We start from the raw sequence: 57671 nt of genomic DNA on the forward strand, positions 1-57671 counted from the left end.
GCCAACAGTTTCAAGATATGAATTTGCTACCGCTGCTTTAAGCAAATCACGATTGTACTGAAATCCGGACAATCCTTTTGCAGGGTACTCAATATTTAGTGCACGATCAACAAAAATATCCAATGTTTTTAGAGTTCTAAATAACCTACTCTGATTCAGAGTCATTTTATAACCAAATAGACTGTTTTATCGAGATATTCTTTAGGACAATCTACTTTTGCCCCATTCCCAAATTTTGTGACTTTTCTGACCAAGTACCCCTGGATGCCCTCAATTGTCAATCTGGTAGATGGTTCAATGTCAATAGTTCGCATAGTATATACAAAGTATATACTTTAAAATATTTAAAGTTTCGTTGAATGTCGTTGACGAAAAAATCACTACAGAAGAAATAGTTCAGTTTCCAATGGATGTATCAGATTCTTTCGGAGATACTGACAAATAATAATATTTATTAGAGAAACTAACATTAACTGCTTCTCAGTTCACACCCGAAACCATGAAAATTTCATCGGTTGATCTTAAATTGTGGGTATTAAGACAGTTTGATTTCTGAAATGATGATCTCAATAGAGAAATTCTGTAAATTTTCCAAGTAATACTTCAATAAACAAGTTCGGTTGATACATAAATGTTATAGGTAACTCTAATCAAAATCAAATTGTGTTATTCTAATTGTTAAAACCGGATGAAAAAAATGTAAGAAATATTGATTGATAAGAAAATTGCGTGATCATTCAGGTTATAATAATGAGTGTCATTAACAGACCCCATTCATGTTTAACGAAAATGATGATATTATTTTCATCTTAAAAATTGAATATCATGAAAGTCCCATATTCTCCAAGGATTTTCGTCAACATTAAGTGGTGTACCATTCCAATCCCAAACTCCAAATATAACAGCCCCTTTTAAATGAATAATAACGCTGATACCAACTAAAACGAGTAGAACAAATGTCCAGATTTTTTTAGAAGAAGGTTTCATAGAAGATATTTTTGATAAAACTGGGATAATAAAATAGAGTAATAATGGATTTACATCCAGAAAAAATCGTGGGCCGTAAGAATGGCCTGCCCACCAATGAGGATACATGGAAATTGCAATCCAATGGAAAAAAATCGTCATAAGGACAACGATATCAAATATATCGATAGATTTTGTTTTAATCTTTAAGTACACACCATAAATACTGAAAATAAAAAACGGAGAAAATATTAATAAACCTCTTGCAGGAGAAAAAACATTTCCAATTAAGGCCTCAAAGATAACAGGAGAAAAATTAGTTATTCTTTCTGCTAAAAAATATGGCGGTAATATTGCATTGTATATGGAGAGATTCAGGATAATAAAAAGGAAAAGCGGAATAAACGTAAGAATACAATATTTTCCAATTCTTTTGTAACTATCCCTGTTACAATACAGCATATATAACGAAAAAAGAACAAGAGAGATAGCATTTGTGGGGCGGATTATGTATGCAATACTAAGAGGGATTCCAACATAAATTGAAAGGTGTGGTTTTTCTTTTGCATATAACATTCCTAGAAAAGCCAACTCCAGGAATAAAATCGACGGACCATGCATCCAAAATCCTCTACTTGCAACAGACCACAATGACGTAGCAAAAGCAAAAATCAGGGATATCAAAATTGCATAATTATTATTTAAATATTTTCGGGCAATAAAATAGAATAGAATTACGCAGAGTGCAGAAACAATTGATGCAATGGTCTTTTCATACAATAAATCATATAACCTATTATCTATTACCTTTAAAATGATATCCGGGTTGATTCCAACACTTTCCCCGACTTGAAGAATAATAGGTTCGATATCAACTGAGGAAATTCTCAGAATAAAATCTAAAAAAAATACTAATGGAATTGCAAGAATTGAATTCGCATAGGGAAAATAGGAGTAATAATGCCCGTTATTATTAGTTATTCTATAGTCCTTATCATTCTCGAATGATACATACTCATCTAAATCAAAATTTCCCTCATAAATGATACTTTTTGTGAGGGGAATATAATATTTGGAATCAAATGAAGTTACAATAGGGCATAGTAAATATATGCTAAAAATAAAAAAAAATAAAATAACAGCAGTATAATAATCCGAATTTATCAATTTTTTGTGTATTTGCATAATTCTGGTTAGATTTAGAATTTTTTACATTATTTACTTATCGAATAATCATTTTCTCCAATTCTATAAATGGGAGAAATTTCATTTCTTTTGTTTAATTAATTATTTATCTTATTTTTGGCATTGAATACAAATAATGCGACCATGCCCAATCCTACAGCAAACCAGAGGGTTGCTACACGGGTAAGAAGAGTTGCAGAAACCGCTGCATCTAACGGAATTTTCTCAGCGGTAATCAGAACCGTCATTAATCCTTCGGTAGCTCCAAGACCTCCGGGAATCATGACTAGCAATCCTGCTAAAGTTGAACTAGCGAAGATAAAGACTGAAACCATGATATTTACCGGATATCCAAGCCCCTCAAGTGCAAGAGAAAGACAAAGACATTCAAAAAACCATGATACACATGAAAGCAGGACACTTATTAGTAATGGTGCCGGACCGGAAAGAATCTTTGTTGAGTTAAGAATTGTGTCTAACAAAGGAAGAAACTTACTAATCCGGATAGATTTTGACATCCAAGTTCTGAACCAGGAAACAAATTTTGCATTTTGAATGAGTACTATCAATAAGATAAGAACTATACCCATTATCACTCCTGGAATAATGCCAATTCCCAATAATGCAGCACTTATTAAAAGTAGAATAACCATACCAAAAAGATCTGTCAACCTTTCAATGAGGACCACCGGAGTAGTATGTCCAGAATCATGACCAAACCTTGTCAGTAAATATGGCTTAATAAGTTCTCCACTTTTAGCCGGAGTCAGTGTCATCGAAAAACCAGAAAAAAAGCATAAAAAACTAGTCAAAAATGGAATACGGACATCAATCTTTCTCAGTAAATATTCCCATTTTACAAACCTGATAAGATAATTCACAAAAGCAAAAAGCAACATTAAAACAAACAAAACCAAAGGAAAAGAAGAAATAATATTTACCGTCTGATCAAAGTTCGAATAGATAATAAAAACTGCATAGATTACAGCAGCGAAGATAATTATTCTGATATATTGATGGATCTTGTTTTGTTTCATTTTCTTAATTTCCTGGTAATTATTGATATCAGATGGTAAAATGGTAGACTACGATTATATTGGATATTTGCACAATGAAGGTTTATCAAAAATTCTTTTGGACTGTCAAAAGGAGCAATGCGAACAGTTGTTCTAAAGAGTTCCCACCGACAATGAGCATCTGAACCACCAGTGATTAATAAATTATTTTTTGCAGAAAATTTTCTCGCAGTGGTAATATCCCCATCTGATAATGTCCGGGAATTATAAACCTCTATTGCATGAATTTTGGGTAAAAGTGAGGAGATTGTTTCATACTTCATTGCACTTTTCCTATATCTGTCCCCGGGATGCGGAATAATTGGAATCCCCCCCTGATCCAGAATGTTATCAAGAGTTTCTTCTGGTGAATGATAAGGAGGGATCTCCTCATTTAAAAAAAGACCAATTATCTCTCCATGAGTAGTCTTTATCTCTGCAGAAATAATTGACGGAATTCTATCATCATGATAGTATCCCATCTGGTGATAGTTTAATGACCCCAGAATAGAATTATGATCGCAAATAATTGGGGTCACCCTTGCCTTTTTTGCCAGTGTATGGATCTCTCTTATGGAGAGTAGACTATCCCGGGAATATCTGGAATGAATATGCATATCCAGGAGAATATCGTCAGAATCCATAAAGAACTAACACCACCACTGCAAACCAGAGAAGGAGGTTGGTAAGGAAAGCATATTCTTTCAGAAGATCATCCGGGTCTAGACCTGAAATAAGGGATTTTGATAAGAAAGAGAAGATTCCAAAGATCGCAAATGGAATTGTTAAGACAAAGTATGAAGTATGTGAACCAGTAATTGCATAAATCAGATAAACCATCAGGACTGCAGTTGCAGATAATATCAAATAAGCCTGGAGAACGATTCCATTATACTCACCAAGAACCGGACGATGAGCAATTGCACTTTCAATAATTCCTATTTCAGAATACCGTTTCGAAAAACCAAGTAGTAACGCTAAAAGAAACGCTGCAGTAAATAACCATGGGGAGAGAAAAACATCTGCTACGATGCACCCTGCAAGAACACGTAAAACAAATCCAACTCCGATGACAATAACATCAACAATAGCAACGTTCTTGAGCCAGTAAGTATACGCAATGTTCTGAACTATATATAATCCAATTACACAACCAAAGAGGGGATTCATATGAGTTAATCCGATTATTGTAAGAATAAAAAGAATAACTACAAGAAACAACGCCTCTTTCACCGATATTGCTCCGGATGGCAGTGGACGTTTCAGTTTTTTCGGGTGATGGGAATCACGCTCTTTATCACGAATATCATTGAGAATATAGATAATTCCTGATACTGCACAAAAAACCAGGGTTGCAATAATTACAGAAAACAGTACATCCAAAGAAAATAAGAGGTCACCAAAGAGTAGTGGTGTCAGAACAAGAAGGTTCTTGTACCACTGTTTTACTCTGATAAGTTGTAGGACTGACTTAATATTGATCAAAAAGTCTGCCCCAGGGTGTTTTGGAGAATGAATGTATCCTGCGTCTCCCTACCAGGTTATACCAGAGATAATCATGATAAAAGGCAGAACCAAAAACAGCAAGCATAAAAAGTGATGTTTTGAAAACCAGTGGCTCTAAAAATGATAGTTTGCCCTTTCTAAAGAGTTGATCTCCTGCAACAACGGGGCTTTTACCCGTAAAAAACCGGAAGTTAAGATTGGATATATCATCACCCAGTATTTCGATCTGGTCCGGATCACCACATCCAAGTCCCTCATCATGTGCCATTCTGATGAAGGGTATCTGCATTGGGTCAAATCCCATGATTTTTGCACTTATTGAATCAATTGCTACCTGATCATGGCTTGCAAGTAAGATGTTCCCTTCATAAGGGATCATGGTACGTGGACCCGGACCATTCCCACACACCGCACCATCCATAATTGCAAATATTCCCTGATGTATCTCCTTTTGAATTTTTAATAAATCTACGAGCACTTCGTGTATGAGACGGTGACAATGATGTCTTCGTTCAGTAATAAGGCCACCAAAAGCATTTTTCATCGCTCCGGTCATGGTGGTATGCCCATGAGTTTTCACCGTTGGAAGGTGAATCATATTTTTTCCAACAAAGAAAGAGGGAAGAGTATGTGTTCCTTCAAATATTTCATCTAATGCAGGGGTTTCTGCATGAATTTGATACGGTTTCCACTCCACATCAGTTAAGGGTATGAATGGTATGTTATATTTCTGTAAAACCGGACTCCATTTGTTACCCACAACCCCTTTCTCAATCTTTGTAACCACCGTCCGGTTTTCCGTAGCAGTGAGGTTATGGTATCCTCTGCTGCGTAATGCACTAGCAACGCCATCAAGCTGCCAGGGTTCAGTAGAACACGCCGGATAATATAGAGACCAAGAAAGATTTAATTTTATGAGGGTTTCTGAATCCGGAGAGATATGATCAGATATTTTACCGATTTCCAAAAGGTTGTCATAGTCTTTTATGATATTATGAGGATTAGTTATTAGCGCTGATACAGAAGATGACATAAATTATTCTCTTATTTAATTTGATATAATATTGTTTAACTGTATTCAACAGGGTATTCGTAATAATGGCAATATGAGAAATTTGATTGTAATTGAAGATGACTACAGCATGAAATATTGTACCTATTTTTGATAAAAAAAATATATCTTCACGAAAATCTGTGTTTAATTTTATAATCACAGTTTTTTAACAGATGGTAAGTTCCCTATATATTCTTTCTATCCTAATGAAAGCATAAATGCCTTATTACAAAAGTCCCCGCCGCAACCGGACATCAAACACCTTATCATATGTTCATCGTATCACAACCTTTTTGCTTATGCTCTTCCTTGTTACCTTTTGATATCATGCAGAGAAAAATAACTGTAATCCAATTGTTGCTTATTTTAATAATTACTGGATTTTTATGCGTTGGATGTCTTGCACAATCAAAAGAGCAGCCATCATTCAATCCGGATCCGGAATTTGAAACAGCCGTACTGGACCCCTGGATGATACCTGTTCAAGTTCTCCCGGAACAGGGTATTAACTCTGAAGAGATGGAATCTATCAGAGAAAGAGGGGTTGAAAGTCAGCCAGCCGAAGTTGAAAATTTCGGCAATGGTGGCTCTATCAAAGGCGGGCCATCAGCAATTATCCTTCTTGTGAGTGGAGTTAAGGGAATGAGTACCTTAGAAAACCACCGAAACTGGATAGATGTGATGAGTTATTCCTTCAATTCAGGTGAAAACCCGGAAAACGAAAAAGTATTCGGAGAAAATTATCTGACGATTACCAAACACGTGGATATTTCAAGTCCGGTCCTCTTTAATCTTATGAAATCCGGAGGAGGCCCGGTAAATGAGATAGAGATAGAGATACTGGGAAGTGGACAGGTAATGGCTGAATTACTCATGAAAAATGCAAGAGTTGTCGGGTATTCCTCTCATAGTGATCCAAATGATCAGTTTATTGAGATGGTAACTTTTGCCGCCAGTGATGCACAATGGAAGATGCCATTGTATGATGATAAAGGAATGGATAAATGAGTTTTTTTCCTTTTCAATGATCTGGTAACTTCCTGTTTTTTGGACCTACGGGTAGCAATTCATTCCTGAGCATCGGGTCTGCTTGTCCTGACCCGCCATCATCATAAGTTACCCGTTCATTCGGATACCGGGCATTGACAACATCATTGGAGAGAGTAATTTCAGGGAGGATATGTTCGTTCATTATTTCACTGAGAGTTCTACTCCGGTTTCCTAAAGGGTCGCGAGAATGGATGTATGTAAAGAACTTGTATGTTGGTTCTGCCTGTTTTTGTGAACTATGAGTAATTGCACCAAAGACACTATCCTGGCTCATTCTTTCTATCTCCTGTTCTGCCACCCTTTCTTGGTCAAATACTCCGATTATATGGTGGCTGAGCCATTTGTGCTCTGTTCCTTTAACATCTCCAACAATAACAAAATCATTCACCCCTTTTCCATTCTCCTGTCCTATCGAACGTTCCCCCGGGATTCCAGTATTCAAAAAACCAGAACAGGTATCATATGTAATAGAAGATGGCAGGGTTACTTTGTCCTGTTCATCATTGGCACAACCGGACTGTAAAACCGGATTTAATGGTGCAAGGGCTGCTATCATGTCATCCAGGGTGCCAAGGTATGGTTCAGGGATTTTTGTGTGCTTAAGACGTTCAATTCTGGCCTCATCAGGAGAATAATCTGTATAACCGTCCCATCCACTGTGATAAATGCTGTGATGGTGAAGTGCAATCTCATGCCCGTTCTTCTCCCATGACCGGACCTCTGCAAGTTTTTCCTGGTCAGATCCAATCATCGTTCCCCATTGCGGGGTAAACATAAGAGTCAGTGATAATCCATATTCATCTGCCCGACTGACCATCTCCCTAAGTACCGAGTATGCAGCCTGAAGTTTTTGTTCCTGGTGGGGATCCCCATGAAATGGCTCATTATGGACTGCAATAAAATATAAAGGAAGAGGATTGGGTATTGGACCTGTGTCCGGGCGAAAAACCTTTGACTCCGCAGATACCGACGGGATGGAACATATTATTAGAAAAAAGCACAGGAGAATCGATATTGATGAATAGAAATTTTTGGTTCTGCCGGGTTGGAGCATCATATATGATGGTGATATGGACTCAAAAGCCAAAAAGATATCCATTGCATAGGATCTGTTTTCAATAATTTTGGTAAACCTACCATATTCACCATTTTTTCTGAATATTTTCCGGTAGACAATCGAAATTCCCGGTCTTTCATTCCATTCGTTTTTTACGATTCAGTGAAAGAATATTCTATGGGTAGTATCGGTACAATACACGTGAATAAAAAAAAGAGGGATTATTCCATCTGATAGTTCTTTTTCAGTTCTTCCCATTCATGTGATTGCATCAGGAGATCTAGACCGGTGTTCATGGTTTCGAGAAGTTCTGAATTGCCTTTTTTCACTGCAACACGATAGTGATCATCTGTCTCAAACTCCCCGATAACATGGCAGTCACACCCGTCCATATGGGTCTTAATTAAAGAACTCGCACTGATTACTGCATCAATATTGCCTGCCTGTAGTTCATCAAATGCTTCGTTCATTCCTTTGTACCCGAAAAGTGATTCAGGTGCCTTATATTAATACAAGGGTTAGGGAGAACCTTCTCTTTATCATATTCTCTGGTTTTACTTGGTACCCATGAGAAATTATGTATAGAGATGTAATTCCCTCAATAACACTCCATCCAGTTTTCCATCATATCGAGTAAGTCTGTTCGTACAAAAGGGAACCGGAATAATTTTCCCTGGAATTAAAAAGCTTTCAAATATACTCCCGGATTTCTAATAATTATTTGCCATGCAGCAGCGTGATGCATATCATTATGATCTCACCTCTTGAAATGGTTCAACATCTGAAATATCAGAATTTTTACTTCTTTTTTTCAGATTGGACGAACCCACACATTATTATGGTGAGAAGCATGCTTGAAAAAATAGGTGAACTACAAAAAATTACGAGGTTATCCCTGGTTATAACCATTGTTTTTTTGTTCGTGACGTTTTGTGTATCAGGAGAAACCTTAGGGAAAGTTCCGTCTTCGATGATTGTAATGAGAAATCAGACTGGAACTGTGCAGGAAGTAAATACTCCCTTTGCACAGTTTTCATTTCCTCCCGGAGTAACATCAATTACACCGTCCATACCTGATGTTTCCGTCAGGAAATTGGAAGATCAAAAAAATATTGATTTTGATAAATCCCGGGCTGTTGCCCTTCCAAAAGACCGGATAATACTCACTCCACCAAAAAAAGTGGATTACACGCCGTATCTATCATTTATCCGGACACAGGATGGTAATGGGGGATGTTTAGGCTTTACCCTTATGCACTTGATGGATATCCTCAAAGAGATGGAACATCCCTATACTCCGGATAAATCATTTGCATACATGCATTTACGACAGGAACAGTTACGGGATAAAGAAGGTGTTCCGGATACAAAAATGTCTGAAGAACTTATTACGAAATATGGAGTGGCGTCAGAAGTGGTGTATCCATCTGATTACTCCGGATGCACAAAAAACAGTGAGGGTATATATGTCACTGATAACATGCCTCCCTTGAGTGATACTGCCAAAAACGAAGCAACATACTATAAAATTAAATCACAGGAATTTACCAGCCCGGTCGATGTGGATACATTAAAAACCCTTCTAAATGAATATGGCCCGGTTGGAGGTCAGGGAGGGAGTGATGTCTGGGTAAACCATAGTATGTTAATTGTCGGATATGATGATGCAACAGAGAATTTTAAAGTATTGAACAGCTGGGGAGATTATTGGAAGTATGGAGGGGGCATTGGAGACGGATTTTTCTTCTGGCCATACAGCAGGGTTTCAGAGATAAGTATGCTAAAATCATTAGTAAATGAACCCTCTGATAGGTCCGGGGGAGATTATGCATATACGGCCCGGATAGGAGTCAACGCCCCGTATTCAAGAAATTCCCTGGTAATTAGTATCGGGGTTGAAGGTGAAACGCCATTAACTATTTGGAATGCCCCAAATAAAATCGGACCATGGCCGGATTATAACAGTGACCTGACACTTGATGTATACCTTCCTTCCTATGCAAAATCTCACTGGCCTCCGGGAGATGAGTGGTACGTGAAGGTGAGTAATACCGGTGCAGTCAATGCAGTGGTTGACGAGATAGTATTTGCAAAACTGAACAAAGATTTACTATGTAAAACGGTTGGAAGATTTACCACTGATACCTACAAACCATCCCCCGGAACACTTCCGGTCACCATCCCGCCAAAATCTGAAAAGATGATATATCTTTCAGACCCGGGAGACTCTCAAAAACCAGAACTCGATTATGGAGAAATATCCGTGGAAAGATCGCTCAACCTTCTTTCAGGAACGGTGACTGGCCTGGATTCCTTATCTAATACCGCCAAAGCAGCAGAAGTTGTACAGATTAATGAGAACAATCTGAAAAATTATGTTGTGGATACAGATTTGAAGATTCCGGACACCGGTGAAGATGTAGATGACACGGGTAAGGTACTTGCAAAAAGGGATATCATTGAACCGGGAGATTATACTATCACTGATCAGTCCAACAAAAATCTTATCAGATCGGTTACCATATACCGTCTTGTCCCTGAAGTATGTGTGAATATGCCAGATAAGTGGGATGTTATCGGGACTGCAGTCATCGAAGGGGATAATACCTTTTCTTTCACTATTCCTCAGCAATACATCCTGGATACCCTGGCGGTTGCCTATTCTGATTCAGGAACCGTGGTAGTTTCTTCTGAACCTATCCCATCACCGTCAAAAACTGCCCTGACTAAAGAGCCATTAACTGAAAAAGCAATAGATTTTTCAGTGGATCCAATTGCTGAAAGAAACAAGGTTTTACCGCTCCGGGTAAATCCCATATGATCTTTTTTTGGGATTAGAAAGAGAAACACAGGCTATTTTCTGGTTAAATTTTCAGGAAGGTCTACCCCCAGAGAGACTTCATGGTTATCCGGAATCATAAATGGTTTGATGATAATATTTTTGAAAGATAGAACCGGACCTGGGGGAATCCCTGGCTTTCCTGAATAGGACCAGTAATTATAGATACTCGCTCTTCTCTCTATTTACATACAATATGACACCGGACGAATATTGTGACTTATCCCGGTATGAGATGGCTGATCTCTACCTGGACCTTGCAAAAACCCTGTATGAAGCAGGAGCCACGGTCCAGCGGGTTACGGATTCGGTTCGGTGGCTGGCCGGAGAACTGGGAGATACCAATGTTCATATCTTTGTCGGGTACGAAACCATCGAACTTAGTATACTCCATCATGATCATATTGAAAGCCGGCTGTATGTTATCCGGGAACCGTTTAAGGTAAATATTGCGGTTCTCCACCAGGTAAGCCTGCTTCTTCACCGGATTGCTTCTTATCAAGGGGATATCTGTGCCATCAGGGCAGAAATCCTCCGGATACAGAATGGAAAACCAATATACCCGCCACTTCTTATTTTCTTTCTCACTAGTATTGCCTGTGCCTCATTCGGGTGGCTCAACCATGCAGATATATCCTCACTTTTCATCATCGGAATATCTACATTTTGTGCATTATCAATCAAATTCAGGTACGGAAAACGACTCAATAACATCTATCTCTCTACCCTGGTAACTGCATTCACAGGAGGATTGTTTGCTGCGATACTTTCCAGGATAATCCCTACCACTACACCTGAAGTAGCCCTGATATCAAGTGTTCTCTTTCTTATTCCCGGATTTCTCCTGATAGACGGAGGACTTGATATCATCCGTGACCATACCAGTTGTGGTATTGTCCGGCTGGTCTCTGCTTCCACCCACATCTGTATTATTTCAGGTTCTCTTCTTATTCCTCTTGGACTCCTGGGAACTGTGGTTCATGCGAATGAAACCACTCCCGATCTTCTCTTTTCCATCCTGACCATGAGTATCGCTGCCGGAATTGCTGCATCCGGCTTTGCACTCCTCTTTAATACTCCTCTTTTTGTTTTACCGGGATGCATACTCTGTGGTATGGCCGGAAGAATGGCAAGAGAGATCGGGGCGTTATTTGGACTGGATACGTTCTTCTGCATTTTTTTTGGTATGGTGGTGGCAACCATCATCGCAGCGTATTATGGGAGGCTCACTCATGTACCCGGCGTCTTTATCGCTGTAATAGCTGGCATTACCATGATTCCGGGTCTTGCCATGATCAAGGGACTGCATGGACTATTTGCTATAGCCCACACCGGGACAATTCTTTCAGAAACGATGGTTATGTATTCCCTGCAACAATGTCTCTACGCCGGAGTTGTTGCATTTATCCTGATTGCAGGAATCATCATTCCGTCACTGGTCATCTATCGCACTACGCCAAGGGTATGATATCAGGTTTCGGCAGTATGAAAAAAAGACTATTTATTAGGTTATTATTATGTTATTTCAAAACTTTTACTGGCCGCTATAAAATAATAAAATACATATACCTGACTCAATAATGGTTATCTCATGAACTGTTTTAGTATTATGAAACTCTTTACAATAATTTTGCTGGTTTTTCTGGTTGGATTCTGTAACGCAGATGAAACTCCCATGTTTCTCGCAGAGGTACAAGGGGGCTCGGGCACCATTGTAAGTGAAGAGGATGGCAGATTTGCTGTAACTATTGAAAATTATGGCCGGTATTTCAACACTACCGATGGAAATTCCACCTTCTCGATGCCGGTAGAACACCTTTCTACAGTGTTATGGCCTTCTTATGCTGCGATAACATTTGCAGATGAGAACGGAGAGTCAGTATCCCTGGTAACCGTTGAAAACCTCTCTCTATTAGAGGAAGAAAACACACTGAAACTCCAGGTCACACCAGTTTCTTTCTATGAAGGTGAACTGCTCACCGCATTTGCAGAAGATATTGATGGACTGGATTCCATTCAGAATCAGTCCTTTGAGAGCACGAAGGTGTATTTTGAAATCACAAGGCAGATACCAGAAAATGAGCAGTTATGTTGTCCGGGAAATCATTGGTTAGAAACTGACCGGTGTTGTCAAAATGAAGGGCAGGGAAATATTCTGTGCTATTGGGATCGGTTTGTTCCGTGTTCGTAAAAACATTGATATATGAGATTTTAGGGTTGGTAAAACTCTGAAAACAATGGTTTGGTGACTGTGGCACTGGTAGTAACTTCGGGTAAATCCTGAATAATTGAAGAGGAGCATTCCCGGATGTGGAATAATCGAATACAACCGAAAAGAATTTTCGCTATCTTCCTGTTCTTTTTTTTCCTTCTTTTTGCATGTACTATTGCTGTTGCAGATGAACCGGTATATATCGGGGTTCTTCTTCCGTTAAGCGGCCCGGACGGGCAGTCATACTATGATGCATTAACCCTGGCCCGTGACCAGATTAACGCCGGGGGTGGCATATTCGGAAGACCGGTTGAATACGTCCTTCGTGATACCAGAACCGGCGATCTCATGACCTATGCCAACAGTCTGGCAAGGGATAAGCGGGTGAGTGTAGTAATCGGCCCGTACACCTCTGCAGATCTCTTTTCGATAGCGGACCTCTTTATCCGGTATCAGAAAGTCCTCATCACTCCGTCTGCATCATCAGACGAGATATATCGTGCATATGCCAAAAATTGGTATGTCTGGCGGACTATTGGAAATGATGGTGATGTCGTTCCGGTCGTCATGGATCACATCCGGAAAAATGAAGGGCATAACGTTGCTCTTTTAAGTGTAAACAGCTCGTATGGGAAGACGTTTTACGACTGGATGCCCTACTGGGCAATAGAGAAAGGGATTGATATAACCGGAGCACAAGAGTTCTCATCAGCGGATGAGATCCCTGACGCCGTCAGACAGTTAACAGAGACTGCACCTGATTACCTGGTTTTTGTCTATTCCGGATCAGTTAGTGAGATAGTAACCGTCATTGACACACTGGAAGAAGACAACTCATCAGTCCACCCATACTTTATCTATCCAAACATCGATGAAGAGGGCAGGATATCAGAACGGGCAGATCCTGACCTTCTCTTGTTTCTCCTCAGTTCAGGGCTTTGGAGGATAACGAACTCCAGCACCATGACAACCCCGCTCCCTGACAATACGCTTATCCTGATGAATCCAGAGTGGGATGTGGGTTTTTCAGAAGAATTTTCTGCTATTTCCGGGAATAACCAGGCAGGATATATCCCGGAAGTGTATGATGCAGCCCTTGTTTCTGCCATGGTAATGGCACAATTTATTGCAAATCCTGAAAAGTCTCCTGGAAATGCAGCGATGAGTCTGCTTACCGAAGCAGATGGGGACCCTGTACCCAGAACTCCGAATGGATTTCAGGAGGCTATACAACGGATACAAAAAGGAGATGCTCCCATCCTGACCGGTGCAACCGGTCCGCTCACCTTTAAATCAGATGGGCTGGATCGGCAGGTGACAAATCATGCAACGTATAAGATTGAGGACGGCAGGATTGTTTCAGATCCGGTCTTATTAACCAGAACCGGAAAGGAGTTAGCCAATCCCCGAACACCCGGGAGTGTTGGAAATTCCACCATAATTCCGGCGGATGACTACCCGGCAGGGGAATTCTGGGCAGTTATAGGAGCACTTTCAAAAGACTGGAATAATTACCGCCACCAGGCTGATGCCCTGACGATCTACAACCTGCTTAAGGACCGGGGAGTTTCAGATGACCGGATTGTCCTTCTTGTTTATGATGACATCCCGACTGACAAGAGAAATACCAAGCCCGGTGAGGTATACCACATTCCGGATGAGAAGGAGGTTCGGAAAGAGGCGTATCCTGATTTTGTCGGTGAAGAGGTTACAAAAGATCTACTCCCGGCGATTCTTTCCGGAACCGGTGCAGAATCAGAATCCGGTATGCTCCGGTCTGATGAGAACTCAACCGTCCTTCTCTACCTTACATCACATGGATCCCCTGGTGGAGACCTTCTCGTTGGTGAAGGAAATGAAACCATCACCCCGGCCGGAATTGCCGATCTTATCGGGGATATGTACAAACAGAAACGGTTTGGACGGATGCTGCTTGTTCTTGAGTCCTGTTTCAGCGGGGCGGTTGCAGATGCGATAACTACTCCAAAAACCATTGTCATGACCGCTTCTTGTGCAGATGAGACATCAAAAGCCGCTAGCTATGATCCTGAGTTATCTGTATGGCTCTCTGACGAATTCACGAAAGAACTGGTATCACAGTTACGAAATGCAGACAGATCCCTCACCCTGCGGGAACTCTACCAGCAGGTATACTATAACGTCAGGTCATCACACCCTGGAATCTCAACCGGGAATGAACTCCTTGACCTGCCGGCTGTGAGCTTCTTTGGAGGCGTAGAATGAAAATACAACGAGTAAATTCCCTTCCTGAAAGAGAGGCACCAGTACACCGGAACGGTCTTATGAATAAAAATTCTCATCCGGCCTGGATACGAACCGGGATTCTCATCGCCCTGCTTATGGTCATAGGAGTTCTCATAACCCCGTGTGCAGCAGAGAATACAACGATACAGGTTGGTGTTATCCTGCCACTGAGTGGGGCCTATGAAGTCATTGGGAATGAACTTCTTCAGGGAATTCTCCTTGCTGCAGATGAGATTGAGCAGGAAGGTGAAGCTCTCGGATACCACCTTTCTCTTCGCACAGCTGATGATAGTGGAGATCCAGAGACCGCCCTTTCGCTGTATAAGGAGATGCAGGCCGAAGGAGTCCCGGTGATCATCGGTTCATATACGACGATGCTGACCCTTCCGATGGCACAAGAGTCAAAGAACCCGTCATCCCCGGTCCTGGTCTCTCCCCGGGCGAATGGTGAAGATCTCTATGGAATCTCCCCACGGTTTTTCCAGGTAAATCCTCCCATCTTCTCCTTAAGCAGGTTCATTGCCGACTGGCTGAAGTACTCATCAGACCGGACATCTGTCATTTATATCGATGATGCATATGGCAGTTCTGTCCTTACGCACATCAAAAACGGGCTTAAGCAGAATGATGTCCAGCTTATCGGTGAATTCCCGCTTACCGATGATCCCGATTACCGCCTCCTGACAGAGCGTGTTCTTGATACCGCTCCTGATGCGGTTGTTATTGTCGTCTACGATAACCGGCAGATCCCCTTGATAAGTAACCTTTCACAGGCCGGTTTTAAGGGACAGGTGATAGTGACGGAATCCGCTCTCATGAGCAACCTGGAGGAAGAGATACCAGATGACCTTGAAACATTTGCCTTGTTTACCATCCTGGCATATACAAACCTGGTACCTGGTGAACATGCAGATCGGTTTTTGTCTTCTTACCAGGACCGGTTCGGAGAAGATCCCTCAAGAACTCCTGCAGGATACGGGTATGACTCCCTGATGGTGATTTCCGAGGCATTACGCACGATTCCATGCACAAACGGAACGGTTACACCGGATATGATACAGGAAGGATTAAACCGGTCAAACTATTACGGAGTGACTGGTCCAAAGGTGTTTGACTCTCATAATGCAGCAGGAACGGCAATGGACCGGTGGGGATTTGTTAATGGAAGACTGGAACTGATGGCTATCACTCTGTAACCGGGGGTTGCGAAGCTCGTAGTGGAATAGAATGGATTCCAACCATTTTTACCTGATTAATTCAGGATATATTGTAAGACCCGGAAAAAGACTGGTAATAGGCTGTTATTCATAAAAAAGCATAAGAATTATTACATTTATATATTCTTTCACAGAGAACATTTTTATGTCTGGAATATTACAGAAAAAAGTAATCATCTGGCTCATTTTTTGCTTTGCCTGTCTCTCCTTTTCATCCTGTCTGGCAGATGATGCCATATCTTTCAAAAATGCCACCGGAATACGAAATTTTCTGCCTGACCCTCCCTATACAGAAGGAAGTATCCTGGTGCAGGCAGCAAATGGTCCGGACGGTATGGTCAGTTCCCTGTCTGATATCCATGCAGCAATCGGTGCATCGGTTGAGCGGGATTATGGAACCGTTGGGATCCCCGGCTTATCTCTTGTCAAGCTTCCGGAAGGGATGCTGGTTCCTGATGCAATCCGTTATTATTCCGGTAATCCGGCTGTTTTGTATGCAGAACCGGATTATTATGTTATAGCATTGAAAAATCCTGATGATCCGGAGTTCTGGCGGCAATGGGGACTTTCCAACACCGGATCCCTGTTTAAGGAGAATACCACTCCCGGAATACCCGGAGCAGACATCGGTGCCCTGGCTGGATGGGAAAAAGCCACAACCACGAACGGGACTATCATCGCCGTTCTTGACACCGGAGCAGATATTTATCATCCTGACCTAGTGGATAATATCTGGAGTTATTCAGGGTCCGGGACTCTTCTGCATGGAATAAATATCCTGGAAGATATGCCTGTTGAACCCTGGGATGATGACGGTCACGGAACTCATTGTGCCGGGATTATTGGTATGATTGGCAACAACGGACTCGGTGGGGCAGGGGTAGCCTGGAATACCACCATCATGCCCATAAAAGTCCTGGATTACCGCGGGTCCGGAAAATTATCAGATCTTGCATTTGGTATGGCCTATGCAACACTGTACAATGCATCGGTCATCAGTTGTTCGTTTGGAACAGAATACAGCCGGACAATGGAGGATATCATCCGTCAGTCCCCGGCACTTTTTGTCTGTTCAGCCGGAAACTATGTCGCAGATTTGAACCGGATTTCCCAGTATCCGGCTTGTTATAACTTTAGCAACGTGATTGCCATTGCTGCAACAGATGCACAGGACAATCTGTCATGGTTCTCAAATTATGGTAACCGGACGGTGCATGTCGGTGCTCCGGGCTCGGATATCTACAGCACTATTCCATCTGCATACTCCTACACCACAATCTTTGAAGATCCTGCATTTTCAGAGCAGAACTTTACATTATCCGGTAACTGGATCCATGTTCCCGGTACTCTTCCTGGAGAACCCGTATCATTACGCGGAGTTCTTTCAGAACAACCTGATAATTCTACCTTTGTCATTGAACTGAACAAGTCTGTTTATATTCCTGATGATATGGGTGAAATACCTAATCTGGTCTGGGATATAAAGGGGAATTTTAACGGATACCAGATAATCGAGTACTCCTTTGATGGTGAGCAATGGATTCCCCTTTGGGATTTTGATACTGAATTTAGGGAAGATGACTGGAGACAACTGTTTATTCCGCTCAATTCTGTATATCCGGGAACATCTGTCCGTTTCAGATATACTTATTCCCTGTTTGAAGGTGATATCAAATCTGATTTTTCCATCCGGGATATCAGGATTGGATACCGTGGACTGGTAATAAAACCGGAATATACTTACATGGATGGGACATCAATGGCAGCCCCCATGGTCTCCGGTATCGCTGGTTTAATCAAGGGGAAAAAACCGGATCTTACCGCCGGAGAGATAAAACAGGTCATCATGGATACTGCTTTTCCCATTCCCTCATTACATGATAAGACTGTTACTGGTGGAAGGGTCAACCTGGAAGCTGCCCTGAAAGCATTGGATGAGCCTTCTACGATCCAGCTCTTTCCGGGCTGGAACCATGTATCAGTTCCACGGCAGCCTGCAGTGGGATATGAGACTGCACAGATATTTGCGGGTGTAAACTCATCCGGTCATTCAGTCCTCAAATATCTGAATGATACCGCAGGATACCAGACTCTCTCTATGAATGATTTGGTGGTTCCTCTTCAGGGGTACTGGATTTATTCTTCAGAGAAAACCGGGGTTCCGATTACGTTTAGTGAACCAATGACAATCCTTTCACGGGAGATTCCGGCAGGATGGTCATCGGTAGGGGGCTGGACAGAGGCTGACATATCAGCAAATGAGACCTTTCACACGTTGTCCGGTTGGTCATATGCGACCGGGTACAATGCCGGGCTTCAGCAGTATGAAGAACCGATTATCCGGGGAGGAACCAGCAACCAGAGTGATACAAGACCTGTCCTGCCATACGAAGGATACTGGCTGTACTGTTCACAGAATGGGACATATCAGGCCGGGTTTGGATGAAGGAGGATATTTTCTATTTTTGAGACTGGATTTATCTCCAAATTTATTTCTGCTCTTATTTATCTTTTAGAAGAGGAAAATATTGGTTGATATTGACAACCTTGAAAAAACTCATTGTTCTTTTATTGGTTGATTGATTATTTCCAGAAAATTAACTCTGGAAAAATCTGAATCGTTTGTCACAATCTTGTTAAGACCGTATTGTTTACATGAAGCTGCAATAAGTGCATCATGAGGCATTAGATGGTAAATATTCATAATTTGAAAGATGTCATTTCCTGAATGAGATGGAAGGTTGATAAATATGGAGAAGAGATCTCGTAAATCCTCATAATCCATGTTGATAGAAGGCAATTTTTCTCGTATTCTCTTTGAAGACAACTGAGTTTGAGCCCTGAGAAAGCCCAAAATGACTTCAGAGTACACAATGTCATTGATGTATCCCTGAATTATTCCCATCTCTACTTTTTTAATATATTCTGAGGCAAGGGGGTAATTACCAGAGAGATGATAGAAATATTCGAATCAAAAAATACTTTCATCTTCTATCTCCTCAATAATCTTCTCTATAGAATTTGAGGATAGTATTCCTTTAGTTTTTCTTGTTATTGTCCCCTGAATGATTATCGTTGCCTTTGTTTTATCTGCTATTTCGGGTTTCTTTAGTGGCTTAAAAACCCCATCCTCATAGATAGCCTCAATTATTTCTCCCATATTTTAACCGATGATTTTTACATATAGATATACGTATCAATGATATACAAGTTTCATGGTCTGTACTGTTCTAATTTCAGAATAAATACGTTCCAGATATCCGTCTCTCATCTTGTTGGGTAACAAAACCTGAAAAACCTATTCGATCTAATGCATCGGTTGGGAAAAATTTATAATAATCCCGCTACCTGCATTAATACCCGCAAAGTGGTCGCATCGGGACACATTTTTTATCCTCCACCTGCTTAAAAGTGCAGCAGTAATCAACCGGAGTATTCTCCGGTGCCGGAATGGTATATACGAAAGTAACATCTGTCTGTGTGTAAGAGCCGGGCACAATTTCCCGGATTTTGACTTGTTCTGAACCCTCCTGAAATTCTAACGGAATCAGATCAAATTCCAGGGTCTTGTCCTCTTCTAAATACCTGATATCTGTCACCCGGACTATATCTCTAATCATATCACCGTTATTATCCACAAGTCGGATGGGTCCAGTTGTGGTATTAGTGATGAGAGCATGTTGAAGGGGCACTGTGACTGACCGGGTATCATATAAGACCGTTGCATTCGGGATTACATTCTGAATTTGAATCTGGTAGGTTCCCGGATCAGGTTCTGAAATGGAAGATATATTCCCTGACACGAGAACCTGCATAACCGGTGTTTCATCACCTACAACCGAAAAGATAAGGGTGAACTGCGATAGGAGAAGAATGATCATCGCAAACCGAAGTAAACGCTTCATACCATGAATGGAGAGGGTAAGAAGATATAGATTATGAATTTTTTATGACGGAATCTCGTTATCTATATGGCTTTCACCTGAAACAACGGAGGTGATTAACACGCCTTCAAGCACCAAAGACCCCTCTTCATGGATATCATGCATTTTTTGTCGGCAGACACAATTTCCCGGACAAACTCTCAAAATCGGAGTTTCATTCATGAGACCGGATTATCCGGGGGATTCCTGAAAAATATCCCCAGGATAACAAAAGGAACAAAATATAGAATCTCAATGCCCGGGAGATCGGCAAATACCCAGAAGATTCCCAGTGCTGCCACAAAAGGGGGAACCAGACACTTTTTTAAAAGACAGGTGGTTTCAGATGGGATAAGGTCCGGGTCGAGAAGGGCCGGATGTGAACCGGCATAATACCATAAATAGGCAAGCAGTATCCCGAGGAAAAAATAATTTATTTGAAAAAAATAATCTACAAAAATGTAGTCATTTTCCCCCAAATTACTAAACGACGAAGAGAATGGGATAAGGACGATTGCCATCAGAGCAAGCATGTGAACATGAAGAAAATGATAATCATAGGTTTTCATCCGATGGAACATCTGGAAGAACAACATCCAGAACATGGCAAGAAGGATAAAAACACCTAAAAAATCAAAGATTGAAAATATGGTGTCCTCGACAAAATGTTCAATTGTAATCTGTGATGCCTGTTCATACTTGTCTGACGTTATGATGTTTCTGGCTAGAAGCGTCATCGTAAACGCGAAGATACCGTTAGTGATTCGTTCCAGGTTGACCTTATTAATGGGTTCATGAATTGCCATTATTTATCCGTACAAACCAATAAGGGGTCTTATATTGATAATCCTTTGTCTGTTTGTCTCTGCTGGATAATTTATTATCCGGGAATGGAGAGAAAGAAGCCTCATTTATTGACACCTGTTTAACTTTCCTCCTTTTCTCAAATATTAACTTCAGATATGTTCGAAGAAAATCTGAAATATTATTCAACTAGGGTATACATTAATGCCCATCCCGTTAAATATCTACCTGTATGCAGGATCTCCCGAAACTTGGTCTGCAATGCACTTATCCGGAAAGGATTGACTATCTTTTTCTTTCGTGATTCAAACAACGAATGCGATTTTATCATTAAAAAAGGTACCAAAATCAGCGGAGCAGTTCAGGTCTGTTATCATTTGACCGGAGAGAATACAAAACGGGAGATTGCAGGTCTTTTATCCGCATGTCATTCGTTTAACCTGAAAACCGGGTATATTATCACCGAACAGACATCCCGGATCATCGAAGAAGAAGGAGTGGAGATACGAATAGTACCAATTGTCGAGTATCTTCTGGGATTTGCAAATATTGACTGATTTGTGGTGGATAACGATGAAAAAAACTTAGGGGGTAATTTTTATCGCCCGGTCATACACTATCTCATTCCAGGCCGGACCCACTGATGTTTCCGGCTCTACATATACCCTGAACCCGACAAAACAGGGTTCATCAGGCTCGACCCCATGTGCCCCGACACCGGAAGGTATCACTGAAGTTGACGGACTTCCGTCATCTTCGCGACAGATCTTTGCAACGTACAGGTATTGTGCATTGGGATTTCCGGGTAAATACTCTTCTGCAGTCCCTGTATAGTCATGATTAGAGATCCCTTCTATTCCATTCAGGGCAGCAAGACCATACAGGCCGAAATTTGCATAGGTGGCCTTTTTGGTTGCTACATGGTTCACCCCGTACACCATGATACATTCGCCAGGTTTGTCTCCGAGAACGGTATTGGTCGTATTCAGGTAGACAGTATCCCTGATATCTCCAAGTGCATCAATTCCTCTCTGGATGGCATCATATCCTTCAAAGATCCAGATCTTCGTTGTCAGATCCTGGACCTCATATCCCTCGTTTCGGTCAATAATTGCCTGACGGAGTTCTTCCAGATCATCCATCAGGTCCATTTCACGGGTATCTCCGGTTCCCCGTGGGATAACGTCCGGGACATCAAAAAATGCCGGTTCTTCTTCTGTTTCAGGAGTGAGACGGTATACAGTCCCCGGAGTGCTATTCATGTATGCATCTCCCTCTTCTTCATTTCTGAATAACGCTACCCGGTGCAGGGTCGTCAAGGTATCGGTCTCTGAATCAAGCCCCAGGTTAACAAGCGTATGTGGTACTACCAGGGTGTGGATGATATCCTCCGGATATCCGACAGCGGTAAGAGCTGTTCGTGCCTTTGTATCTGTATTCATATCAGCGGTAAAGATGATGATAATCGGTTTTGAAAAAACACCGGAGTTGTATGCAGGCTCGTCTTTCAGACGGGAGAGACTTATGGCATCTCCAAGACTTGCATACACCCGGCGTTTCTCATTTGAAAGCGGGAAATATCTTGTGGCTAAATACCCGCAATAACTGAAATAATCACATTCCGGCGGGGTCGTTCCGATGTAGACAAAAGCCTCGTCCGGACGGGTATGATAATCAAGCCAGAGTCCCTTGTTCTCCGGATTAATCGGTGAATCAGAGATGGTATTGTTACTCGTCTGTCCGGGTGCTTTTGGAACCTTAAACGACATGTACGGAGCACTTGGATTAATGGCATAACACGACGGAGTAATTCCGGCATCATAGAGGCCGATTGCGTCAACGGTCTGCATCTTTCCAAGACCTACTGAAAAACCGGTATCCTGGAACGCCTGAACTGTTGTATTCACGTCAATTCCGGAATTGTCAGTTAATCCGGACACACTGAAAAGTGTTAAAAATAAAAGAATCATCACTAACCGAAACACACGTTGCATACCATGAATTATGGTGCTCAGGAGATATAGATTGTGAGTTGACTAAAAAAAATCCGCTGAATTTAAAATCCTGATCCCGGAGGCGGATGATATACTCGTCAAGGGTTGACCAGTCCGGTAAATAGGGCCAGTATGTTCCATTCCCTTTCGGGAGTATGTATTATCAACTTATCACCTGATATTTTTCATTTACAAAAAAAAGAGAAAAAAACGGATGGCTATATCGTATTGCTCATTAAATTTTAAACTTTGTCATCTCTCTTGAAATTGCATCTGCAATACCACTGACATTAGTCACAACCCGGCCTATCTGTTCAATTGAAGCTGAAGCCTCCTCGGTTGCTGCTGCTGCATCCCCGGCTTCCCGTGATGTTCCCTGGAGAAGAACCGACACTTCATTCACACTGGCCGTTATCTCCTCGACTGATGCAGCCTGTTCTTCAGAGGAAGAGGCCATATCCATCGCATTACGGGTAATATCTTCGATTGAATCTGCTATCTTTGTAAACGCAGCGACTGTCTTCTCAAGAGAGTGATTCCCGTCTTCAACTGCTGATCCGGCAGTGATGATTGCATCATTTGCTTTACTTGCCTTGGCCTGGAGATTTGCGATCATATCTGCGATATTCTCAGCAGAAGTCCGGGAATCCTGGGCCAGGGACTTGACTTCAGCAGCGACAACCGCAAATCCCCGCCCTGCTTCTCCAGCCCGTGCAGCTTCTATTGCAGCGTTCAGGGCAAGAAGGTTAGTCTGATTGGAGATATCGGTGATAAGCCGAACAATCTTTCCGATCTCCTCCATCTGCTTATTAATCTCCTTGACTATCTGGTCAACCTCTTGTGTCGAACTGGTAATCCCGCTCATCGCAGATTCAGACTTCTTCGCAAGTTCAATTCCTTCTTTTGAGAATTGGTTTGCCTGGGTAGCTGATCCTGATACCATTTCTGCCCGTTGTGAAACTTCACCGACGGTAATGGTAAGGTCTTCCATAGCCTTCAGGACCTGGGTAACCCCGTCATCTCCCTGCTCTGCATTTGCACTAACGCTCCCTGCATTCTTTGCAATCTGCTGAGCACCTGCTGAAACCTCCTGAACACTTGCGGTTGCTTCTTCAGCATTTGAGGCTAATTCAAGGATCTGCTTGTTTATTACCTCGATGGCCCCACAGATCTGAATGCCGATATCATCAAGTGCGGTTTTAAATCCTACCCAGTCACCATTAACCGTAATAGCGGGATCAAATCTAACGGTAAAGTTCGCTTTTGCGTATTCCTGAGCAATCCGAATGGCCTCCTGGACCGGGGTTACCACTGTATCAAGTGTTTCATTGATCCCGACAACAATCCCTTTCCAGGCTCCATTATACCGGGAGATATCTCCTCTTACTTTCAGATCTCCTGCAGTAGCTCCTTTTGACAGACGGTCAGTTTCAATAATCAGATCTCTGAGCACCCGGTTTGATTCATTGATATTATTTTTAATTACAGCATAATCCCCGGGATATTCTTCGGTGATATCAGCCACTTCCCGACCATTTGCAACATCCTCAATCCACTTCGCCGCTGCATTCAGGGGTATTCCAACGGTTTCAAGGGTCTGGTTCACTCCTTTGAGAACCTCTGCAAAATCTCCGGCAACCTTTGCCGCATCGGCACGATATTTTAGATCTCCCCGGATTGCTGCCTGAGCCAGATTATTTGCCTGAAGAACAAGGTTTTTCACCGAATCCCGTGCATGGTGAAGATTATCTGAGAGTACTGCTATCTTTTCCCGGACATCTCTGGTGTACTGATCGGCAGCTGGAATCCTGACATCAAAATTCGTCTTTCCTTCTGCAAACTGACCTAGGCAATAGGTGATATTATTGACTGATTCATCAAGATATTTTTCAACCTTCTTAATGGCCGTGACATCCTGAATCACCTCTACATGACCAATATCTTTTCCTGATGCATCTTTCACATACTCGACATCAACTTTGTAAAATCCTCCGTCCTGTTCGAAGAATGTCTCTCTCATTCCAGCCCGCAGACATTCAATACCGCAGTCCCTTGTTCTGCAGATATTGGCATTCCATCGGTTACATTGGGTGCCGATTGCCGCTTTTTTATCAACATTTGCCATCTTCGCAGTGGCAGGATTGAGGAAGGTCCAGTTCATATTCAGATCGGTGACCGAGACCGGAAACGGAATGGCATCAAGAATAGATTCATACCATGCCGCTTTATTTTCCATCTCTTTTTGCATTTTGACAAGGGGGGTGATTTCAGTTACTACTTCAACGTGGCCCACATTTTCTCCTTTTGCATTCTTCACATAGGCCACGTCAACCTTGAAATGTCCCCCGGACTGCTCAAAGTTGGTTGAAGTAAATCCCTTCCGAAGTCTTACAATTCCACAGTTTTCCGTATTACAGATCCCGGCACCCCATTCTTTGCAGGGATGACCCATGATCTCTTTCCGGCTGACTTTGAGCATATCTTCAACAGCCTTGTTTACAAAGGTCCATTTTGCATTGAGGTCGGTAACGGTAATCGGAAACTGCATCGAATCAAGGATAGATTCGTACCAGGCAACTTTATCGGCCATCGTACCGACCGTTGCATTAATTCCCTCAATGATCCTCCGGTATTCACCCTCATGCCTGCTGGCATCTGCCCTGATATCAAAATTTCCTTTTGCTGCTGCATCGACCAGGAGATTGGTGTCATTCGTCAAAGCCTGCAGATTTCCAAACGCTTTTATCAATCCGGGGACAACCCTGTCCTGCTCTGATCGTCTTCCTATCTTTTGATATGTACCAAGTTCTGAAAGATCACCTTCACTGATTTGAATAATAGAATCTACGATATGATTCACCCGCTCCCGGACTGCATTAATATTCGAGGCAAAGGTGACAAAATCGCCTTGATATGCAGCTTCATTCATTCCCTTTGTATGGTCATTTACTGCCATCCGCTCCAGCACGGCACCTGCATCACGAAGGGGTTTTATAATCGCATCAAGACTATTATTGATTCCTTCAACGATCTTCCGGTATTCACCCTGATGCCGGGTAATGTCAGCCCGGGTGTTAAGTTTTCCCTCAACTGACGCTTGAATAAGGGTATCACAGTCCTGAACAAGGGCCAGAATATTCTCCCTCAGTTTATCCATTCTCTCATTTGCAAGGGCCTGCTTACCGGGCATTTTCTCAAGCACCGGACTGAAATCACCTTCTGAATATGCCGTAAGAACAGACAGAATCTTCAGAACACTACTGATATGAATCCCGACAGCGTCATTATAACCTGCGATAATTTCTTTGTAAAAGCCATTGTACCGGTTGATATCAATTAAAGCCTCGATATTACCTGCTTTCTGCTCTTCGTACATCTTTGTTGTATCTGAAAGCAGGGATGTCAGACTGTCAATACAGGTATTCAGATTATTCTTTATCTCCTTGAAATCCCCGTTATACTCATCAGTAATCTTTGGCGGTATATCTCCCTTTGATATCCGGTCTACATACTCTGCTGCAACGTTGAGCGGCCCGATAATGGCATCCAGGGTTCCATTGATTCCTTCGGTCAGACTCCGAAGTTCACCGGAATAAGCCTCCGGATCAAGCCGGCTGTCAAGATAGCCGGCCTGGCATCGTTCGGTAAGGGTGATAATATCACGAACTGCTTTCTTCTCGGCGGTTTTATCAATATAATACGCGATAATTGAGACTAATGTACCTTGGTTATCGTAAAATGGATTATAGAAGTACTCAAGGTTTTTTGTTCCAGTGGATACAACTGCGTCCATCACACCGGTAACCTGGCTCTTTGTTTCAAGAGCCTCGGCAAGTGATCCGCCAACCCGGTTTCTCACATCAAAATCGGAAAGTTTCATCGTGGAGAGTTTATCCATCGGGGTATCAATCAGGTCTGCAAACGCAACATTCGCAGCTGCAATTGAAAGATCAGGCAAAATATCTATGAGCGGTGTTGGGGCATTCCTGATAATAAACTCTGATTTTTGTCGAAATGCAACCATATCTGTAATATCGACAAGGGTTGACATCAGACAGTTCTGTCCGTTATATTCAATCACCTGCAGGGTCACCAGACAGGGAAATATTGTTCCATCAAGACGCTTGTGTTCCCATTCAAAGGTAGTGGTTTCGCCGGAAAAAGCCAGATCAATGTATTTTTTTGAACCTTTGAGCGAATCAGTTCCGTCACTTTGTTTTTCCGAGGAGATGATTGCCGGAGATTTGCCAATAATATCTTCAACGGCTGATGCACCGAGCATTGTGTACGTTGCAGCATTACAATCAAGAAACAGCCCGTCAGGTCCGATTATCTGAACCGCTGAAGGAATTGCATCAATAATGCTCTTTAAAGAAGCAATATCATCAGTTCTTGTTTTTAAATCCATATTTATCGCATCCGGGTAATCCTGGCATCTGCCAAAAATCACAGAGATTGAAAATTTGATTGCAATGTAGTTAAATCATCATGCTTGTGCGCAGAAATACATATCTTTAAATATTAATGTGGTGGAATTAAATGTTCTGATCATAAATCATTTTTTATGACAAACCATTATTGTTGCTGGACAGGTTCAATGGATAAATATGGTTAATAATTCCCATGAGTGATATCCATAATAGAATCCTCTCAGTACTTTCTTCAGAGGATTCAGCCCTTAAAATAAAAGAGATAGCCGCACGTTGTGGTCTGGATCCCCATACCGCAGCAAGGAATCTTGATGTTCTTGAAGTCCTTGGCAGGGTTCGAAAAGTTGAGGTTGGAACTGCGAAGAAGTACCACCTCATCGAAGCAATTCCGGTGTCTGGTCTTATTGACATAAGTTCAGATCTTGTAATAATACTCAATACAAAACTAAAAATTCAGTATGTGAATCAAAAAGCACAGAAAATACTTGATCTTATGAATAAACCGGTAATTGGTGAAAGACTGGATCTTCTCCAGCTTGATCTCTTCTCTCATCCGAAGGTTATCAGCGGACTTAAAACCTTCACTCATGATAAAGTCTACCGGGAGGTGATTCCGTATATCAGGAACGGGCAGGAGTCATGGTATGCCATATCAATAATAGGCATATCTCTCTCGGTAAATTCACAATTAATTGCCATAATAGCCGAAGATGTCACTGAAACACGAAAAATTCAGGCTAAACTTAAAGAAAACGAGGAGAAACTGCGTTCATTCACCACAAATATTCCCGGAATAACCTATCGTTACACCCTCGCCGCTCGGAAAACCGAATTTTTCAACGACAACCTGCAAAAGATGACCGGTTATCATGAACAGGAGATTACCACAAAGGATCATGTTGCCCTTCATTCCCTGGTGATTCCTGAAGATGTTGATGGAATTACCGCTTCAATAGCCAGTGCACTTCGGTCAGGAGAAGGGTATTCTGCCCAGTACCGGATCAGAAGAAAGGATGGAGTGTGCATTCATCTTCAGGAACAGGGAAGTCCCTATAGGGGTGAAGATGGCGGGATTAGATGGATTGATGGGGTAATAATTGACATAACCCCGGCTAAAGAGATAGAAGAGAAGAATATCCGGTTGGAGAAGCGATACCATTCCCTGTTTGAGTCAGTCCCTGTTGCTATTTGTGAGGATGATTTCTCACAATTCAGGATGTACATTGAAGAGATGAGATGGGCCGGAATTGCTGATTTTAAGGAATATTTTGAGCAGAACCCGAAAGAGATCAGGAAATGTATGGGACTGATAACAAATATCGGGTTTAATCCTGAACTTGTGCGACTTTTTGGGTTCGAATCAAAATCGGCGTTTAAAAGAAATTTTCCCTTTCTATTTACTCAAGAATCCCAAAAAACCATTCAGGAATTATTTGTCTCCCTCGCTGATGGAAAAACCTCATTTAAAGGAGAATTATCTCTTAAATCAGCAAAAGGCAAAGTTCTTCATATTATTGCATATGTGTCGGTTATGCAGGAGGCAACACCTGCCCTGTCCCGGGTTCTTACCACCTGTTATGACGATACGAGCCGAAAAGAGGCCTATGATCTCCTGATAAAGAGTGAACAGGCAATGGCTGATATGCAAGTCCGTAAGATTTCCGATGCAACAGATGATGCCCTGTTTATGCACTCCGGCGGGCAGATCTGTGAGGTGAACGCAAGTGCTGTCCGGATGTTTGGATATTCTGAAGAAGAATTAAAAGGGATGTCAATCCTCACGCTTGTTACTCCCGAATATCGGGACTATGTCCTGGAACAACTCTTAAAGGAAGATGACGGAACCTATGAGTCAGAAGGATTGACAAAAGATGGGAAAATTCTCAGGCTGATGGTACGGGCAACCACTATCAGAAATAAGAATAAATTAATGAGATATTCAGCGGTAAAAGATATCACTATTATCAGGGAAAAGGAGCATGAACTTAAAGCCAGTGAAGAGAAGTTCAGATCACTTGTCCAGAACTCTCCGAATGCAATAATACTCATCGATGAGCAGGGATTAATCATTGAATGGAATACCGCAGCCGAATCCTTCTTTGGTATCCCCCGGAAAGAGGTGGTGGGTCAGGTGTACTGCGATTTCCTGGTATCCTCGATGATTCCAGAACGCCGGACACCGGAGAGGATTGAAAGAATTTTTACAATTATATCGGAAGCATTAGCGACCGGCAGGTCTGATTACCTGAAAACCCCGATCGAAGCTGAGATAATAACATCTGATGGTGTCCGGCGGTATATCCGGCAGACGGTATTTCCCATCCCGACAGAGACCCGTTTCAGGCTTGGATCCATTACTATGGACATTACTGAACAAAAGGAGAATGAAAAATGGCTTCAAGCCTCTCATCTGGACCTTCAGGCAGCATATGAAGAGATATCAGCAACAGAAGAGGAGTTGCGGGTTAATTACGAAGAACTGGCGAAGAAATCAGAAGAATTGAAAGAGAGCAAGGATCTTCTTACCTTGAAACTGGATCATATTCTCACTCCTGATTATGATGTCACCGAGGAAGAACTCGCCAATATTATCGATTGCGAAGAAATTCAACGTATAATGGATGATTTTTATGCTCTAAGCGGGATTGGAATTGCCATTGATGATCTGAATGGAAAAATTCTTGTCGCAACCGGATGGCAGGATATCTGCACAAAATTTCACCGGGTTAATCCTGAAACAGAAAAAAACTGTCTTGAAAGTGACATAATACTGACGTCCGGTGTTAAGCCAGGGGAGATAAAGGCATACAAATGCAAAAATAATCTCTGGGATCTGGTAACTCCGATAATGATAGGGTCACATCATGTTGGAAATCTCTTCCTCGGACAGTTTTTCTATACTGATGAACAGGTAGATCTGGACATTTTCAGGAAGCAGGCAGCAATGTATGGTTTTAATCCTGATGAATATCTCGCTGCTCTTGACCGGGTTCCCCGATGGAGCAGGGAGACGGTAACTCTGGTGATGGACTTTTACAAGCGGTTTGCAGGGCTTATCTCCCGGCTCAGTTACAGCAACCTGAAGCTTGCAAAAACATTGACCGATAATGAGATGATATTGCAGGATTTGGCAGGATCTCAAGAGAAATACCGACGATACTGTGAATTTTCTCCGCTGGGTGTCCTTGTGGCTGATATAACTGGACATTTTGTCGATGTAAACCCTATGGCCTGTTCAGTGCTCGGATATTCGCTGGATGAACTGATGGGAATGGATCTTTTATCCTTGTTTCCGGCTGAAAACAGGGCCTTGGCAGATGAGTACTTTTTTTCACTGGTCCGGATGGGGTTTATATCATATGAAATAAAGATGCAAAGAAAGGATGAAACTGCGATTTCTGTTCTTATTAATGCCGTCGGGCTTCCAGATGACACATATATGATATTTATCACTGAACTGACCGAGAGAGATAAGGCAAGACAGAGGGAAGCGTCAGCACTTGGGCAGATTGAGAGGAATATTTACCAGTTGGCAACGCTCAATGACCAGATACGAAATCCGCTTTCAGTTATCAGCACCTTATGTGAGATAGATAATCCTGTTCATTTTGAACAGATACAGCAGCAGATAATGATAATTGATCAGATAATCAGAAAGGTAGACCAAGGCTGGATTGAGTCGGTGAAGATAAGAGAATTTTTGCACAAGCACCATGGAATTATCCTGCATCAGGATGATTAAAGGGCAATTTTTGGAAATTTTTAAAAAAAATTTATTTAGGTTTTTTCTGAAAAGATGCTTCATTTCCAAACACTATAGATTCGATGGACTTCTCAAAAAATTATCCGGTGTACCGGTAATACATATGTTTTACCAGTTCACTGCATACAAAAAATGCCGCAACCAGACTGAAAATTATCCCGAGATGCATGGCAGACGGCGGGTAAAAATGAAATAATTTCTCTCCGATGACCGTATACGGGAGCAGGACGGTAGCTAAGGCTGCAACCGCTGTGAGAAGTATAACATACCCGGAAGGTCGTTCAGCCTGGTAACATGGCAGTTTTGTCCGTATCGAGAAGAGAAATACGAGCTCAGTGAGGATACTCCCCACAAACCAGTTTGTCTGCAGGATCTTGTCTCCCTCATGCATGAAAAATGCAAAAAACATGAGATCAAATACGGTCACAACTACCCCGAGCAATGTTGCGACCAGCATTATTTCCCGGACTTCATATTTTCTCGGTTTTTTGACTTCATTTTTATCAACCGTATCGGTAGCGATGGAGATCATTGGAAAATCTGACAGGAGGTTTACCAGAAGTATCTGAATCGGGAGCATCGGCAGAAAAGAAATGAACATGGATCCGATTGCAATCGCGTAAAAATGACCGAAGTTAGATGCAAGTGTTGCCTTCAGATACTTAACACTATTTGCAAACACCCCTCTTCCGCTCTCAATTCCATCCATTATCACCTCCAGGTTCTTCTGAAGCAGGATGATATCAGCAGCTTCCCTTGCAATATCTGCTGCACTCTCAACTACCATTGACACACCGGCCAGTTTGAGGGCCGGAGCATCATTGATTCCTTCCCCTAAAAATCCGACGGTAAATGAACGCTGAAGGGTCTTGATAATATCATATTTCTGTTCCGGGGTGACCCGTGCGATGACCGCATGCCTGGTTATTGCCTCTGCCCGGTCGTTTTCAGGTAACTCCTGCAAAACAGAACCGGTAAGGACCATCGATGGATCATCAAGTAACCCGATTTTTACCCCTACCGCTCCTGCAACCTCCGGACTGTCTCCGGTGATGATTTTAATCGCAACACCAAGTTCCCTGGCTTTCTCTACGGCATGATAAGTGGATGGTTTGATTGGATCGGCAAAGGCCATAACGCCAAGGAATTGTAGATCCTGTTCATCTTCAGGAATTATTGTTTCTTTTTCTCCCGGAAACGTCCGTTTTGCAATGGCAATCGTTCGCTCTCCTGCTTTTCCCTTATCAGAGATCCACTTCTCAATCCCCTCTTTTTCAGAATTTAAAAGAGAAGATAAGCCGATGATTACCTCTGGTGCACCCCGGACGATCATGAATGTTTCTTTCTCGTTCCTGATGAGAACCGCATTTCTCCGCCGAACCGGGTCAAACGGCAATTCCATCAGCCGCTTAGAACCATTGTCCGGTAAAACCTGCCAATCTGCAGCCTCCTTTTCTATTGCAATGTCAAACGGCTCTGTTTTTTCCAGCGTCTGTGCAACGGTCAGAGCAGCATATGAGAGGAGAGCTGGGTGTGCATCCGGAGAATAATCCGTCGCACTGAGGGAGTTTTCTGTCAGGGTTCCGGTCTTGTCAGAGCAGAGTACCTCAATACTTCCAATATCCTCAATTGCGGTGAGCCGTTTAACAATAACCTCATGTTTGGCAAGTTGCAGGGCACCTCTTGAAAGAGAGACTGTTGTTACAACGGGAAGAGCTTCAGGAACGACACTTACCACAAGAGCGATACAAAATACGACCAGTTCGAAAACATCTGCATTTTCACCTTTAATTACCAGGTTTGCCAGGAAAATGAAGACCAGGGTTATCAAAATCATCCGTAAGATAAAACTGCTGAAACTGCTGATTCCTTTTGAAAACTCACTCTCTTTTGTGGTTTCCACGGTCAGTTTTGCAATCCTGCCCATGGTCGTCCGCTCTCCTGTCTCAAGGACAAGAGCGGTTGCCTCACCTTCTACAACTGATGTCCCGCTAAAGAGAAGATTATGGCTTTCATAGATATTTTTTGGAACAGAGGGGAGTATATCTGCATCTTTTAAGACCGGTACCGATTCACCGGTCAGGGTCGTCTCATTGACAATAAGATGGTTGGTATGTATAACCCGGAGATCAGCAGGTATGGCATCTCCGGTCACAAGACTGATGATATCTCCTTTTACCAGGTTTCGTGAATCGATTACCTGCCAGTTATTATCCCTTTTTACCCGGCTCCGGGGACTGATAAACTGCTGCAATGCCCGGAGTGACTGTTCTGATTTGTATTCCTGGTAAAATCCAAGGGCAGCGTTGATGAAAACAAATCCGACAATGATTCCTGCATCGACATGCTCACCGATGGCATACACGATGACCGCAGCAACCAAAAGCAGGTAAATAAAAGGGGATTTAAACTGCCGGATTGCAATCTCCCACCAGTGTACCTGAGTAGCAGATATCTCGTTTAATCCATCTCTCTGGAGAGATGCACCGGCATTTTCCTGGGAAAGGCCTTCTGGTAATGAGGTGTGAAATAGTTCCTGAAGATTTTCTAATGAAAGTGATGCATATTGGAATATCCCGATTTTATGTTCTTCTTCACTGCCATGAGTCGTCATGTTCTCTCCGGGTCCATTGAAAGACAGGTATCCCGCCGGATGCCAGAATAGATCCCTGTTTTTTCCTCTCATCCGGACAGAGAACTATCCTGCTTTCTCAATATGCTGAGAATGATATTAATGATTGTGAGGAGAATCACCGCCACATACCGGATGATCAGAGGGACAGGATAGGGAAGGTGTCACGTTCTGCTCATGGTATATGAGCTCAAAAATCCCTGAAGCTGATAGCAAAGAGGAATGGTATGGAGTAGGAGAAAAGATCATGAACTAATTTCCTGGCGGTTTTCTGATGATTTTCCATACCTGACTGCAATAATCACTCCTGCGAATACAAGAATAACTCCGATATATCCGTGTAGTGGGAGTACTTCCTGTAAGAGGACATAACCGAACAAGGCGGCAAAGACTGATTCCAGGGTATAAATAAGACCGGTATGTTCCGGAGACGTAAATTCCTGTGCAACGGCCTGCAGAACGAATCCGACGAGTGTGCAGAGTATGGCAAGATACAGGATTATCAAACCGCTTGTAAGATTCATGGTCTGGAGAGGCATTTCCAGGAAAAAAGCGGGTCCAATAGCGAACAAAGCAGTGAATCCAAGTTGTAACACTCCGATAGTGACGGCATTTTCTCCGGCGGATAACACCCATTTTGTTGTCACAATCTGGGTAGCATAACAAAGAGCAGCAATCAGGCAGAGAACAGTGCCAAAATCTATGGTCATTCCTTCCTTAAGTGTGAGAAGTCCGACTCCGGACAGGCAGAGCAGTATTGCAAAGATAAGAAATGAATTGGGGATTTTATGGAAGATTAGAACCTGGATTATGGGGATGAATACTATCGTTGTTGCCATGAGAAATCCGGCTGAAGTCGTCGGTGAGGTCTCCATTCCGGTGAGGAGAAATATGAATCCAAGAAAGAAACAAAATCCCAGAATTGCACTGGAGGCCAGGGTGTGAAGATAAATCTTTGACATATGCCCCCAGAGAAGGATTATTCCGACAAAGAACGCGATACTGAACCGAAGGGCAATGAGTGTGTAAATGCCAAAACTATCCATTCCCCATTTCATTGCAACATAAGACGAACCCCATATCAGGACAATGAGGACCAGGATGAGATCTGCGGTTGTTTGTTTCATGTATGTCTGATTTGGGTTTTATGCATTTTCAGAGGCAGGGGGGCTGAAAAAAGATATTTTTCCTTTGATTTATTCGAAAAATAATTTGATATCCAAAGAATATTCTGCATGCTTTTTCTGGTGTACAGAGGTATGGTTTGCTGCCCGTAATTATGTATGGGTTATCAGAATTTTTGGACACATGAGATAATTATTATTTTGTCATGATCACCAGGAGAAGAATCTGCCTTCTTTTAGATCTCCTTTGGGAATTATTAACTCATGTCTTGGGGATTACTATTTCCATGTGCACATTCATCATAATGCCGGATTTACGATTCCTTTTTGCCTGAAAAGCAGGTATTTAGAATACAAATTCCATAAGGATTTGATTACCGGTGAACGGAATTAAATCCGGCTACTAGGGCCGGCCTTACCATCAATGAGAATGCTGATCCGGATGTAAAACGGGATATCCTTGTCGGTCTTGCCCGCCAGGTTTCGTCATCCGGAGATTATCTGCATGCTGAAGGGAATTCCGATACTCATATCAAGGCATCGCTGCTGGCATCACTATGATTATCACATTCCCTGTTGATCTGATTTTGTCATATCAACAATCATATTTTCGCCATCAATAATTCCGTTGCCGATTTCAACAATCGTTCCCCTCTTTTTCGGAATGATGTAGGAAATATTACTCAATACCGTTGTTCCATGAGGCCCGTCACCTTCCAAAACCCGTGCAACAACTAATCTATGGCTTGCCCCGATATAGTTTTTAATTGTTTCAAGCTTTTGTGTATTTGGTAAAGAACCCAGAGCCTGGTTACATTCCTGCATATGGTCACAATTTCTGCTCTCATCCAATACATCCGGAAATAATATTCTTGTTAATCTCTCCGGAGTAATACAATCCAGAAGTTCATCGATGCATTGTACATCGATGAATCCTGCACCCATTGAAAGGACATTTTCCTCCGGTATTGGTTTTGCAGACATTTCAAGGCATTTTTTTATGATATCCGGTGATAATGGATGAATGGTATCGATCCCGCACCTTCTCAAAAAAAGGGAGTATTCGGTATACCACTTCTGTTCTTCATCAGTTCGAAATATCCGGATGCTGGAATATTCCTTTTTCATGTAGATCTTCTCGAGATTATCATGAAACGCCAGATTTGAATCATATCCGGTATCCAGAGCTCCAATGACCGGTGACGTTATGATCGAACTCCATTTTTCCTTCTTATTGAGATCACACAGTTCAAAAATTACAAAACTCAGATAGGATTTAAGGTACATTGCCAATCCGGTCACTTTTGGTGCAGCAAAGCTGGTTGAAGGGGGATAGATATCAGAATTCGATGTCCCATCAGTTACGACTGTAACCCCTGGACCATGGTCATACCCCCTGCTGGATGTATTCAGTATTTTTCTGTTCTGATCTGTTGCACCAACGGAAATTATTGTGGGATGTGTTGCAAGTGCCTGAAGAGTTCCTCCTCCCCCAAGTCCGTTGTTGCCTGCTGCAAATATTACCGGTATATTCATCAGATAAAGCATTAATAAGGCTAGATTTATTGGATCATCATCCGGAATTTCTCTTGGTCCAAGACTAATATTAACGATATCCGGATGCTGCTCAAGTATCCAATCTAATCCCTTGAGTAAATTAACATATGAATGTGGTTTTTCTGAAAATTTGTGAGTATATGGGATTTCCAATCCAGAATATGAGTTCGGACATATGATATAGGGTAAACTTTTACCGACAAATATTGCAGGATCAGCAAAAACGGGTGTGAAAGTCTGGGGACTATATTGAAAGACTGAAAACTTTCCCTCTTGAGAACTCATACACTTTTTAATGTGAGAACAATCTTGTGTGAATATGCAGTACTTCCTCCCGCTCCAAGAATCATGGAAATTTCTCCCTCTTTGGTTATCTGAAACTGAAGAGTAATTACCGCATTCTCAAGTTTGAATTTTGGTTCCTGTAATTCTGCTTCATGAATGGTTTTCTTTATGAGTGCTACCGCTTCTGCTAGTTGTGATGGAATATCCCTGGATCCCATGAGGGTGACTTCATCTTTATCAGGTTTGAGAGAGATTAAAATGGTCTGAATATCCTGTTCTTTCACTTCTCCTGATATGCTTACATTTAATGGCTTGAACTCAAGTTTTCCATTTGCGGATTTCTCTAAAACATTGTTGATTTCAAGATCGATTTTTTCCACATCCAACCCTGATCCAGTGACTGAATATTGAATTGCACGTTTGATATCCCCTATGACAGATGTTAATTCATCAGATCCCATCGTGATGCCTTCACTCTTCATGTTGATTTATATTATATAAATATATTGGATCATATTCTTTTTAGGTCTTCATGATAAACGAATACGATGGAGCAATTCACCATTTTATCATCATCGGGGAGTCAGTAAAACAATTTCCAACTCAACTTTAGAATGCTATCCGGATATTGAATGGAGAGAAATATCAGAAAATGAGGTTTGTATTGGTATTTAATTTACAAACTCTATAGTGTTGTTACACTACTATTAACCGTATGCCCACATTCAATGTTATCCTGGATGCTTTCGAAGAACTCGAGGTGGAAGACCGGAATACCGTATTCATATTTTTAAAAGCAGGATAACAGAATGGAAATGCCATCATTGGCGGCAAGAGCAAAGGAGGCTTTATCAGGCGCAAAATATGAGAAAAAAGAGTCAGGGGGGAGGGACTCTGGGATGATCTGAATGATTGAGATCATCTGGGATGAAAAATTTTAAAGATATTCAAAGCAACTAAGGCCAGATGGCGATCTAAATGAAATGGATAAGGATACAGGTTAAAACGAATTCGAGAACAGAACTCATAGATATTACACATCGTATTTCAGAGGAAGTTACCAGATCCGGGATACAAAACGGAATCTGCTCTGTTTTTATGCAGCATACAACCGCCGGCCTTACTATCAATGAAAATGCTGATCCGGATGTAAAACGGGATATCCTTGTCGGTCTCGCCCGTCTGGTTCCGGCATCCGGAGATTATCTGCATGCCGAGGGAAATTCCGATGCTCATATCAAGGCATCACTGATGGGATTTTCTCTTCCTGTTCCGGTCATTGATGGCCGGCTGGCTCTTGGAACCTGGCAGGGAATGTACTTTTGCGAGTTTGATGGTCCCCGGGACCGGCATGTCCTTGTTGGAGTAAGTGGTGAGTAAGAAAAAAGGTGGAACTCCGGGTATTTCTTATTTTTTCATTGAGGCAACCGTTTACTCGAAAAGAGATATGGATAGGTGGACCCGGGTTGATCCTGTCTATATGGAGGACGGGGTTATCCAGCATACCTGGTATGATAGAGTCCGGTATATTGAGAGTTCTTTTCCGGGATGAATAGACTGCCGGTTTTCGACGGGTTCCGGGTTTATCATGAATGTTTAGAAGAAAATACGCCCGAATTCTGATTTTTTATTTAGGATATGATGGATTATGAGTTTTTCAAAAAATAAAAAGTATGTTTTGAATTGGAATGTTTTTAAGGTAATCATTGGATAATCCGGACAAAAAGATATGAATGGTGAAGAGCCGGAATCCGGATTGATAGGATAAATGAAAGACTCGCCTCGACCAGTTGCTCATGTGGCTTTGTATCAAAAATTTGACATGTGCAACAGCTCCTTAAGATCCAATAATTATGAATCCTTGTGATATACATTATCATTTCTCTACCGAAAAACAATTCATTTCATAGAAACCACATATAATAGTATTATGCGATACACCGTAATGATTAGAGAAGATGAGGAGGGTGGTTTTTTAGCTAGTTGTCCAGATCTTCCCGGTTGTCATAGTGAGGGAGATACTCTGGAAGATGCAATATCAAATATTAAAGAAGCCATTCTCTGTTATCTTGAAAGTCTGAAAAAAGATAATCTTCCTATTCCCATGCCTGCATTATTCGAAACCATTGATATTGCATCAGTTTGATTATAAGTGCGAAATTACCTGTTGTGTCAGGAGAGCAAATAATCAAAGTTTTGTGTAAAAATGGGTATTTTATCCATCACCAACGCGGAAGTCATGTCACATTAAAAAAAAATGGCCCTCCAGTAACCAGAGTTGTAGTTCCATTACATGACCCGGTACGGAAAGGAACATTAAAATCAATATTGTTTGATGCAGGAATAACTACTGAAGAATTTGTTCAATTATTACATAATCATATTTAATGGGCCGGTTGATTCAATACAGACCATCCATCCAATGATACATGTTGCCAAAGTTTTTCGAGTATTTAACCTCAATCCGAATGAATTATTATTCAGGATAGTCGGAGAATTGCGTATTATGCATACCTGACAAGAAGATGATTTGTTCGGGTCTTCCTTCCTGTACCCGGGACATCTCTTCTTCTGGCGTTGAATAGCAAAATAATAAGCACAATTCATGCCACATGGAGTGATAAGTCCGGCGGTTTGCTGCAGAGGAATGGATGGAGTCATATTTCTCTTATTGAGTCTCTACGATAAATGAAAAAATCCTCGTTATATCATCTCATTTTAGATTACTGTTTCTGCTTCTCCGGAATTAATCCGCTGACCCCTCCTTTTGGATCTGCCATGTCCCCGAAATACCTGGGGATGACAAGGATATGCAGGTACATTACCGTCTGACCTGCCGGTCCACCGTCGTTTATCCCGATATTACATCTATCCAGAGAATGTAATATCGTTCCAGTTTTCGGTTCCATAATCCCGTGGTCCGGTGAGGGATGAACTAAACAGAATGTATCCTCTATTCACTCTCCTTTTCCTTATCCGGAGTCTAAACTATGCCTGGCATTATTGATTTTTTTCTTACGGGAGTAAATACCTGGAGATTACGTATCCATACCGGTTCTATTGAAAAGTTGATGGAGTCAGAAGGAAGATGAATTACTTATGAGTGAAGCAGTGGAGATCCCGGATCCCGTGATGCATCTGATTGAACATTAAAAAATCGCCCTGATGAGAAACCTATCGAAGTGATCACGAGGTTCTATAATTCATGGTATTACTGTATATGAACCGTATGGTCAAGTATGGAAGAGTGAATACCGGAGGAGAGAATGAAATGTGCAATTTGTAAACATGGAATTTGTGAACCTTGCACTATTACTGTCACATGAGAACGAGGACATACAACCGTGGTAATCAGACAGGTCCGGGCTATGGTTTGTACCACCTGTGGCGAAGAATATCTAAATGAAGAGATCACTGATGCGGTAATAAATATAGCCGAAAAGGACGTCTGAATGGGGGTTCAGGTGAGTAATAACTGTGGTGATGGATTGGTGTTTCTACAGGGGACATAGCAAAAGTCGATGCGAGAAAGGAGGAATATGCTTACATGGAAAGGCTCAGCACATAGTGAACTGCGGAAAGCTCAACACATAGTGTACCTCAAATGGTCAATTCCGGCTCAGGACATCGTGGACTAGTTAATCGATTTTATAATTATATCTTATTATCTCGTGAACTATCATTTCTTCGTCATTGTAAAGGATAGTAAGTAATTGTAACCCAATATCAATAGTTGCCCATATGTATTCACCGATATATTCTACACCAACGTGGAATGATTCATTTAATACACTTACATTTCCATTACTGTCAACAATTCTTATGAAATGAATCTTACCTGGAAGGAGGGGAATATTTTTCAAATCCAACTTAAATCCACGTTTCAAAATTCGTTTTTGGGGTAAGCATTGAAGATCTTTTTTCTCTAATTTCCAGGCATTAAATCGGTTCTGACTATCACAAAACACTTTAAATTATTTCCGAATGTCTGTTAGACTTGAAAATTCCTCTCTTCTCCAAAATAGCCGATCAAAATTCTTGTTGAACTCTTCTATTGTGCCATTCATCCATGGTTTCGCTGGAGCAATGAATATCACTTCAATCCCAACATACAAACACAATTTAACAAACCGGCTGATAGATCTTGGATGAATAAAATCACCTGCAAAAGACATTCCATTGTCTACCTGGATGTATTTGGGTAGTTGATGTGATTTCCAATATCCTAGTAAAAACTCCATCACATTATCCATGCTTTTACCAGAGTATTGTTTTCCTGCGACCTGACGACCAATGACATCTTTTAGGTGGAGAGAATTCACGGGTCCACAGCCTCTGATATATCTAGGACCGACGAAATCAATCTGGTGTATTTCATCGATATATTCAGGTTTGATGAGAGAATATCTCCCTTTAGATTTCACTCGTTTGTAGCGCTCTTTCTTATTTACACGTAATTTATGGCGCTTAATTATACGTTTAATGGTAGAGAGACAAGGAATTGATTCTGGATCATAATTGAGTTCTTCCATGTGAAATTGAATGGCTTCAGCCCCTACAAATCCATATTGAGCGTATTCGTCATCTCCTTCCATGAGTGACTCCCTGATTCTAATGACAACATTTACTAACTGATCATCTAATTTGTTAGGGATTGTTTTAGGTCTTTTAGAGAGGTCTTTATACCAATCATTTGATCCAGAGGAATATCTTTTCACCCATTTATTCAACCATGATTTTGACTTTCCAAGAATTCTGCAGATATTAACTTGCTTCTCTCCTTCAATGAAGCGTTTTATGGCTTCTTTTCTCATATCCTCTTCGGTATCATCCAAAATGATTCACCGATGAGACCATTGTGACCATGAATGATTAAAAAAAGTACACGATGTCCTGAGCCAAAAAATGTCATTTAAAGTACACGATCTGTTGAGCTAAATTTCTCAAAATAAAAAGGTACACGATGTCATGAACCTTTCCACTTACATCAATAAATTTAGCATCGTGAATATGTGGCAACCCTCTCAAAAAACAAAAAATGAGATTAATTCTCTATAAAATCTGAAATAACAATTACCTGAAACGGTTGATTATTTTTCAACCGTTTATCATTTGTAATAAAACAAGAACAGTTATGGATTTGTGCAGTCGCGAGATGGATGGCATCTGGAAGGTGAATTGCATTTGATGATGCTCGAATCCTGGCAGCCTCCACAAGGATTTGGCGATCAATAGTGGCGAGAGAAAGAAAATCTGATGATTGCATAATTTCTTCATACATCATCTGTAAATTCTCGTTATTGTCCATGAGAGGTTTTATGAGGACCTCTGCAAGGGTTAGTTCACTTGTTACTGCTGTGTAAGTGCCATTATCAATTAGGCCGAAAAGTGAGGTAAGAATCGATTCATATTCGGGGTAACCTTCTCAAGCGTATATGAAAATATTTGTATCAAGATAAATCCTGGGGCCTGTTATAGTCTCGATTATTCCCATGTGTTACGCTCATTCCGGATAAAAGTGTCCACGTCATTTGCATTATTGTAACATCCTTTCCCTTTACCAATAAATCCAGTAAGGCCTTTTTTTGGTTTCTGATCAGTAGTTTCAAGAATTATTACATCAGCCACAGTTCCAGGCTTTAATTCAGGAACACGTACATGAATTGTTCCATCCTGTTCTATAGTCACTCGCTGTCTGACTGCATGTAGCATATTATTACCCCTTGTTAGTAGTATTAAGATCCGATGTCATAATAGGTCTTCCCCTATTTTTCAAAGAAATACCGAGGCCATCCAGTGAAGAAAAACAAACTGGAAAGTCTACCCTTTAGAATTAGTGGCAAATGTCGAAAACTCTCAAAAAAACACTCTCACATACGTAATTCACAAGTAAGTACAATTTTTTATCCGATATCATTACCCAATATTCTCATTTTCACAGATTTTTTGAAAATAGTTAGATAGCATCCGCTAATGAGTGGCAATCTTAAGATTATTGGACTTTTAGTAATATCGCGATAAATCCTGAATATCTACTTCATTTTTCAGAAGTCTGGCCAAAAATACCACTTGATATGAAATAAAATTTAATGCAATAGAAAACTCTTTGGACGATTCTGAATCCATTTTGCACAAAAATTGAAGGTCCGTTTACATACCCTAACCGGCCATCAGAAACATTTACTGATCCAAACACACTGGTTTTTTTCTTGTTGGTTCTTGTTTCACAACAGGACTTTTAATATCATTAGGAATCCACATTTTGCATCGAGTGCCATTTTGTTGAAAATGGCATTCATCTGAACTCCAAATTTCATATTTTCCGCGTTGGAATTTCCGTTTTAGTTTTTTTTAAAACTCTCCTGTTTTTTTGGATCTGACTTTGAACTGATTGGTCGGGGTTTCACCTGACGATACTCTAATTTATGGAGCAGTCTTTGACATTGGCGAACACTAATCATTATTCCATAGGTTTTTTCAATGTGATAACTAAGCAGTTTCCCATCCCAGAGGTTTTGTTCATAATCAAGTAATATTGGGTCTTTTCTTAAAATTTGCTTGATTTCTTCTAATTGTTGATCTGATAGAGAAGAAGGCCTTCCCGTCCTTTGTTCATCTCTTAAACCTTGAAAACTGCCCTCATTAAATTGATTTACCCAATTTTCTATGGTTTTTACCGTATGACCTAAAATTTTTGCCGTTTCTAAACAAGAATATCCCTTTGAAACCAGTAATACTCCATGTAAGCGATGATTATAACGCGATTCGTCATTTGTCATAATTTCTGATTGTATTGTGGTGGCCATTGTTTCAGCATTTATCACTTTCAATCGCCGCATATAGTAATTATTGGGTCCATATTATTAATAAAATATTATGTCTGCCCCAATATTTCTGTGGAAGATGCCATGATTCATGTCCGGGTAAAAAAGACCTTCTCTATCGCCGGAGAAAAGGAACACCAGAAGATCATCCATTAAAATCGTCTGAATAATCAATTTCATGATGTTTTTTGAGATACTGAATAATCTTCAGTGACTCCACCCATCGATTATCAAGCTGGGTTATCAGCGAGTCTATTTTTTTAACCTGGAAACTAATTGCTTTCTGCTTTTCCGGAATCAGGTCTTCAGCAATAATCTCAATTATGGTAAGTGGATTTCGAATCCCATCATTTAATAGCGTTAATTCGGCGATATTCTTCTTAATCTGAATGAGAGCCCGTTCATTTTCGAGCTCTGCATTAATCCTTCTTGAGATATCTTCAATTGAGCCTTCAAACAAAAGAATCTGGCCGTCCTCATCTCTGACAGCCTTTACATTCATTGAGATCCACACATCGGTTCCATCACATCTGGTCTCTTTTAACTCGACTCCTTGAATCTCTCTATCAATCAGAGTTTTTTGAAGAGCATTTACCCAGTTTTTAGAGAAGGAGAATGAGATAGTATCCGGATTATCCAAAGCCGTCTTCATCTCCTGAGGACTTGAAAACCCAAAAATTACCGCAAAGGCAGAATTATATTCGATAAGATCCCCTGAAAGGGAAGTCTGGAAGATTCCCAAAACCGCATCCTCAAAAATGGCCCGATACTTCTTCTCACTAATCTGTAACGCCTGCTTTATATTATTCAACTCTTCATAATTTTGTCTCAGTTCTTCCTCATTTGAGAGAAGTTCCTCATTCATCGATTCCAAGGTCTCTTTTTGGCTAAGAATCTCAAATTGTGACCGGGTTTCAGCGGTATGATCCTCAATAATAGAACAAAAGACATTTTCCTCTCCGAATTCACAATAACTGGTATTTATCCTGAAATACTGGCGTTCATCACCTGTCTTAAGCACCGCATCACAAACCGAGGAACTATTATCCTTTGCTTTTTCCATAAGATTGGTCCATGAATCGGTGGGAAGAATAAACGGTAATGAAAAGATGGTTGTATCAGATATAGAATCACCAGTTTGTCCGATGAGTTTTTTACATGAGATATTCATCTCAAATATCCTCCCTCCGGCATCAAACCAGATAATACCCTCATTTAAGTGTTCAAGGGAATATTCCATCTTTTCAAGGGTCTTCTGACGGAGGGTCTCCTTGGTAATATCAGCAATATATCCTTCAAGAGCAACAAGTGTCTTATCCTCAAAAACTCCGCGACCCTGTTCCCATACCCATTTCACATCGCCGTTTTTACTGATTATCCGGTAGATAATACGATATGGTTTGTTCTCCTCCACTCCCTTCTGCACAAAATCCCACACCATATCCTGATCATCAGGATGGATGATCATAGCATACGATTGAACCCGGTTATAGAGCACTTCCTCTTTTTCATATCCGGTCAGGGACAAAACTCCATCGCTGAGATACACCATCGTCCAATTGGGATCATTTAAGCATCGGTATACCATTCCTTCAAGATTATCAATGAGGGTATTAAGGGTCCGCTGGCTCTCCTTTAATTTAAGTTCTGCATTCTTTAAATCGGTAATATCGGTGTGGGTTCCCACCATCCGCAGAGGTTTATTATCAGAATCATATTCTACCACCTTTCCTCTTGTTAATGTCCACATAAATGAGCCGTCTGCTTTTTGGAATCTGAATTCCACCTGGTATTTTACTCTCCCATCTGCAAGCGTTTTAGATAATGCTTCTTTTACTCGCTTAACATCTGAATCATGAATTCTGGAGAGCCAGTTCTCTAAATCAGAGGGAAAGTCGTCTGGTTCGTATCCGGCCATCCGGTAATACTGGGGAGAGAAAAAAGTCTTGCCTGTTTTAATGTTCAAATCCCATAAACCATCGTTTATTGCTTCCAGGGTCAGGGTATATCGTTTTTCGCTCTGCTGTAGTTCAGCGGTTTTTAGTACAACTATCTTTCGGACAGACCATAACCAGGTAAAAATCACTAAAATGATAAATATTGATGGAATAATGACATAAAAAAAGACTTTCTGAAATAATTCAGATTCATACTGATATTCAAGGGGAGCAAACCAGTAATTTTGAATCTCATTATATCTTCCGTTCCTGGTAATAATGACAATTCCTTCGTTTATCATTCCGATTTGTTCAGGATGAGAGATATGTGATGCAATGCAGAGATCCAATCGTTCAATTGGATCACCCACCGGTTTAATATTGTTTATCCCCAGTTTTTCCATCAGATACGAGGCAACCGGTTTATTAATGATGGCTGCATCGAATTTTCCCTGTGAGAGGAGGGTTAATTGCTGCCGGTAATCCGTTGCAACATATACTTGAGCAGGAAAAGGATTCAACCTCATTTTTTCCTCCCAGATGTCCCCTTTTGCAAGAACTATCCGTTTTCCCTGCACTTCATCAAGTGATGAGATCCCGGAATTATCCGGCACATACAGGTACCAGTTCAGGGTGATAATAGGAACAGAAAATGCAAACCGGTCAGTACGGTTTATGTCATAGGCCATGGTGCCCGAAAAATCAATGGAATCATTGGTGAGGGCATCTTTTATCTCATCCCATGGGTGGGGGGTTATGTTTACCGAGAATCCTTCCTCTTTTGCAATGGCTTTCATAATGTCAACCGAGAATCCGGCTGCATTTCCATCTTCATCTTTAAATTCAAAGGGAGGATAATTTTCATCAGCCCAGTATTCAAAATTCCGGGTATCACGTATGGTATCCGAAAGAACCGGAGAAAGCAGGCTGATAAGAATAATGGATACTATCACCCATGTGGCATATCGAATAAGGAGAGTGGGCAGGCGACAAAAAATCGTAACTCCTGGTCTGCTGCGTATGACAGTATCCATTGGTTCACGTTTGTTTTGATTGATTACCGATTAGTATACTATTCTTCTCCTTAATAAAATCAGAGTCTTTATAATCATTATATATTATCGTAAAAATATCCGGAATCTTATAAATGTCTGGTATTGTGTATGTGTAATACAAAAAATTCGGGAAAATTTTGTATCACAATTCCAGAATACACATCTTTGAATATAATAGTCATAATACAATCCGATATTAAGAAAACCGGTGACATTCCGGAAATTTTCAATACATACCAGAGCCCTACTTCCGGATACCCCTGGAGTATTATCAGATAACTGGAATATTTATCAGAGCATTTATACCAATGATTATCCCATACAAGGAGAAGGGAGCAGGCTTTGCATGTGTGGACGGTTTTGTATTGCAGCATCTCCGGGTGAGATTATGGAGCGATATGATGCAAATCTCCCGGAGGAGTATCGGCCCAGGTATAATGTCTCTCCCGGAACACCTATCCTGACTGTTTCACAGAATGGAACCGATACCATTGCCCAGATGAATGAATGGGGGATTACTTCCGGGCTTTCTCACCGGATTATTAATGCCCGGATTGAGACCGTTCGTGAAAAGAATCTCTTCCGGAAATCGTTTGAAGAGCATCGATGCCTGATTCCTGCTTCCGGGTATTATGAATGGAAGCATGATAAAACCCGGAAAACTCCCTATTATTTTTCATCTCAAAAAAGTCCACTCATCTCCTTTGCCGGGTTTATCCGGCCTTCGCCTGAGGGAGATCAGGTCGTTATTCTTACAACCGAGGCAAGGAAGCCGTATTCAGATATCCATGACCGAATGCCGGTTATCCTGAATCCGGAAAATGAACCGGAGTATTTGAGGGAGGGAAGTATTTTGAAATTTGAGGATGTTTTGGATATCATTGAGGTGTCGTCACGGGTAAACCAGGTAAGTCCGGATGATCCTGACCTTATTAAACCAGTAAACCATCGGTCTGGACAGATGACGTTAGGTGAGACGGAGTAACCTTTTCTTATAATTATTGAAACACAGGGGCATCAATTACTTTTGATGAGTGAATAATACAAAATATGAGATAATCAAATCAATATTCTGGGAAAAAAGATATCTTTCGAAACCTACCGTGGAACATGAACAATACATGACATCTACCATAACCGTATTTTGTGTCTTTTCATCGGATAGAAAATTTTCATACTCTTCTTTTGTAAAATCTGATATTTTTATGATATAATCATGTATTAGCATAAGATAATTACTTATCACCTTTCAAAGGGGAATCGCCTCCTGCATAATTTTATCTTTAATATACCTATGAAGACATCCAGGTTCAACAAGATCTCTTTTCATTTCCAGAGTTCCTTCTAATTCTCCTATATGTACACCCTGTTCAAGAAGACTTTGATCAGGACCACTTTCTGCCAGAAGATCTAGATTACTGTCTGGATTTTAATCTCCCCGGACAAAAAATCCAAAAATTCTGATATTTGTTGCCCCATGTGACTCTGCAACAGAAATAAGGGTGTCCGGATTAGCTTGAATATCTGATATTACAGGATTTTTTTTCATATTTCATCACATCGAACTAATTCCGATCGATTTTTATATTCCTGAGGGATATCTTTGAGAAATAAGATTATCTTTAACTCTTAAAAACTCTGGATAAATACCTGGAAGTAGTTCTGTTGCAGTTTTATAGACAATCTGAATATTCACCCCAAAATACTCATGGATCAGTTTATCTCTCATACCTGCCATTTCAGCCCAGGGAATTGATGGATATTTCACCCGGATCTCCGGAGGGATTTTCTTTGCAGCTTCTCCCATTACTTCAAAAGCCCTTATTACTGCAAATTGAGTTTTTTTATCTTCTGAAAATTCAAAATATGACACATTTTCCGTGAAACTAAGAATCAGTTCAATCATATCACCAATGTCAGTCAGGTAATCCCGGATATCACGGATCATGCATAAACCACTTCAGATAAGATGTATTTTCTGATGTACGGTTTTAATGAGTCTTTTAAAACCAAATCCACTTTTTTATTAAATATTTCCGTCAGGTAATGTTCAAGCCGGATAAACGTAAATAAATCCGGAATTTGGGAAAAAGAAACCAAAATGTCAATGTCACTGGAATCTGTTGCATCACCCCGGACAATAGAGCCAAATAGTCCGATCTCCTGAACATGATATTCACTCTCCAATTTTCCATGGAGCCCTTTTAATTCAGATAATATCTCTTCCCGAGATGAGTATTCTTTTTGATGTGGACTAATCATTTTTAATGATACTTTTTCAATTCTTATTTGAGTTCATTCCACAAAAATGATGTGGTCTCTTTCAATACACCGCTTACAATCTTCTTGTCTACCCTTCTCTCTCCATAACCCGGAGAGTGTATTTAAACACCTCCCCGATTACAAAGATAATTACCCCCGGAACCAGGCAGATAAGCCATTGATCCCCGGATAACGAGACGGTTCCAAAAATATGCTGGAACAATCTCGTTTCCGTAATCATCAGCGTCCCCAGAATAACCCAGAGATACGAATACACCAGTCTGACATTGGTAAAGGTTGATTTCTGGAACGAAGTATCATACGGAAACCGGAGATTTAACGCAACAAAAATATTCATGAGAGAGACTGCTACAACTGCCATCGTCTGTCCGATTTGCGAAGACCCATACGTAGTCTGGCCGATATGATAGATATAGAGAGTCGAAGCGGCCATAAAAAGACCGATAACAAATAGCCGGACATACATCTTCATCGTAATGATGGCCTCTCCATATCTCCGGGGTTTTCTCGACATAATGCCGGGAGATGGAAAATCAAGCCCGAATGCAATACCAATCGGTGCAACAATCAGCATATGAATCCATAACACCTGACCCGGAGTAAACAGAGCGGTTCCGGCGATTGCAAACATGGATGATCCAAGAAACGCCAGGATAAACTGGAAAAGATTTGCAATCTGAATCCGAAGGAACTTCTGCAGATTATCATACACCTTCCGGCCTTCCTTGATTGCCGACACAATTGTTGCGAAATTATCATCGGTCAGGATCATCTTGGCTGCACCTTTTGCAACATCGGTCCCGGTAACCCCCATTGCAATTCCAATATCTGCAGCCTTTAACGCCGGAGCATCATTTACGCCGTCTCCTGTCATTGCAACAATATTCCCTTGTTTTTTCAGGACATTGACAAGTTTAACCTTATGCTCCGGAGCTACCCGTGCAATAACGCCGATATCATCTATCTGTGCTGCTGCTTCTTCATCACTCATCGCAGCAAACTCTGCCCCGGTGATAGCACGGCCTTCGATTCCAAGTTCCCGTCCGATAGTCCCTGCAGTCACGGCATGATCTCCGGTTATCATCCGGACCCGGATTCCTGCCTGCTTTGCCATTGCAATCGCTTCTTTTGCCTCAGCACGGGGAGGATCTACCTCACCCACAAAGGCAGTCATCATAAGATCCTTCATCAGAGGCATCAGGTCAGATTTCGGATCAAAAGTCACCGGATCAAATTCTGCCTGTGCAAATGCCAGGACCCGAAGACCTTCACGTGCAATACGTTCATTTTCGGCGAGAAAATCCTTACGGTCCTCTTCGGTGAAAGGTTTTGCCATTCCATCCGGCAGTAAAAAAGAAGAAGATAATGCAAGAATTATGTCCGGAGCACCCTTAATATATGCACGAATCACCGGTTTTCCGACAGAACTTTTCATCTCATGAAAAGTAGCCATGAATTTGTAATCCGAATCAAACGGAATACTGGCAATCCGGGGATTATTCTTCCGGAATTCAGCGACACTAATACCGCCTTTTTCTGCAAGAACATACAGTGCTCCTTCGGTTGGATCGCCAATAACCTGCCCGTCTTTGATGTCGGTATCGATACAAAGGGCACAGGGAAAGAGGACATGATCAAGATTTTCCTCCTTTCCTCCTTCGGTTCTCTGGATAATGCCCTGAAAACTATACCCCTCTCCGGATACGATATACCGATGCTTAACCGTTGAAATGACCCGGACCGTCATCTGGTTCATCGTGAGGGTTCCGGTCTTATCTGAGTTTATTGCAGAGGTGGAACCTAACGTCTCCACTGCTGGAAGGCTTTTTATGATGGCATTTTTCTGAGCCATTGCAACGGTTCCCATTGCTAGAATTGAGGTGACAACTGCCGGAAGAGCATCCGGAATAGAACCGATTGCAAGAGAAACACCGATATTAAAAAGTTTGTCAAACGACTCTCCCTGAGATAGCCCGATAACGACAATACTTAAAAAGGCAAAACAGGCCATACCGATAATAAAAAGTGTAACCCGGTCTATCTGCAGAGTAAGCGGGGTTTTCTCCGCTTTTTGTTCCGAAAGCATGGTTGCAATATGACCCACTTCGGATCTCATGCCGGTTTCTGTGACCAGTATCTCCCCATGACCACGGGTAACATTGGTATTCATAAACGCCATGTTAATCCGGTCACCAAGGGGAAGGTCTTGTCTTGGAATTACGTCGCTGTTCTTCTCAACCGCCGTGCTTTCACCGGTTAATGCAGACTCTTCAATCTGGAGGTTTGCTGCGATGATTATTCTGCCATCAGCCGGAACACGGTCTCCGGCATCGACAATGACAATATCTCCGGGAACAATGCTTTCTGCTTCGACCTGGATAATGCTGCCATCTCTTCTCACCTTTGCAACCACCTTCATCATTTTGTTGAGAGTGGCGATGCTGGCAGCAGCTTTTGCTTCCTGTCTGAAGCCAAGGGAGGCATTGAAAAGAGTAAGGAGGATCAACAGGAAAAACGTGTGATATTCTTTAATGACCAGGCTTGCAATTGCGGCAATGACCAGAACAATCTGCATGTACGATTTGTATTCGGCTAAAAACCGGACCCAGGCAGGTCTTTCTTTCTCTTCTTCCAGGATGTTTTTCCCGAACTTTTCAATCCGGGATGGAATTTCAGAAACAGACAGGCCTTTTTCTCCGGATACTTCTAAGATTTTCGCCGTATCTTCAGAGGTTAAAGAATACCATGCAGGTTTAGCAGAAGAAGTAATTTTTTCCTTGTTGATTTCATCAGACATTTTCCAGCCCCTATCAAACGCTCTGGATCATTACATGAATATCAGATAGAATAACTCAATAAGGTAAATAAATATGGGTAAAAGACTTTGTTTCAGTTCATCAATTGTTGAAAATTATTTGATGAACCAAAAAAGCAAGGAAAATTGACTGATTTTTATATGATCTAAAACAGATTTCGGTTTCAATATATTTATATACAAATATCAATTTGTATTCTGCCCATGAATAATAACAAAAATTCTTACATTTACTCTAATAGTTCTGGGAATTTTTCACAACCTTAAAATACCAAGTTATTATACAATAAATAACTGGATAAAGATCTACTGTTCAGATTTAGTATCCGGATATTGAGGGAAAAATGGCATATAGTTTTGAGAAGATTGTGAGCATAATAATTATTTTTATGTTTGTCTGTCTCCCTATGGGATGGATGCTTGTCGCAAATGAACCACCTGGAGCATATTATCCGACATCTAATGAAAAAATAGATGCATTTCTTCAGGCAACAGGCCTTTCCATTTGTGAAAAATCCGCTACACAATGGAATGTAATAGGAGCACTCGGAGGTACTTCTGTTTTGATATCAAAAGATTGTCAGGTTACAGAATTAGATTCCAGGGCGTATATTCATCTTCAGAAGTTTGATACTCAGGAACATCGTGATTCTGCAGTAAATTATATTAAAGCCAGTATTAACAGACTTAATATGAATGGTGCTGTTTTCACCTATGGTGCATATGTAATTTTGGTTCAGGGCCCGACAGGTGGAAAACCTAATTTTGAAACCATATCTCAGGTTAAGGAAGCATTAACGGAATAACTCTTTTTTTGAAATGATTGTATTATTCCGTTTATTTTTGGCTCTTCAGCATTTCATGAGGGTAGGTTTAAAGACAACTAGTCACATCGCAGAAATATCATAATTATAAGGTTATTTGGACTACGCTATCCTCGAGCACCTCTTTTCAATATCTGAATCTTTCCATTTATTGCTTCAACAATACCATTACTGATCCTATTAAGGACATTGCTTATAATCCCCGATTTATGATTTCTGACTTTTCTTTGTAATAATTGCTTTATTTCTCATATCCAACACTCGTGGCTGCCGAATGTTGGTTATTATTACAAAATTATGAAATTTTTATACATACCATGAAGTTTGCCTAAGAGGTGTTCAATCTAAATTAAATGGTTTTTCCGGAAATTTAGCACGACCAGAAAAATTCTCAAATAATTAAACCTTAATTAAATGAAAAAAATGGAATAAAAAGAATCATGGATGTATTTACCTCAATGTCAATTTCATAAATTATAAATAAATCTATGGCAAACGTTCTTTTTACCATGAAGATATTATTCCAAAACAGGGTTTTTTCGAGAGAGTGAGAGTTCATAATGAATCGATTATTAGGGTTACTATTCGTCGTGATATTACTGGTTTCTGTAGTATCAGCTGATAAACAGATTATTATCGGAGCGATTATTGATAAAAGTGGAGATACTGCTTCGTTCGCTCCAGGAATAGAAACAACAATTGACCTTGCAGCATCAGACCTGAACGATTTTTACAAAAAACTAAACAAAAATATTACCGTTGTTATCAAGAAAGAATTTACAAATGGTACTTCTGAAAGTGCAGCTACTGCTGCTGAAAACCTTGTTTCTGAAGGTGCCCAGTTAATCGTTGGTCCAACCACTTCAGAAGAACTATCTGGTTGTTTACCAGTCCTTACACGTGAGAAGATACTCTCAATTAATCCAACATCTTCAGTAAAACTTGCAATGCCTGAGGATCCGGTTATCAGATTATGTCCTGGAGATCTGTCACTTATCAACGCTATTGCCAGTTACAATACTGTAATTACAGGGACAATTCCGCAAAAGACTGTGGTTGTATCACGGGGTGACTTATACGGTCTTGATCTGTCTGAAAAAGTGAAGAGCATAACTCAGGTTTCAGATACAGTTATATATTCACCAGGAACACGGGATTTTACGAATACCCTTGAAGAATTAAACTCATCAGTATCATCTCTCATTGATTCGTATGGTGAAAAGAATGTATGTGTCTTTGCGATTTCCATTGATGAGATCAGTGATCTCCTGGCACAGGCATCTGAATATCCAAATTTAAGGAAGATTCAGTGGTCTGGAATGGACGGAGTAGCCCTCAATCCGACGATCTTACTGAATGAAACTGCAGCACAATTTGCATATGACACTCAATTAGCTACTATTTCCTTTAATATGGCACAACCCGGGGGTTCTAATTACTGGCATGTGTATGATAATATACAGGCAGAAACTGACGGACATCAGCCCTGTATCTACGAGATCCTTCCATATGATGAGGTTGTTATGGGAGCCCGCATTCTTGAGAATAATGCGTCAACACTTGAAGAGAATCTCAAATTCGCTGAAATCCTTGGCAATAATATGTATGGAGCAACCGGCTGGCTGAAAATTGATGACAATGGTGACCGGAAGTATGGAGATTATTACTTCTATCTGCCTCAAAAGGGAGCGGATGGTACAATAAAATGGGTACCGTGTTTTGCATATCTGGATGGATTAAACACTACCATTCCTCTCTCTGGAGTTTACAATACATTACTTGAAAAAATAATCAATAAATAACTCATTTTCCATGAAAAACCGGATCTTTAAAGTGGGTAAAGCCCTCAAATCGGATCAGGATCTGGTCTTCTTCTCTTTTTTCATGTTCGATAACAGTTTTAAGGCCTCTTCTAGGGTATACGAAACAGGAATACGGACATTGTGGAATTTCACTTGCTTTTTAGGTTGAGCATAGAGATCGACATACGTTTCATCATTTACAATTAAATGCCAAATTGTAAGTAAGATATTTTTAGGTGAGTGAATGTAAAATAATCCCCGCTTTTTTTCGAATTTTTTTCCAAAAACCCTGAAAAATTGGGATCCATATAATTTATGACATATTTATAACATCCCTTTCAGTTCATCCAGATTCCGGAGAATTTCCTTCTCTATGGCCTCAATTTCTTCGATAATCTTCTCCGGAGGATCGTAACTCACCTGTATATCAATCTCTTTATACCGGGAAATCGAGAGATCATAATTATTAGCAATTATCTCATCAACCGGAACAAAGAAGCATTTTCCTTTTCTATCTGTGGGGTTTTCTGTTTTCCGGTAGTAATATTTATCCGGTCAAATATGGAAACTGCTTCCTGAAGGAGGGAGGGTTTTGCGATGATGAAGACCGCATCTTTCATCTGTTCAGAAAATCGGCTTTTTTCTCCGTTTGACAATTTTTTGATAAAGGGGAACACAACCTCCCTGACATGGGGAAGCATCTCTTCGGCAGGTAGGTTCTTCCAGTTTGACCACCGGCATTCTTCATGTCCGGCAAAGACTGAGGTGTATGGAATCTTTCTGGCTACTGCACGTCGTTCTTCGACAATGTCCATGTCCTCAAGTCGTTTCATGAAGATAAGATATGACATCTATTCGATGGACTGGAGGGGATTTGACATGCCTCCGGACCAGAACCGGTCCCAGAGGGTATCGATGTCAGATTTAAGTTCTGGAGCAAGTCTCATGATAAATAATATTTTTTCCTGAATTCACTCAAAAATTTTTAACATTAGGTTAGAAACGCTGATTATTCGGCCATAAGTGTAAAATAAATGGATAATATCAGGCAGGTAATTCAATTTTTCCTGCAGCAAGAGGGCGGACACAGATGATGGAGCATCCGGACGTGTCATTGCATTGGCATTCATTGCTATCCAACTGGTATCATAACTGAATATCTCAATCTCTCCTGGATTTTCCTTTAGAAACTTTTAAACCGGTTTGATATTCTCCTTACAATAAGGACAAAATTTAGTCGTTTTTGCAAAACGAAGTTCTGATCCACAAAAAGGACAAATACTCATTGAATTTTGCACCGGTGGATGAGAGGAAGGTCTGGGTCCGGACTCTTTTGGCATAATCTCATTTCCACATTGAGGACAAAATTTGGTACCTGACGATTTATCAGACCCGGAAATGGACCGTTACACACAATCCCTTATCCCTTCTTAATGAAAAACTTATGAGTACAAACACAATACGTCTGATTTTGAATATATGTGCAATAATGCGGTATCACCATGACACTCCCGGATATTGAGACCATACAAGGACTTTCCAGTAAACAGGTAGCAGACCGGATAAGGACATTTGGATATAACGAACTCCCGGAACAGAAGAAAGACGGTATTATTGACATACTTCTTGAGGTTTTCAGGGAACCGATGTTTCTTCTCCTGGTAGCCAGTGGTATTATCTACTTTTTCCTTGGTGACATCACCGAAGCGGTCATGCTCATGAGCTTTGTGGTGGTCATCATCGGTATCACGGTATACCAGGAGCGAAAGACCGAACGGGCACTTGAAGCACTCCGGAATCTCTCAAGTCCCCGGGCACTTGTAATCAGGGATGGAAAGCAGAGACGAATCGCCGGACGGGAGGTTGTTCCGGGTGATATTCTCATCCTTTCAGAAGGGGACCGGGTTCCTGCCGACGGAATTCTCCTCTCATCAAACAATATCACGATTGACGAATCACTCCTTACCGGTGAATCGGTCCCGGTTCGAAAGATTACCTGGACGACAGGTCTGCCCCCACAGACTCCGGGCGGAGATGATCAGCCATTCGCATACTCCGGAACCCTTGTTGTCCAGGGTCAGGCCCTTATAGAAGTTAAAACCACCGGATCCCTGACCGAAATGGGAAAGATAGGCATGGTTCTTAAGGAAGTCGGGCGGGAAGATACCAGGCTGAAAGTGGAGATCTCCTCGATGGTGAAGGTAATCGCAACATGCGGCCTCTTTTTGTGTCTTCTCATCGTTATCATCTATGGAATCGGTCGGGGAGACTGGATATCCGGACTTCTTGCAGGAATTACTCTTGCGATGGCTATCCTTCCGGAAGAGTTCCCGGTGGTTTTAACGGTTTTTCTTGCACTTGGGGCATGGAGAATCTCACAAAAGCAGGTGCTGACCCGTCAGGTACCTGCAATTGAAACCCTGGGGTCTGCATCTGTTCTGTGCGTAGACAAGACCGGAACACTCACCCTCAATAAAATGACCGTGCAATCCTTTTTCGCAGATGATGAATTCTGTGAGCATGATGGCGCTGGTGAAAATTCAGTCCCTGATTCCTGTCATGAACTGTCCGAATACGCCATTCTTGCCTGTAAGAAAGATCCCTTTGATCCAATGGAAAAAGCACTCGTCCAGCTATCTCAGGGAGATTTTGGAAAAACAGAACATATACATAAAGATTGGAACCTCATCACCGAATATCCTCTCTCATCTGAACTCCTGGCGATGTCAAATGTCTGGCAGTCTCCGGACGGTCATGATTTTATTATTGCCGCCAAGGGAGCTCCGGAGGCGATTGCTGATCTCTGCCATTTTTCAGAGCCGGAACAGAGAAAACTGGCAGAACAGATAGATATGATGGCATCACGGGGACTTCGGATTCTTGGAGTTGCAAAATCGTCATTTTCACATACGGAGCTCCCGAGCATCCAGCATGACTTCGTTTTTACGTTCCTTGGTCTTATCGGGTTTGCCGATCCGGTAAGACCGGGGATCTCTGAAGCGGTGAGCGAATGTTATGCAGCCGGTATCAGGATAATTATGATAACCGGTGATTATCCACGAACAGCCCAGAATATTGCGAATCAGATAGGGCTTAAGCATGCACAGAGCCCGGTTACCGGAACTGACCTTATCGAGTTATCAGATGATGAGCTCAAAGACCGGCTCCGGACTGCTACGGTCTTTGCACGGGCCGTTCCTGAACAGAAACTGC

The 57671-nt window shown here is 41.3% G+C and carries 48 protein-coding genes and 2 pseudogenes (1 of these 50 running past the window's edge); 19 read left to right on the forward strand and 31 right to left on the reverse strand.

The genetic code is table 11. The annotated features are described in order from the left end of the window. Positions 1–161: 161 nt before the first annotated feature. From DLD82_RS19595 to DLD82_RS12695, 6 genes are all read right to left on the reverse strand, one after another. Complete coding sequence (locus DLD82_RS19595; protein WP_011449332.1) at positions 162–314, reverse strand: DUF2080 family transposase-associated protein; 153 nt, start codon at positions 312–314, stop codon at positions 162–164. A 490-nt stretch (positions 315–804) separates the two neighbouring features. Further along, the gene (locus DLD82_RS12675; RefSeq protein ID WP_109941500.1) at positions 805–2151 is read right to left on the reverse strand and encodes a glycosyltransferase family protein; all 1347 of its coding nucleotides are present in this window, start codon (positions 2149–2151) and stop codon (positions 805–807) included. Between the two features lie 98 nt (positions 2152–2249). Beyond that, complete coding sequence (locus tag DLD82_RS12680) at positions 2250–3188, reverse strand: lysylphosphatidylglycerol synthase transmembrane domain-containing protein (RefSeq protein ID WP_109941501.1); 939 nt, start codon at positions 3186–3188, stop codon at positions 2250–2252. Next, positions 3185–3850, reverse strand: coding sequence for a PHP-associated domain-containing protein (locus DLD82_RS12685; RefSeq protein WP_109941502.1), 666 nt, complete (start codon positions 3848–3850; stop codon positions 3185–3187). The genes DLD82_RS12680 and DLD82_RS12685 overlap by 4 nt, the downstream gene beginning before the upstream one ends. Next, a complete protein-coding gene (locus DLD82_RS12690) occupies positions 3840–4691 on the reverse strand; it encodes a UbiA family prenyltransferase (protein ID WP_181391427.1) in 852 nt (283 codons plus the stop codon). The genes DLD82_RS12685 and DLD82_RS12690 overlap by 11 nt, the downstream gene beginning before the upstream one ends. After that, complete coding sequence (locus DLD82_RS12695) at positions 4678–5745, reverse strand: DUF362 domain-containing protein (protein WP_109941504.1); 1068 nt, start codon at positions 5743–5745, stop codon at positions 4678–4680. Before DLD82_RS12695 ends, DLD82_RS12690 begins: the two co-directional genes overlap by 14 nt. A 348-nt stretch (positions 5746–6093) precedes the next feature. Here DLD82_RS12695 and DLD82_RS12700 point away from each other — a divergent pair, with 348 nt between their 5' ends. Further along, the gene (locus DLD82_RS12700; protein ID WP_181391428.1) at positions 6094–6774 is read left to right on the forward strand and encodes a type VI secretion system tube protein Hcp; all 681 of its coding nucleotides are present in this window, start codon (positions 6094–6096) and stop codon (positions 6772–6774) included. A 13-nt stretch (positions 6775–6787) separates the two neighbouring features. Here the strand turns inward: DLD82_RS12700 and DLD82_RS12705 are convergent, their stop codons facing one another. Together DLD82_RS12705 and DLD82_RS12710 are read right to left on the reverse strand one after the other, a co-directional pair. After that, positions 6788–7873, reverse strand: coding sequence for a polysaccharide deacetylase family protein (locus DLD82_RS12705; protein WP_181391429.1), 1086 nt, complete (start codon positions 7871–7873; stop codon positions 6788–6790). Between the two features lie 221 nt (positions 7874–8094). Then, a complete protein-coding gene (locus DLD82_RS12710; RefSeq protein WP_109941507.1) occupies positions 8095–8343 on the reverse strand; it encodes a type 2 periplasmic-binding domain-containing protein in 249 nt (82 codons plus the stop codon). 380 nt (positions 8344–8723) lie between these two features. On the opposite strand from DLD82_RS12710, the gene DLD82_RS12715 reads away from it, so the two are divergent. The 6 genes from DLD82_RS12715 (at position 8724) to DLD82_RS12740 (ending at position 18852) form a co-directional block, all read left to right on the forward strand. Beyond that, positions 8724–10694, forward strand: a complete 1971-nt coding sequence (locus tag DLD82_RS12715) for a C1 family peptidase (RefSeq protein WP_146199790.1) — start codon at positions 8724–8726, stop codon at positions 10692–10694. A gap of 214 nt (positions 10695–10908) precedes the next feature. Continuing rightward, positions 10909–12180 carry a threonine/serine exporter family protein gene (locus DLD82_RS12720; RefSeq protein WP_109941509.1) on the forward strand — a complete coding sequence of 424 codons (1272 nt, stop codon included), beginning with the start codon at positions 10909–10911 and terminating at the stop codon, positions 12178–12180. Between the two features lie 123 nt (positions 12181–12303). Further along, entirely contained in the window at positions 12304–12903 is a 600-nt protein-coding gene (locus tag DLD82_RS12725; protein WP_146199791.1) for a hypothetical protein, read from the forward strand. Between the two features lie 117 nt (positions 12904–13020). Continuing rightward, on the forward strand, positions 13021–15168 hold the full coding sequence (locus DLD82_RS12730) for a C13 family peptidase (protein ID WP_109941511.1): 2148 nt from the start codon (positions 13021–13023) through the stop codon (positions 15166–15168). After that, on the forward strand, positions 15165–16385 hold the full coding sequence (locus DLD82_RS12735; protein ID WP_109941512.1) for an ABC transporter substrate-binding protein: 1221 nt from the start codon (positions 15165–15167) through the stop codon (positions 16383–16385). Before DLD82_RS12730 ends, DLD82_RS12735 begins: the two co-directional genes overlap by 4 nt. A 166-nt stretch (positions 16386–16551) precedes the next feature. Next, positions 16552–18852 (forward strand): S8 family serine peptidase, encoded by a 2301-nt coding sequence (locus DLD82_RS12740; protein ID WP_109941513.1) that lies wholly within the window; start codon positions 16552–16554, stop codon positions 18850–18852. Between the two features lie 111 nt (positions 18853–18963). On the opposite strand, the gene DLD82_RS12745 is transcribed toward DLD82_RS12740, so the two are convergent. The 4 genes from DLD82_RS12745 to DLD82_RS12760 all read right to left on the reverse strand — a co-directional run bounded on the left by DLD82_RS12745 (position 18964) and on the right by DLD82_RS12760 (position 21135). Further along, entirely contained in the window at positions 18964–19326 is a 363-nt protein-coding gene (locus DLD82_RS12745) for a PIN domain-containing protein (RefSeq protein WP_281268009.1), read from the reverse strand. A 51-nt stretch (positions 19327–19377) separates the two neighbouring features. Further along, a complete protein-coding gene (locus tag DLD82_RS12750) occupies positions 19378–19566 on the reverse strand; it encodes an antitoxin family protein (RefSeq protein ID WP_109941515.1) in 189 nt (62 codons plus the stop codon). A gap of 193 nt (positions 19567–19759) precedes the next feature. Further along, complete coding sequence (locus DLD82_RS12755; RefSeq protein WP_146199792.1) at positions 19760–20311, reverse strand: hypothetical protein; 552 nt, start codon at positions 20309–20311, stop codon at positions 19760–19762. A gap of 197 nt (positions 20312–20508) precedes the next feature. Next, the gene (locus tag DLD82_RS12760) at positions 20509–21135 is read right to left on the reverse strand and encodes a TMEM175 family protein (RefSeq protein ID WP_109941517.1); all 627 of its coding nucleotides are present in this window, start codon (positions 21133–21135) and stop codon (positions 20509–20511) included. 249 nt (positions 21136–21384) lie between these two features. On the opposite strand from DLD82_RS12760, the gene DLD82_RS12765 reads away from it, so the two are divergent. Beyond that, positions 21385–21690: an ATP-binding protein gene (locus tag DLD82_RS12765; RefSeq protein WP_109941518.1), complete on the forward strand. Its 306-nt coding sequence runs from the start codon at positions 21385–21387 to the stop codon at positions 21688–21690. 27 nt (positions 21691–21717) lie between these two features. Here the strand turns inward: DLD82_RS12765 and DLD82_RS12770 are convergent, their stop codons facing one another. Together DLD82_RS12770 and DLD82_RS12775 are read right to left on the reverse strand one after the other, a co-directional pair. Next, positions 21718–23127, reverse strand: coding sequence for a hypothetical protein (locus DLD82_RS12770; RefSeq protein WP_181391430.1), 1410 nt, complete (start codon positions 23125–23127; stop codon positions 21718–21720). A gap of 235 nt (positions 23128–23362) precedes the next feature. Further along, positions 23363–27535 (reverse strand): methyl-accepting chemotaxis protein, encoded by a 4173-nt coding sequence (locus DLD82_RS12775; RefSeq protein ID WP_109941520.1) that lies wholly within the window; start codon positions 27533–27535, stop codon positions 23363–23365. 215 nt (positions 27536–27750) lie between these two features. Between DLD82_RS12775 and DLD82_RS12780 the strand changes: the two genes are divergently transcribed. Then, positions 27751–31299: a PAS domain S-box protein gene (locus DLD82_RS12780; protein ID WP_109941521.1), complete on the forward strand. Its 3549-nt coding sequence runs from the start codon at positions 27751–27753 to the stop codon at positions 31297–31299. A 100-nt stretch (positions 31300–31399) separates the two neighbouring features. Here DLD82_RS12780 and DLD82_RS12785 read toward each other — a convergent pair whose 3' ends face one another. Both DLD82_RS12785 and DLD82_RS12790 read right to left on the reverse strand, forming a co-directional pair. Continuing rightward, positions 31400–33934: a cation-translocating P-type ATPase gene (locus tag DLD82_RS12785; RefSeq protein WP_181391431.1), complete on the reverse strand. Its 2535-nt coding sequence runs from the start codon at positions 33932–33934 to the stop codon at positions 31400–31402. Positions 33935–34197: 263 nt separating this feature from the next. Further along, positions 34198–35079: a DMT family transporter gene (locus DLD82_RS12790; RefSeq protein WP_109941523.1), complete on the reverse strand. Its 882-nt coding sequence runs from the start codon at positions 35077–35079 to the stop codon at positions 34198–34200. Positions 35080–35487: 408 nt separating this feature from the next. On the opposite strand from DLD82_RS12790, the pseudogene DLD82_RS12795 reads away from it, so the two are divergent. Further along, positions 35488–35637, forward strand: a pseudogene (locus DLD82_RS12795) (YjbQ family protein); the annotation flags it as partial. A gap of 3 nt (positions 35638–35640) precedes the next feature. Here the strand turns inward: DLD82_RS12795 and DLD82_RS12800 are convergent. Further along, entirely contained in the window at positions 35641–36918 is a 1278-nt protein-coding gene (locus tag DLD82_RS12800; protein ID WP_109941524.1) for a S8/S53 family peptidase, read from the reverse strand. Continuing rightward, positions 36915–37400: a trypco2 family protein gene (locus DLD82_RS12805; protein WP_146199794.1), complete on the reverse strand. Its 486-nt coding sequence runs from the start codon at positions 37398–37400 to the stop codon at positions 36915–36917. The genes DLD82_RS12800 and DLD82_RS12805 overlap by 4 nt, the downstream gene beginning before the upstream one ends. A gap of 496 nt (positions 37401–37896) precedes the next feature. On the opposite strand from DLD82_RS12805, the gene DLD82_RS12810 reads away from it, so the two are divergent. The 4 genes from DLD82_RS12810 (at position 37897) to DLD82_RS12825 (ending at position 39306) form a co-directional block, all read left to right on the forward strand. Beyond that, entirely contained in the window at positions 37897–38298 is a 402-nt protein-coding gene (locus DLD82_RS12810) for a secondary thiamine-phosphate synthase enzyme YjbQ (RefSeq protein ID WP_109941526.1), read from the forward strand. Next, entirely contained in the window at positions 38291–38470 is a 180-nt protein-coding gene (locus tag DLD82_RS12815; RefSeq protein WP_109941527.1) for a hypothetical protein, read from the forward strand. Before DLD82_RS12810 ends, DLD82_RS12815 begins: the two co-directional genes overlap by 8 nt. 393 nt (positions 38471–38863) lie before the next feature. Next, entirely contained in the window at positions 38864–39064 is a 201-nt protein-coding gene (locus tag DLD82_RS12820) for a type II toxin-antitoxin system HicB family antitoxin (RefSeq protein WP_245920442.1), read from the forward strand. Positions 39065–39087: 23 nt separating this feature from the next. Further along, a complete protein-coding gene (locus DLD82_RS12825) occupies positions 39088–39306 on the forward strand; it encodes a type II toxin-antitoxin system HicA family toxin (RefSeq protein WP_245920445.1) in 219 nt (72 codons plus the stop codon). A 335-nt stretch (positions 39307–39641) separates the two neighbouring features. On the opposite strand, the gene DLD82_RS12835 is transcribed toward DLD82_RS12825, so the two are convergent. Beyond that, positions 39642–39827 carry an HIT family protein gene (locus DLD82_RS12835; RefSeq protein ID WP_109941530.1) on the reverse strand — a complete coding sequence of 62 codons (186 nt, stop codon included), beginning with the start codon at positions 39825–39827 and terminating at the stop codon, positions 39642–39644. Positions 39828–40259: 432 nt separating this feature from the next. Between DLD82_RS12835 and DLD82_RS18975 the strand changes: the two are divergent. Then, positions 40260–40370 (forward strand): annotated as a pseudogene (locus tag DLD82_RS18975) (YgiT-type zinc finger protein); the annotation flags it as partial. Between the two features lie 186 nt (positions 40371–40556). Here the strand turns inward: DLD82_RS18975 and DLD82_RS12845 are convergent. The 6 genes from DLD82_RS12845 to DLD82_RS12870 all read right to left on the reverse strand — a co-directional run bounded on the left by DLD82_RS12845 (position 40557) and on the right by DLD82_RS12870 (position 46713). Continuing rightward, positions 40557–40805 (reverse strand): hypothetical protein, encoded by a 249-nt coding sequence (locus DLD82_RS12845; protein WP_146199796.1) that lies wholly within the window; start codon positions 40803–40805, stop codon positions 40557–40559. Positions 40806–40892: 87 nt separating this feature from the next. Further along, positions 40893–41753 (reverse strand): helix-turn-helix domain-containing protein, encoded by an 861-nt coding sequence (locus DLD82_RS12850; RefSeq protein ID WP_109941532.1) that lies wholly within the window; start codon positions 41751–41753, stop codon positions 40893–40895. A gap of 209 nt (positions 41754–41962) precedes the next feature. Further along, the gene (locus DLD82_RS12855; protein ID WP_109941533.1) at positions 41963–42319 is read right to left on the reverse strand and encodes a type II toxin-antitoxin system VapC family toxin; all 357 of its coding nucleotides are present in this window, start codon (positions 42317–42319) and stop codon (positions 41963–41965) included. An 83-nt stretch (positions 42320–42402) separates the two neighbouring features. After that, entirely contained in the window at positions 42403–42630 is a 228-nt protein-coding gene (locus DLD82_RS12860) for a hypothetical protein (protein ID WP_109941534.1), read from the reverse strand. Positions 42631–43259: 629 nt separating this feature from the next. Then, entirely contained in the window at positions 43260–43742 is a 483-nt protein-coding gene (locus DLD82_RS12865) for a helix-turn-helix domain-containing protein (protein WP_219968380.1), read from the reverse strand. 145 nt (positions 43743–43887) lie between these two features. Then, a complete protein-coding gene (locus tag DLD82_RS12870; protein WP_109941536.1) occupies positions 43888–46713 on the reverse strand; it encodes a PAS domain-containing protein in 2826 nt (941 codons plus the stop codon). Positions 46714–46942: 229 nt separating this feature from the next. Between DLD82_RS12870 and DLD82_RS12875 the strand changes: the two genes are divergently transcribed. Next, positions 46943–47719: an SOS response-associated peptidase gene (locus DLD82_RS12875; RefSeq protein WP_109941537.1), complete on the forward strand. Its 777-nt coding sequence runs from the start codon at positions 46943–46945 to the stop codon at positions 47717–47719. A gap of 597 nt (positions 47720–48316) precedes the next feature. On the opposite strand, the gene DLD82_RS12885 is transcribed toward DLD82_RS12875, so the two are convergent. The 3 genes from DLD82_RS12885 to DLD82_RS12895 all read right to left on the reverse strand — a co-directional run bounded on the left by DLD82_RS12885 (position 48317) and on the right by DLD82_RS12895 (position 51814). Then, on the reverse strand, positions 48317–48640 hold the full coding sequence (locus DLD82_RS12885; RefSeq protein ID WP_245920443.1) for a HepT-like ribonuclease domain-containing protein: 324 nt from the start codon (positions 48638–48640) through the stop codon (positions 48317–48319). Positions 48641–48678: 38 nt separating this feature from the next. Next, complete coding sequence (locus DLD82_RS12890; RefSeq protein ID WP_109941540.1) at positions 48679–48996, reverse strand: nucleotidyltransferase family protein; 318 nt, start codon at positions 48994–48996, stop codon at positions 48679–48681. Between the two features lie 88 nt (positions 48997–49084). Continuing rightward, the gene (locus DLD82_RS12895) at positions 49085–51814 is read right to left on the reverse strand and encodes a cation-translocating P-type ATPase (protein ID WP_109941541.1); all 2730 of its coding nucleotides are present in this window, start codon (positions 51812–51814) and stop codon (positions 49085–49087) included. Between the two features lie 362 nt (positions 51815–52176). On the opposite strand from DLD82_RS12895, the gene DLD82_RS12900 reads away from it, so the two are divergent. Further along, positions 52177–52638: a hypothetical protein gene (locus tag DLD82_RS12900; RefSeq protein WP_109941542.1), complete on the forward strand. Its 462-nt coding sequence runs from the start codon at positions 52177–52179 to the stop codon at positions 52636–52638. Positions 52639–52763: 125 nt separating this feature from the next. Here the strand turns inward: DLD82_RS12900 and DLD82_RS19600 are convergent, their stop codons facing one another. Beyond that, the gene (locus tag DLD82_RS19600; RefSeq protein WP_109941553.1) at positions 52764–52901 is read right to left on the reverse strand and encodes a transposase; all 138 of its coding nucleotides are present in this window, start codon (positions 52899–52901) and stop codon (positions 52764–52766) included. 315 nt (positions 52902–53216) lie between these two features. Between DLD82_RS19600 and DLD82_RS12910 the strand changes: the two genes are divergently transcribed. Next, a complete protein-coding gene (locus DLD82_RS12910) occupies positions 53217–54458 on the forward strand; it encodes an ABC transporter substrate-binding protein (RefSeq protein ID WP_109941543.1) in 1242 nt (413 codons plus the stop codon). A gap of 473 nt (positions 54459–54931) precedes the next feature. Here DLD82_RS12910 and DLD82_RS12915 read toward each other — a convergent pair whose 3' ends face one another. Both DLD82_RS12915 and DLD82_RS19655 read right to left on the reverse strand, forming a co-directional pair. Then, on the reverse strand, positions 54932–55309 hold the full coding sequence (locus DLD82_RS12915) for a type I restriction-modification system subunit M N-terminal domain-containing protein (protein WP_219968385.1): 378 nt from the start codon (positions 55307–55309) through the stop codon (positions 54932–54934). 342 nt (positions 55310–55651) lie between these two features. Continuing rightward, positions 55652–55858, reverse strand: coding sequence for a double zinc ribbon domain-containing protein (locus DLD82_RS19655; protein ID WP_394339584.1), 207 nt, complete (start codon positions 55856–55858; stop codon positions 55652–55654). Between the two features lie 102 nt (positions 55859–55960). On the opposite strand from DLD82_RS19655, the gene DLD82_RS12925 reads away from it, so the two are divergent. After that, positions 55961–57671 carry the 5' portion of a cation-translocating P-type ATPase gene (locus DLD82_RS12925; RefSeq protein WP_109941545.1) on the forward strand. 854 nt of this gene lie beyond the right edge of the window, so the window shows 1711 of its 2565 coding nt (coding positions 1–1711); the start codon lies at positions 55961–55963; its stop codon lies beyond the right edge, outside the window.

It is taken from the genome of Methanospirillum stamsii, assembly GCF_003173335.1.
Lineage (GTDB): Archaea > Halobacteriota > Methanomicrobia > Methanomicrobiales > Methanospirillaceae > Methanospirillum > Methanospirillum stamsii.

Coding starts and splice junctions, on each gene's coding strand:
- DLD82_RS12710 (WP_109941507.1), bottom strand. CDS start 8,343: ATGAACGAAGCATTTGATGAACTACAGGCAGGCAATATTGATGCAGTA.
- DLD82_RS12695 (WP_109941504.1), bottom strand. CDS start 5,745: ATGTCATCTTCTGTATCAGCGCTAATAACTAATCCTCATAATATCATA.
- DLD82_RS12785 (WP_181391431.1), bottom strand. CDS start 33,934: ATGACGACTCATGGCAGTGAAGAAGAACATAAAATCGGGATATTCCAA.
- DLD82_RS19595 (WP_011449332.1), bottom strand. CDS start 314: ATGCGAACTATTGACATTGAACCATCTACCAGATTGACAATTGAGGGC.
- DLD82_RS12725 (WP_146199791.1), top strand. CDS start 12,304: ATGAACTGTTTTAGTATTATGAAACTCTTTACAATAATTTTGCTGGTT.
- DLD82_RS12740 (WP_109941513.1), top strand. CDS start 16,552: ATGTCTGGAATATTACAGAAAAAAGTAATCATCTGGCTCATTTTTTGC.
- DLD82_RS12885 (WP_245920443.1), bottom strand. CDS start 48,640: ATGATTGAACTGATTCTTAGTTTCACGGAAAATGTGTCATATTTTGAA.
- DLD82_RS12805 (WP_146199794.1), bottom strand. CDS start 37,400: ATGAAGAGTGAAGGCATCACGATGGGATCTGATGAATTAACATCTGTC.
- DLD82_RS12675 (WP_109941500.1), bottom strand. CDS start 2,151: ATGCAAATACACAAAAAATTGATAAATTCGGATTATTATACTGCTGTT.
- DLD82_RS12715 (WP_146199790.1), top strand. CDS start 8,724: ATGCTTGAAAAAATAGGTGAACTACAAAAAATTACGAGGTTATCCCTG.
- DLD82_RS12900 (WP_109941542.1), top strand. CDS start 52,177: ATGGCATATAGTTTTGAGAAGATTGTGAGCATAATAATTATTTTTATG.
- DLD82_RS12915 (WP_219968385.1), bottom strand. CDS start 55,309: ATGTCATATCTTATCTTCATGAAACGACTTGAGGACATGGACATTGTC.
- DLD82_RS12700 (WP_181391428.1), top strand. CDS start 6,094: ATGCAGAGAAAAATAACTGTAATCCAATTGTTGCTTATTTTAATAATT.
- DLD82_RS12800 (WP_109941524.1), bottom strand. CDS start 36,918: ATGAGTTCTCAAGAGGGAAAGTTTTCAGTCTTTCAATATAGTCCCCAG.
- DLD82_RS12860 (WP_109941534.1), bottom strand. CDS start 42,630: ATGCTACATGCAGTCAGACAGCGAGTGACTATAGAACAGGATGGAACA.
- DLD82_RS12910 (WP_109941543.1), top strand. CDS start 53,217: ATGAATCGATTATTAGGGTTACTATTCGTCGTGATATTACTGGTTTCT.
- DLD82_RS12755 (WP_146199792.1), bottom strand. CDS start 20,311: ATGAAGCGTTTACTTCGGTTTGCGATGATCATTCTTCTCCTATCGCAG.
- DLD82_RS12680 (WP_109941501.1), bottom strand. CDS start 3,188: ATGAAACAAAACAAGATCCATCAATATATCAGAATAATTATCTTCGCT.
- DLD82_RS12835 (WP_109941530.1), bottom strand. CDS start 39,827: ATGGAACCGAAAACTGGAACGATATTACATTCTCTGGATAGATGTAAT.
- DLD82_RS12730 (WP_109941511.1), top strand. CDS start 13,021: ATGTGGAATAATCGAATACAACCGAAAAGAATTTTCGCTATCTTCCTG.
- DLD82_RS12705 (WP_181391429.1), bottom strand. CDS start 7,873: ATGATGCTCCAACCCGGCAGAACCAAAAATTTCTATTCATCAATATCG.
- DLD82_RS12895 (WP_109941541.1), bottom strand. CDS start 51,814: ATGTCTGATGAAATCAACAAGGAAAAAATTACTTCTTCTGCTAAACCT.
- DLD82_RS12810 (WP_109941526.1), top strand. CDS start 37,897: ATGAAATGGATAAGGATACAGGTTAAAACGAATTCGAGAACAGAACTC.
- DLD82_RS12685 (WP_109941502.1), bottom strand. CDS start 3,850: ATGGATTCTGACGATATTCTCCTGGATATGCATATTCATTCCAGATAT.
- DLD82_RS12735 (WP_109941512.1), top strand. CDS start 15,165: ATGAAAATACAACGAGTAAATTCCCTTCCTGAAAGAGAGGCACCAGTA.
- DLD82_RS12890 (WP_109941540.1), bottom strand. CDS start 48,996: ATGATTAGTCCACATCAAAAAGAATACTCATCTCGGGAAGAGATATTA.
- DLD82_RS12770 (WP_181391430.1), bottom strand. CDS start 23,127: ATGCAACGTGTGTTTCGGTTAGTGATGATTCTTTTATTTTTAACACTT.
- DLD82_RS12870 (WP_109941536.1), bottom strand. CDS start 46,713: ATGGATACTGTCATACGCAGCAGACCAGGAGTTACGATTTTTTGTCGC.
- DLD82_RS12820 (WP_245920442.1), top strand. CDS start 38,864: ATGATTAGAGAAGATGAGGAGGGTGGTTTTTTAGCTAGTTGTCCAGAT.
- DLD82_RS12760 (WP_109941517.1), bottom strand. CDS start 21,135: ATGGCAATTCATGAACCCATTAATAAGGTCAACCTGGAACGAATCACT.
- DLD82_RS12780 (WP_109941521.1), top strand. CDS start 27,751: ATGAGTGATATCCATAATAGAATCCTCTCAGTACTTTCTTCAGAGGAT.
- DLD82_RS12750 (WP_109941515.1), bottom strand. CDS start 19,566: ATGGGAGAAATAATTGAGGCTATCTATGAGGATGGGGTTTTTAAGCCA.
- DLD82_RS12775 (WP_109941520.1), bottom strand. CDS start 27,535: ATGGATTTAAAAACAAGAACTGATGATATTGCTTCTTTAAAGAGCATT.
- DLD82_RS12720 (WP_109941509.1), top strand. CDS start 10,909: ATGACACCGGACGAATATTGTGACTTATCCCGGTATGAGATGGCTGAT.
- DLD82_RS12790 (WP_109941523.1), bottom strand. CDS start 35,079: ATGAAACAAACAACCGCAGATCTCATCCTGGTCCTCATTGTCCTGATA.